This is a genomic window from Litorilinea aerophila (assembly GCF_006569185.2).
Taxonomy (GTDB): Bacteria; Chloroflexota; Anaerolineae; order Caldilineales; family Caldilineaceae; genus Litorilinea; species Litorilinea aerophila.
This window is the reverse complement of record NZ_VIGC02000042.1, coordinates 1-42,937: the sequence shown is the minus strand read 5'-3', so window position 1 is coordinate 42,937 and position 42,937 is coordinate 1. Positions and strand designations below refer to the sequence as shown.

Sequence of the window (42,937 nt, the reverse complement as noted above, 5' to 3'; positions counted from 1 at the left end):
GGTGCGCCCCGGGTACTCCTCCTGCCTTGCTCTCCTGTCTTAACGTGCGCTCCTGCCTGGACGCCCTCACGCCCAGACACAAGTCCCTAATTTACCACATCCCCCACCCCACCCCCAAATCCAAAACCCGCTCAAATCGCTTAAAGTCCGATCCGGTGTCCTCCCCAGTGGTTGAAGCCTATTCCAGGGTCAACAGCAGCCCATTTTGTTCCACCCGCTGGCCTGGGGCGACCTCCACCTTTTTGACGACGCCGGACCGGACAGCGCGGATTTCATTCTCCATTTTCATGGCTTCCAGGATCACCAGGGGCTGCTCTTCCTCGATGGCATCCCCAGGAGCGACCAGGACCTTAACCACCAGACCCGGGATCGGCGCCGTCACCGCCAGTTCCCCTTCAGGCAAGGCCAGCGTCTTGCGCCCGGCGTTCAGCCGCCGGGTCCGTTCATCTTCCACCTGCACATCGAAATGCTCGCCCCGCAGGGAGATCCGATAGTTGAACCGCTCAGGCTCAATCAGGAGCTCATAACTGCGGGCATTAAACAGCATGCTGTATAGCTCGGGGACGCCGCTCTGGCGCAGGTCCACTTCCAGCCGTTCGCCGTCCACATAAACGGCGTCTCCATCGATCTCGATTTCGTATTCTGTCTGTCCAACTCGTGCGTAATATTTCACCACAGCCCCCTCACCGCCCGAATGCGCCCGGCCTGCTTCCACAGATTTCGACGACTGTCGGCCTGTGCGTTTCCAATGTGCACAGCCTTGCGGCCCTCTTCGTGGGCCACCAGCGCAGCGGCCACGGCGGCTATCTTTTCGTATTCCTTGGCCCGCCTCATCTCCCGGTTGAGTCGCAGACGATCCAGAAAACCGGTGTCGAAGGTTCCCCAGATAAACTCCGTGTTGTCCATAATGGACTGATGGAACGGGATTGAAGTTTTGATGCCACCGATGCGATATTCGTTGAGCGCCCTCCGCATCCGCAAGATCGCCTCGGCCCGGGTCTCTCCCCAGACGACCAGCTTGGCGACCATGGGATCGTAGTAGAGGGTCACCTCAAAGCCCCGGTACAGGGCACTCTCCACCCGCACCCCTGGGCCGGTGGGTTCCTGCAGAAAGGTCACCGTGCCGGTGCTGGGCAAAAAGTTGTTAAAGGGATCTTCCGCCGTGATGCGGCATTCGATGGCCCACCCTTTGGGGGTGATGTCTTCCTGGCGATACCGCATGCGCCGACCGGCCGCAATGGCGATCTGCTCTTTGACAATGTCGATCCCCGTCACAAACTCGGTCACCGGATGTTCCACCTGGAGACGAGTATTCATCTCCAGGAAGTAGTACCGGTTGTCCCGGCTGTCGAACAGGAACTCCACTGTCCCGGCGTTGACGTAGTTGACGGCTTCCGCCGCGGCAATGGCCACCCGCCCCATCTCCTGGCGCAGGTTTTCCTCTACGGCCACGCTGGGGGCCTCTTCGATCAGCTTCTGATGGCGGCGCTGGATGCTGCATTCCCGCTCGCCCAGGTGAATGATGTTGCCGTGGCTGTCGGCCAGGATCTGGATTTCGATGTGGCGCGCGTTGGGAATCAACTTCTCGATGTAGACTTCATCGTTGCCGAAGGCGCTGGCCGCTTCCCGTCGCGCCGCAGCCAACATGTCGGGCAACTGCTCCGGCTCCTGGACGGCGCGCATCCCTTTGCCACCGCCCCCGGCACTGGCCTTGATCATGACCGGGAAGCCGATGGTTTTGGCAAAGGCAATCAGCTCTTCATCCCGCAGGCCGGGCGGAGAGCCCGGCACCAGGGGTACGCCGTGCCGGGCCACCGTTTGCCGGGCCACCACCTTGTCCCCCATCCGCTCGATGGCGTCCGGCGGCGGACCGATGAAGGTGATGCCGGCATCGGCACAGGCCGCGGCAAAGGCCGCGTTTTCCGACAGAAACCCATAGCCAGGATGGATGGCGTCCACGCCTGCCTTGCGGGCCACGTCGATGATCTTATCGATGCGCAGATAGCTATCTCGACTGGGCGCGGGGCCAATGCAGTATGCTTCATCGGCATAGCGAACGTGCAGGGCCGAGCGATCCACCTCGGAGAAGACCGCCACCGTCGGGATACCCCGCTCTTCGCATGCCCGCAACACACGCACGGCGATTTCGCCGCGATTGGCAACTAATACCTTTTTGAACATGCGTTTTTCCAATCACCACAAAAAACATGGAAAAAGCCACAGCCAGGAACAGCGCCCCCTGTGACTTTTCAGCCTGTGACTTTTCAGCCTGGGCCCATCAACCACCCATGGGATCGATGAGCGTTTAACCGGTAGCCCTACAGCCTGGGCCGGTGCAGTCGGGCCTCCACCACCAGTCGGTCGACGCCCAGAGGCGACGGCGGCAACGTCTCGCTCACATGCCACTGGCCGAAGAGGGGATCACCCGGCTGCAGCCGCAAACGCCGAAACTGCCAGATGGTCACCCCGACGGGCCGCCCGATGGGCACCGCGTAGTCATCCTCCACCAGGCCGTGCACCCGGCTCACGCCGGCCAGGTATCGGGTCTCCCAGGTCCCCTCGGGCAGGCGTCCATCCCGGCCGGGACCGCAGGTGACCCGCAGGGGCACCTCACCGCACTGCACCAACAGAGTAGCCGTTTCCATCCCATCCTGCTTCTCCAGCTCCGCCTCCAGGATCTGCCCGCTGAAGGCATAGGTGGCCCGGCCCACCTGGATGAAGCAGGACGGCCAGGCCTCTTTCTGGACCGTAAACCAGGATTCGCTCCCCGGATCCGGCAGAAGCAACCCCGCATCCAGTTGCACGGAGAGGGGCTGCCCCTGGGCCAGGGGGGGATAGTCCATCAGGGCCAGTTGCTGGGCCGACAGTTCGAACTCGATCTCGGTCAGTGCCATACAGGTGCCTCTTGACGAATGTCTCGTAGCGCCCACGCCGTCTACAGGGGGATGTTGCCGTGCTTTTTGGGCGGGAGGCTGCCATGCTTGTTCTGCAACATCTCCAGCGCATTGATGAGCCGGGGACGGGTTTCGTGGGGCTCGATGACGTTGTCGATGAAGCCGGCCGACGCCGCCACGTAGGGGTTGGCAAAGCGCTGGCGGTATTCCTCCACCAGCTCGTTCTTGCGGGCCACCGGATCTTCAGCCTGGGCCAGTTCCCGCCGAAAGATGACGTTGACGGCACCGTCCGGCCCCATGACCGCGATCTCGGCGCTGGGCCAGGCCAGGACCAGATCGGCCCCGATGTGACGGGGGTTCATGACGCAGTAGGCGCCGCCGTAGGCCTTGCGCACGATCACGGTGAGCTTGGGCACCGTGGCCTCGGCGAAGGCATAGAGCAGCTTGGCACCGTGGCGGATGATGCCGCCGTGCTCCTGGTTCAGGCCAGGCATGAAGCCGGGTACATCTTCCAGAACGATCAGTGGAATGTTGAAGGCGTCGCAGAAGCGAACGAAACGGGCCGCCTTCTGGCTGGCGTCCACATCCAGCACGCCCGCCAGCACGGCCGGCTGCTGGGCCACGATGCCCACCGAACGGCCGCCCAGCCGGGCAAAGCCGACGATGATATTCATAGCCCAATGTTCGTGGACCTCCAGGAACTGGCCGTCGTCCACGATGTGCTTGATAATGACCTTCATGTCGTAGGGCCGGTTGGGGTTGTCCGGCACGATGGTGTCCAGCTCCGGATCCTGGCGCAGGGGGTCGTCCTGGGACGCCATCACCTGGGGGTCCTCCATGTTGTTGTCCGGCAGGTAGCTGACCAGCTGCTGGACCAGGAAGAGGGCATCTTCCTCATTTTCGGCGGCAAAGTGGGCCACGCCCGACTTGGTGGAGTGGACGAAGGCGCCTCCCAGCTCCTCGAAGGTGACGTCTTCATGGGTGACCGTCTTGATGACGTCCGGCCCGGTCACGAACATGTGGCTGGTGTCCTTGACCATGATCACGAAGTCGGTGATGGCGGGGCTGTAGACTGCGCCGCCGGCGCACGGCCCCATGATCACGCTGATCTGGGGCACCACACCCGAGGCGATGACGTTGCGGTAGAAGATCTCCGCGTAGCCGGCCAGGCTGAAGACCCCCTCTTGGATGCGGGCGCCGCCGGAATCGTTCAGGCCGATGATGGGCGCGCCGTTGCGCATGGCCATGTCCATCACCTTGCAGATCTTGGCGGCATGGCTGCGGCTGACGCTCCCGCCGAAGACGGTGAAGTCCTGGGAATAGACGAAGACCAGGCGGCCGTTGATGGTGCCGTAGCCGGTCACCACCCCATCGCCGGGGATCTTCTGGTCGGCCAGGCCAAAATCATTGCAGTTGTGGGTAACGAAGACGTCCAGCTCGCGGAAGCTGCCCTTGTCCAACAGCAGTTCAAGCCGTTCCCGGGCCGTCATCCGCCCTTTGGCATGCTGGCGAGCGATCCGCTCTTCGCCACCTCCCATTTTGGCCGCCGCTTTGCGTTCACGCAGCTCTTGAATCTTTGGATTGATGGCTTCTTGAGTCAATGAATCTCTTCTTTCTGCTCTAGATGACGGTGGTCGCGTCCCGTACAAATCGTCTTTCAGATCATCACGCATGGTTCATCCAGGAGTCCGTGCTCCCTCCCACGGGCAGGGGCCCGCCGCGCCTGGGACAGCCTCCCATGGGCAGCCCGCATGCCCCTGCAAGAATGTATAACACCAAAATGGCGCCCAAGTTGTCATCCGATGGGTTGAGATGCGCCTGCGTGCTCCATCCCGCCCAACGGATCCTCAACCGGGCGGCGCGCCAGCCACACCAAGAGGGCGCTCAGCAGGCCGGTCATGGCCACTGTGCTCCACTGCATGATGGGCAGCGGAATAAACTGCTCGGGGATGGCCGGATAGTAGCCCAGGCCATAGTCCACGAAGTCGCTCAGGGCGAACCAGAGGAAGGCGATGGCCGCCGCGCGCAGGTTTGGGCGGAAATAGGTGAGCAGCACCACACCCTGGGCAATCAGGCCCAGGTGGGTCAGGGTCATGAAGACACTGTCGAAGGTGAACAGGGGGGCGCCGTAGACCAGCCCGGTGTTGCGCCAGAAGACCAGCCAGGCCGTGACCGTCCACACGCCATATTTGATCTGCCCAAAGGCGAAGAGGCTCAACAGCCAGACGGGTGCCTGCCGGAAGGTCAGCGCCGCCACCAGAAGGCTCCAGCTCCACACCCCAAACATGGCCGCCTGTTGCTGCCAGCCCACCGGCGCGCCGGGCAGGTAGGTGCTCAGCCAGATACCGACAGAGACGCCCGCAGCCACCCAGAGGGTTCGGCTGGCCCGAACCCGAGCCCCAGGCGACCAGCGGGTATGGGCTGTGGCCATGAGCAGCCCAATCCCACCCAGCAGCCCGAAGAGGGGACAGTCCGGGATGAAGGGCCATACCCACAGCGGCGTGGTTGGATCCGCCATCACGTAGCCATACCAGTAGAGCAGGCCGCCGAAGTAGGCCGCCACATCGATGACCAGGAACAGCGTCAGCAGCTCGGGCCGCGCGATCAGGCTGTGCAGCCAGGCGATCTGACCCTGCCACCAGGTGCGACTCCACATGGATGCCCTCCTTTCGCGTTCGCCCCCATCCGCGCGCCATCGTACAGAGCGCCTGCCGGCTGTCGGCGGCAGACCCCTATCGAAGCCGCCGGATGGGCACACCGCCCACGATGGCCCCGGGCGGCACATCCTTGTTCACCAGGCTCATGGCGCTGACCACCGCGCCGTCCCCGATGATGACGCCAGGCAAGATGGTGCAATTGGCGCCGATGGTCACGTTGGCGCCGATCACCACCGGCCCCGTCCGCCATTCCGCCCGCAGATATTCATGGGCCAGGATGGTCGTATTATAGCCGATGATGGTGTTATCGCCCACACGAATCAGTTCCGGATAGAACAAATCCGGGGTCACCTGCCAGGCGAAACTCACGTGACGCCCCACCTGCATTCCCAGCCGGCGATAGAGCCACCGTTTGACGGCCAGGCTGGGCATGTGATATGACAGGACGATGATGAAACCGTTGCGGAGGACCCGCCAGGGCGAGACGTGGCGATGCCAGAGGACAAGGCTGTTGCGCTCGTCCGGCGTGGCGGTGATGGTGAGGCGGGCCCGCCGGTCGGACGCAGGCAGGGGGCCGGGTTGGTTCAGCTCGTCAGACACAGGCGCTCCTTTGTGCGGACCCTCCTGGCCACAGAGGTCGCCGATGCCCGGCCGGCTCACCAGGCGAGTAACAGGACGGCAGCCAGGGCGCCGGCCAGGATGCAGCAGGTAAAAAAGAGCAAGACGGCAACCACCAGGCTACAGCTGAAGAGCAAATTGGCAGCCAGGGCCCGGCTGTCCACCAGGGCCGAGAGAATCACGCCACTGATCAGCAACGCCATCAGCAGCGCAAAGGTTGCCGCGCCCACACTCAGCTCGATGGGCCAGCGGAAGAGTCCATACACCACATAGAGGCTCAGGACGCCGCCGGCAATGCCGGCCAGGGCACTGCCCAGGACCACCAGCAGGGACGGCGCCGGGGCCAGCTCCTCTTCCAGCTCCCACAGCGCCATGGGCACGGTCGGTTCCAGATCTGCCACCCGATCGTCAACAGGGTACGGGTCGAACGGTTCGTCATTCAAGTCGTCATTCACGCGGCCATTCAGGCCCTCACGTGGCGGTGGATTGCCAGAGCCGACGGCCTCCACAGGCCGGGGCACTCCCCCGGGGCCGTCGAGTTCGGTGCGCCCATTCTACACGATCGACCAGGGCCATACAAGCGCCCAGCCCATACGAGCAACCCATGTCCCAATCTCGTGTATCCCAATCCACCTTGCCGCCCCTGGATCTGGCCAAACTCCGGCAGGTCCTGGGGCAGAGCCCCATCGGCCACACCATCCACTACCAGGCCAGCGTCCCCAGCACCATGCCCATTGCCCACGAGCTGGCCAGGCAACCGGCTACCGCCAGCGGAACCCTGGTGGTGACCGACGAACAGACGGCCGGCCGCGGCCGGGGAGAACGTCGCTGGGAGACGCCGCCGGGGACGGCTCTGCTGGTCAGCGTCATCCTCAAGGAGGCGCACCTGCGGCTGCCGCCGGCCCAATTGCCCATGGTGGCAGGGCTGGCTGTGTTGGAAGCCATCGCCGGCCTGGATCCCAGGCTGGCCTCCCAGGTCTGGCTCAAGTGGCCCAATGACGTACTGCTGGGGGCAGAGGGTGCCCAGGCCGGCAAAGTGGCCGGCATCTTGATTGAAACCGCCTTCCAGCAGGGGGAGCTCCACTACGCAGTGCTGGGGATGGGCATCAACGTCAATCAGGCCCGCCACGAACTGCCCCCGGTCGCCCCGCCCACGCCCGAGCCTGCCTCCATCCGCCTGGCCCTGGGCCGGGTGGTGGACCGCACGGATCTCCTGATCGGGCTCTGCCAGGTATTGGCCGCCCGCCTGATGGATGAACCGGCGGCAGTGTTCCAGGCCTGGCAGGAACGGCTGGTCACCCTGGGCCAGACCGTGGGCGTCTACACCCGGGGGCTGGACCAGGAGCCCACCCTGGTGGGGCAGGCCGTCGGGGTGACCCCCCAGGGAGAACTGGTGGTGATGGACTGGACAGGCCAACGGCATACCTTCAGCGCCGGGGATGTCTCTATCCGGCGCGCGGAGAAATAGACCGGCAGCCTGAAACCCTGGAGCCCGGGCTGCGTATCATATTTTGCGTCCCACTGATTGCTGGCCCCTGGGGGGTATGTTACAATCGCTGACAATGAACGCTCTGTTCTCGATTATCACGTCCATTGAGGAGGCATCATGGATTACGGCAAGGCCCTGACCTTCATTACCGAAGACGAACGCTGGCAGGAAAAGATTGCCATCGGCACCGGCATCATCCTCCTGAGCTCCATCCTCTCCATCGTCCTGATCGGTGTGTTGGGTTTCTTCATTGTCATGGGCTACGGCGTGCGGCTGATGCAGAACGTACGCGACGGCGCGCCCCACCCTCTGCCCGAGTGGGATCAGTGGGGCGACGACTTGATGCGGGGATTCAAACTCTTCGTGGTGGCGTTGGTCTGGTCTTTGCCCCTGGTGCTCTTCTGGATCCCGGTGGTCATCGGCGGCGCCATGGCCGACAGCCGCGGCGCAGCCGAATTCATCGGCACGACCCTGGCGCTCTGTGGGAGCTGCCTGATGGTGCTCTACGGCCTCTTCCTGGCGGTGATGGCTCCCGGCTTCTCCATCGCCTTCGCCACGGATGAGGAGATCCGCAGCGGCCTGCAGTTCCGGGAGATCTGGGAGTGGACGGTGGAGCACATCGGCCAGATCATCGTGGTGGCCCTGGTCTACCTGGTGGCCAGCATCCTGATCAGCCTGGTGGCCGGGATCGTGGGCACCCTGCTCTGTCTGGTGGGCCTGGTGGTGACCGTCCCCCTGGGAACCCTGGTCACCTACCTGTTCGAGTATCACCTCTTCGGCCAGCTGGCCCATGCCTATCCCTTCCCGGCGACAGCGGCGTCCTATACGTCCTATGCGCCCTACGGATCCCCGACCGCCCAGGAGGAGAGCCCTGCCCCGGCTGAAGATGAAGGCGCCGGGGACGAACCGCCCACGCCGCCCACCGTTCCGAACGCCTGACCGACCCAGGCAACGCCAACGACGAGAAACAACAACAAGGAACAACAAAACGAGGGGGGCTCCGTGCAGGCCTGCACGGAGCCCCCCTCGTGACTTTGCCAGCCAGCGCAGCACTGGCTCGCGCGGGTGCCTACTGGGCCTTCACCTCCGTCCAGATCCGGTCCCACAGCAGGGTCCCCTCACCCAGGTCCCGCAGAAACTCCATGCGGTCCAGCGTCTCAGCAGCGGGATAGATGCCGGGATCTTCCTTGATTTCGTCCAGGATGTAGGGCTCGGCAGCCTGGTTGGGGCTGGCGTAGTAGGTGAAGTTGGTCAGCATGCCGCCGATCTCGGGATCCAGGAGGTAGTTGATCAACACCTCGGCCGTGTAGGGGTTGGGGGCTGTCTTGGGAATGGCCAGGTTGTCCGTCCAGATGATGCCCCCCTCCTGGGGAATGATGTAGCCCAGGTTCATATCCGGATTCTCATAGATGACCCGGAAGTAGTCGCCGCTCCAACCGTGGCCGATCACCACGTCGCCGCTGGCCAGCAGATCCTCGAAGGACTCGCTGTCGAAGGTGGCCACGTAGGGCTTGACCGCCAGGAGCACGGCCTTGGCCTGTTCCAGCTCATCGGGGTCGGTGCTGTTGGCGCTGTAGCCCAGGTACTTCAACACGGCGCCGATGAGTTCCCGGGGGTCATTCAACAGGGAGATGCGCCCCGCGTATTGGGCGGCCTGCTCTGGATCGAAGAGATAGGCCCAGCTGTCCGGCTCCGTCCCCACCTCGTCCAGGTTGTAGCCGATGCCGGTGGTCCCCCACTGGTAGGGAACCGAATAGACGTTGCCGGGGTCATAGGGGGCTTCGGTAAACCGGGGGTAGAGATTGGCCAGGTTGGGGATGTTGGCATGATCCAGCTCCCGCAACATGTCCAGCTCCCGCATGGTGGTCACCATGTAGTCGCTGGGCACGATGAGGTCATAGCCAGATGCGCCTGCCTGGAGCTTGGCCAGCAGATCCTCGTTGCTGGCGTAGGTGTCGTAGACCACCTCCACGCCACATTCTTCCTCAAAGCGGGTGAGGATTTCTGGATCGATGTAATCCGTCCAATTGTAGAAGTACACCCGCTCGCTCAGCCGGCTGGGATCGCCACAGCGGCCGCTGATTTCCGCCGGGGCGGCCTGTTCAGTGCCACTGTCGGCGCCGGCGGCAGGGGCCGGTTCCTGGGCGGGGCTCTGGACACAGGCCGCCATCAGCAGGAGGGCCGCCAGGCACACGGCCAGGGAAATAGCTCTCTCTTTCATGGACATTCCACTCCTTTTGCACCGATTGAAGACTCCACTGAAGAAACCACAGATTTCACTGATGAACAGAGATTTTGCCAGATTTCTCTGGAAATCCCCCGCGCCCGCTGACCTCGGCCCCTTTCAACGGTGCCAGTCGCCGCCCCGGCGCTGCACCAGGAGGGAGGCCACCACCAGGATCATGGAGGCCAGGATCATGAGGGTGCTCAGGGCATTGATCTCGGGCGTGACGCCGGTCTTCACCATGCTGTAGATGCGCAGGGGCAGGGTGGTGCTGCCCGGGCCGCTGGTGAAAAAGGTGATGACAAAATCGTCCAGGCTCAGGGTGAAGGCCAGCAGCGCGCCGCCCAAAATGCCCGGCGCGATCAGGGGCAGGGTCACATGACGAAAGGTCTGCCATTCGTTGGCGTAGAGGTCCTGGGCGGCCTCTTCCAGGGCGTGGTCAAACCCGGCCAGCCGGGCCCGGACGATCACCGCCACAAAGCTGATGTTGAAGGCCACGTGGGCCAGGATGATGGTCTCCAGCCCCAGGGAAAAGCGCATCCCCAGCCAGCCCAGCAGATGGCCGGCCTGCACGAAGAACAACAGCAGCATCACGGCCATGGCGATGTCGGGGATGATGATGGGCAGGTAGAGCAGGCTGTCCACGCCCGTCTTCCCCCGGAACTGGAAACGCTCCATCCCCAGGGCGATCAGCGTCCCCAGCACCGTACTGATGACCGTGCTGCAGCCCGCCACGATGAGGCTGTTGCGCAAAGCCATCACGATGGCCTCGTTGTGCAAGAGCTTCCCATACCAGCGCAGGCTGAAACCGGTCCAATGGCTGAGGAGCCGGCCATCGTTAAAACTGAACAGAATCAGGACCAGCACCGGCAAGTAGAAGAACAAAAAGACTAGCCAGGCATTGGCAGCCAGGAGCCTGTCGGTGAGGCTACGGGGACGTTTTTGGATGGGAACCCGCTCCCGGGCGGCGACCCGCCGGGCAGTCAGCACAGAAGGGGTGGTGGTCAAAGGGTCTTCCCTCCTTTGCGGAAATAGATCAGGGTGGCGACCAGTACCAAAGCCATGAGGACCATGCTGAGCGCGGAGCCGAAGGGCCAATCCCGCACGGTGAGGAACTGGCTCTGGATCAAATTGCCAATCATCACCGTCTTGGCGCCGCCCAACAGGTCCGGGGTGACGAAGGCGCCCAGGCTGGGGATGAAGACCAGGATGCTGCCGGCGATGACCCCTGGCATGCTCAAGGGGAGCAGCACCGTGCGAAAGGCCTGCCAGCCGCTGGCGTACAGGTCGTGGGCTGCTTCGATGAGGCTGAAGTCGATCCGCTCGATGGCCGCGTACAGGGGCAAGATCATGAAGGGCAGGTAGCCGTAGACCAGGCCCACCAGCACAGCCCCGTCGTTGAACAGGAGCTGCAGCGGGGTGTCGATGAGGCCCAGGGAGAGCAAGAGGGTGTTGATGGGGCCATCGTTGCCCAGAATCACCCGCCAGGCGTAGGTGCGGATGAGGAAGTTGGTCCAGAAGGGGACCATAACCAGCACCAGCAGAAAGTTGCGCACGCTGGCCCGCTCCTGGCGGACGATGTAGTAGGCGAAGGGGTAGCCGATGACCAGGCAGAGCAGGGTATTGGCCAGGGCCAGGAAGGCGCTCCGCCCCAGAATGCTCAGGTACAGGGGATCGGCGACCCGCACATAGTTGAGCAGGTTGAACTCCCAGACCAGCTGGCCGTAGGCGCCCCGTTTCAAAAAGCTGTAGGTCAACACAATACCCAGGGGCACCAGGAAAAAGATCAACAGGTAGAAGGTGGCAGGGCCGACCAGGGTCGCCAGCAGGACCCGTTCTCGCCTGCGCACCGCCGACGGGATGGGTGTGGTCATTGCTGGTTTACTCCGTCAACAGGCTGGCGTTGTGGGCGCGCCAGGCCACATAGACCGGATCGCCGATGGCGACGGTGGCGGCCATGCCGGTATAATCCTCGTTCTGTTGCCGGGCCGTGACCACCACATCGCCGGGAAGCGCCACGTCGTAATAGGTATCGGTGCCCAGATAGACAATGTTGCGGACCCGGCCGTTGAAGACGTTGCGCACATCGGGGGGCGTCCCCACGCCCAGGAAGATCTTCTCCGGCCGAATGGCCAGGGTCACCGGCGTGCCCTGGGGCAGGATCTGATCCTCGTGGAGCACGTGGGCCACCTGGCCGTTCTTGAGCTGCACGTGGGCCAGCTCGCTGTCATTGTCGATGATGACCCCGTCCAGAAAGTTGGTTTCGCCGATGAAGTCCGCCACGAAACGGGTCTTGGGCTCCTCGTAGAGGTCATAGGGGCGATCCACCTGGAGCACCACGCCCTCGTTCATGACCGCGATGCGGTCAGACATGGTCAGGGCTTCTTCCTGATCGTGGGTCACGTAGATGAAGGTGATGCCCACCTGCTGCTGGATGCGCTTGAGCTCTTCCTGCATGGCCTGGCGCAATTTCAGGTCCAACGCGCCCAGGGGTTCATCCAGCAGCAGCACTTCCGGGTTGTTGACCAGGGCTCGGGCCAGGGCTACCCGCTGCTGCTGGCCGCCGGAGAGCTGCCCCGGCCGCCGGTCACCCATTTTTTCCAGGCGCACCAGCCGCAGGGCTTCATCCACCCGGGCGGCAATTTCCTCCCGGGGCACTTTTTTCATGCGCAGGCCAAAGGCGATGTTCTCCCGCACAGTCATGTGGGGAAAGAGGGCATACCGCTGGAATACGGTGTTGACGGGGCGGCGGAAGGCTGGCTGATCGGCCATCTCCCGACCGTGGATGAGGACACTGCCGCTGGTGGGTAGCTCCAGCCCGGCGATCATGCGCAGGATGGTCGTCTTGCCGCAGCCACTGGGACCCAGCAGCGAGAAGAATTCGCCATCGTAAATGGTGAGGTTCACGTGGTCGACGGCCACGATGATCTCCCCATGGGGATCCACAAAATGCTTGACCAGATTTCGCAATTCGACAGCCGGCCTTGGGCTCTGCTGCGCCATCTTTTCTTCTATCACCCCCCAACCTGTCTAACGGGGCGCGCGGTGGGTGGATGCCACTGCGCACCCGCTAACCATGAATGATGGAACGAATGGTCTTACCCCAGGGTGCCCATGACGTTGGGAACGCCACCGGCTTCCGGGCCTCCCAGGCCAAGATGGCCATCTTACGTTTGATTCTGAGGCCTGTCAAAATCGGCCCACCCCATGCACGCACTCCCATGCAATCAAACAATAAAGAGGGGACACGCCCTGGCGTGCCCCCTCACCGCTACACCTGTTCAGACCGGTGTCCACTTGCGTGGCAAAAATGTCAGCCGCCCGGGAGGATGCCCCTGTGGACATCGCCCCAGGCTCGACACACCAGTCAGGGGTCGGCGGGTTGGCCGTCGCCAGTCTGGCCCGATGGGGCCATGGATGGATTGGCCGGCACCGGATTGGCAGCAGACTGGGCCGCCATCTCCAGGAAGAGGCGATGCCAGCGCACGTCGTCGGTCAGTTCCGGATGGAAAGCCGTGGCCAGGATGGTGCCCTGCCGCACGGCCACGATGACTTCCGCCGGCGCTTCTTCTGTTTTTGGCGCTGTTTCGGTGGCACCTTCGGATCCGGCGGCGGCCTCTTCCCCGGCCCCGCGCCGACGGAACCCTGGGCGCAGGAACGGCGCCACGGCCAGGGTGGCCAGCACCTCCACGCCGGGCTCCACCGCAGTGATGGCGGGCGCACGGATGAAGACCGCCGGGCAGGGTTCTGGCCCCAGGGCCGGAACGTGCAACAGGGTCTCGAAGCTTTCCGTCTGGCGACCGAAGAAGTTGCGGTTCACGGTCACCCGCAGCCCCCCCAGCAAAGGCTGACCGCCCGCCTTCTGGCCGGTGGCCTGCTCCGCCAGCAGAATCATGCCGGCGCAGGTTCCCCAGATGGGCCGCCCCGTCTGCACCCACCGACGCAGCGGCTCTACCAGGCCCCAGCGCGCGGCGATCAGCCCGATGGTGGTGCTCTCGCCGCCGGGGATGATCAGCCCGTCCAGTTGGGCCAGTTGTTCCGCTTTGCGGACCTCCACGGCCTCCGCGCCCAATCGACGCAGGACCTGGATATGTTCCGCAAAGGCGCCCTGGAGGGCCAGGACGCCGATTCGCAAGGGTGCTGTCTCAGCCATTGGGATGGGCCTTCAGCTCAAAAATTCGCTCCCATGGGGCCTGACCTGCTGTCGGCCAGGCCGCCCCTGATTACCAGCCCCGGTGGGCCATCTTCTCCTGCTCGGAGAGGGTATCCAGGTTGATGCCCACCATGGGCTCGCCCAGGTCTTCGCTCACCTCGGCCAGGATCTGGGGATCGTTGTAGTGGGTGACCGCCTGGACGATGGCCCGGGCCCGCTTTTCCGGGTTCCCGCTCTTGAAGATGCCGGAGCCCACAAAGACGCCGTCCATGCCCAACTGCATCATCAGGGCGGCATCGGCCGGCGTGGCCACGCCCCCGGCGGCAAAGTTGACCACGGGCAGGCGTCCCAGCTCCGCGGTCTGCTTCACCAGGTCGTAGGGCGCCCGGATCTCCTTGGCATAGGCAAACAACTCGTCCTCGTCCATGGTCTGCAGGCGGCGGATCTCGCCCATGACGGCCCGGGCGTGGCGCACGGCCTCCACCACGTTGCCGGTGCCTGCTTCGCCCTTGGTCCGGATCATGGCCGCCCCCTCGGCGATGCGACGCAGGGCCTCGCCCAGGTTCCGGCACCCACAGACAAAGGGCACCTTGAACTTATGCTTGTTGATGTGGTGCTCCTCGTCCGCCGGGGTCAGCACCTCGCTCTCGTCGATGTAGTCCACCCCCAGGGCTTCCAGGATCTGGGCCTCCACGAAGTGGCCGATGCGGACCTTGGCCATGACCGGGATGGTGACTGCTTCCATGATCTCTTTGATCTTGCGGGGATCGCTCATGCGGGCCACACCGCCGTCCCGGCGGATGTCGGCCGGTACCCGTTCCAGGGCCATGACGGCGCAGGCACCGGCTTCCTCGGCGATGCGGGCCTGCTCCGCGGTCACCACATCCATGATCACGCCGCCCTTCAACATCTGGGCCAGGCCGGCCTTGACGGCGAAGGTGCCGGTCTGGGCGCCATTGCTGCCGTTCAGTCGCTTATCGTCGCTCATCTGGCTCTCCATTCTTCACTCGTGCCCATGGGCAATTGCCCATGGGACAGAAAAGCGAATTACAGCCTGGCCTCAATCCAGCGGCAGGAATTCGACGGCATTCCCTCTGGTTGGCACCATCGGCGAATTTCTGCCAGGATTCACCAGGACTGTCGAGGGGCGTACATGCGCCCAGGCGTTGGATGGCCCGTCGGGTGTGTACATCCTGCGCGCCACGCGCGACGTCAGAATCCGTTGATCCATTTCGCCGGGCTGTACGACACATCCGCTGCCTCTCCCCTGGTCGATCCCGGCCCTGGGGTGGGCCATCGCCGCCAGAGACAACCCTGCCGTGTAATCGCCTGGCCGGTCATGTCCAAGGGATGCGGCGCCGTTGAAAGGGGAAAGCCGGCGTTGACGGCAGGTCAAGTTCTTATTTTAGTGCAAAGGATCCGAAGAGACAAAAGAACCCATGCCCAGGGAGGCGTACGGGCCCTGCCTCATGCCCCTGACGCCGGGCCCGGGGAAAGCCGGACCATGCGGCGGTCGCGAATGGGCACATATCGGGGCCGCAGATGGGCGATGGCCGCCAGCAGCCACGGCGCGGTCGCCCAGGCCAGGGCCGCCAGGCGGGGCCGCCACGCCAGCCAGTACAGCAGGCGGGCCAGCTGCCCCCGCCGCCGGAGTTGCCCCAGGATGGGGTGACCCAACAGGCGGCGCCGATAGCTGGCAAAGGAAAAGTCCGCCCGGTCAAAGGCCGCCTGGATCTCGGCGGCTGCAGCGTCGCCGTAGGCCAGGGCAAAGGCGATGCCCTCGCCGAAGAGGGGATCCACGCCCGCGGCGTCGCCCACGAAGAGCACCCGGGGTGCGGAAAGGGGGGTGCCCGGGTCGAACCAGCGAATTGGATGCCCCTGCACCCCTTCGGCTGCCCCTTCCCACCCCCGGCTGGCCAGGGCCCGGGTCAGCTGCTGGCGCAGGGAGGCGCGCCCCAGCCGGGCGTGGATACGGGCATCGTACACACCCCGGTTCATGAAGGCCCGGCCCTGGATGAAGCTGGGGAAGTCCCAGTAGTAGCCCTGGAGGCCGTGGGCCATGGGGGAGAAATCGAAGACAGCCACCCGCTCCTGGAATTCGAAGCACGAGGCCGGATCCTCCGGGGTCAACACCTCCAACAGGCGGGCGGTGTGGCCGGGCCGGGCCAGTTGAAGCTGCCGACGCACCAGGCTGTTGGCGCCGTCCGCGGCCACCAGCACCCGGGCCTCAAAACGGCGCCGGGCGGTGAGCACCTCCACATGGGTGGGATACCGGCGCACGGCGTGGACCGCCTCCCCCTGATGGACGGTCACGCCCTGCCCGGCCACCTTCTGCAGCAGCCAGTGGTCGAACTCCTCCCGGCGAACCACCCGCAGGATGGGTTCATCCCGCAGGGCGAAGCGCTGCTGACCGTAGACCAGGCGAATCTCCGTCACCGGCAGGTGGGGCGGCTCGAAAGCCAGCCCCAAGCGGGCCAGAATCTGGACACCGAAGGGGGTCACGCCGCCGCCACAGAGCTTGTGACGGGGATGGACCGCCTTGTCCACCAGGGCCATCCGGTCGGCCCAGTGGAGACTGGCCTGCAGCAGGTGCAGGGCCGTGGAGGTGCCCGCCGGCCCCGCGCCCACGATGAGTACATCCACTTTTTCTGTCGGTAAATCCAGGCTTGTCACGGTTCAACTCCCCATTAAACCTCAAACCTCCTTGTGCGCGCTTTCATCCACAGCACGACCTTTCCAGATTAGACGCGAGCCACGGATTCCACGGATGAGCACGGATGGGCAGGTCCGGTCTCCTGGCCGGACATCCGCTCCCGGCGGGACGGGAACCCATGTCACGCAGGGATGCGTGACCTACGGCTCGTGTGGATTTTTCATCCGCCCGCGACGCCATGAAGGCCCATGAACCGCTCAGATGCCGTCTCCGCGTCACGGTGGTAGCCCGTGTGGGGAAGGAGCATCCTCCCCTGAAAAAGTGGAACACGGATGAGCACGGATGGGTAGGTCCGGTCTTCTGGCCGGACATCCGCTCCCGGCGGGACGGGAACCCATGTCACGCAAGGATGCGTGACCTACGGCTCGTGCGGATTTTTCATCCGCCCGCGACGCCATGAAGGCCCATGAACCGCTGAGATGCCGTCTCCGCGTCACGGTGGTGGTCTGTGGACGGCGTGAGCATCCCCAGATGTGGTGTCATCCGTGGAAGCTGTAGTTGAAAACAAAGTACAAAGATAGTGCCACAGATTATACCGATTGCCTTATGAAATGGCACGCATGACATGGCAGGTCCGGTTTCCATACCGGACACCAACGCCTCTCGAGCAGGCAATCGGTATTCCACAGACACCCGGAACGCTGCGCACCTGATGAGCAAAAATCGGGACGCAGATGCACGCAGGCTTCCGCACGCAGATTTCTTTGCGCCTTTGCGCCCTGGCGTCTTTGCGTTGGATTTATGCCCCCCTGCAAAAAGGGCATTTTTGAACGCAAAGGCGCAAAGAAAAGCAGGAGAGAATCGCCCGAATCAGCGTTCATCTGCGTGGGTCAGCGCCCTCATTTGACCCTTTTGCAGCAGAGCCATTTATGGAGCAGATTAAGGAGATTGTCTACCAAAAACCCAGAAAACTTCCAGGGTTTATTCTCAATAGGAGCAAAATATAAAAGCTGTGGTATACTGCCGTCAGATGGGCATGGGGCTCGTCGGTTGAGGGTGTTCCATGTCTGTTCGGCAGAGGTGAAAAGGCATGGACACGCTCCTGGAGGCCCTGCTGGAACGTCCGCAGAGCACGCCGGGTTGTTGAAGCATCTGGCCAATCAACAGCGCAATGGCCAGAGAGAGAAAGAAACGAAATCAGGAGGGGACCATGCCAGTACAGTCTGGCGTAAATACCCCGGCAGAAATTCGACGCTCCCGCCTCGAGAGGAAACTGCCGGTGCCTTTTTGTTGGGATTTACGAGCCGTTTGGAGGCGTCGTTGGGGCGAGGATCCTTGGCCATCACGGTCACGGCCCGGCAGCAGAGAACGGGCATGAAACCACGCACCTACCTGTACTGGTGCCTGGGACTCCTGATCGCAGCGCCGCTGCTGGCCCGAGTCCCCTGGTTTAGCAACGAGTATGTCCACACTGTCTTTGAAGTTACAGCCCTGACCCTGGCCTTTGTGGCCGGCAGCATCGCCCTCATCTACCACCGCAGCCGGCCAGCCTGGCAGTATCTCTTCCTGGGCGTGGGACTCTTCGGCACCGCGCTGCTGGACGGCGTCCATGTGTTGCTCACCCTGCCCATGTTCACCATGGCGGCCCAGGAGTCGGTGGCCAAGCTGGTCCCCTGGAGCTGGGTGCTCTCCCGTATCTACCTGGGGTTGACCCTGGCCCTGGGCGCTCTCTACCTGGAAAAGGAGACAGAGGAAGACGTCTTCCAAACCGTCGATCCTCGCCAATCGCAGCGCCAGCCCTCCAGCAACACCCAGACCCTCGTGATCCTGATCCTGGGATTCCTGGCGGTCCTGGTACTGGTGCTTTTTCTCTGGCTTCCCCTGCCCACAGCCATCAACATGCTCAGCCCGCTCCATCGTCCCCAGGAGCTGGCGGCAGGTTTCCTCTTCGCCCTGGCCTTCGCCCTGCTCTATCGCCGGCGCAACGACTTCATCGGCCCGCTGTTTCACTGGGTCCTGCTGAGCCTGGTCATCAACTCCTCCATCGAAATGTTCTACATGGCCTGGTCCGGCAGCCTCTACGACCCCCTGTTCAACTGGACCCACCTGGGCAAGATCGGGGCCTACGGGCTGATTGTGGCCGGCCTGGCCGCCAACAAGGCATACCTGGTCCAGGAGCTCCGGCGGCAGCACGTGGCCCTGCGCCAGAGCTATGAGCGGCTTCGGGAAGAGATCGAGCAGCGCATCCAGGCCGAGAAACAGGTCCGGGTCTACCAGCAGATCGTGGACGACATGCCCACCGGCGTCTTCGTCCTCTGCCTGGAGGATCCCGAGGATCTGGGGTCCTTTCGGGCCATCCTGGGCAACCGCAGCGCAGGGGAGACCCTGGGCGTCCGCCTGGCCGACTGGCTGGGCAAACGCCTGGATGAATTTCTCCCTTCCTCTCTGGAAACAGAGTTCCCCCGCATCTACCGGGAGGTGCTCCAGAGCCAGACCCCCCGGGATCTGGGCGACATCTACTACGAGCGAGACAACATCCGGGGACATTTCAACATCCGGGTCTTCCCCCTGGATGAGCAGCAGGTCTGCATCCTCTTTGAGGATGTCAGCCAGCGCCGGCAGATGGAGGATGAGCTGCGCCGGTATGCCGCCCGCCTGGAGGCCAGCAACCGGGAGCTCCAGGACTTCGCCTACATCGCCTCCCACGACCTGCAGGAGCCCCTGCGCAAGATTCGGGCCTTCGGCGACCGCCTGCTGCAGGTCAACCAGGGCCGCCTGGACGAGCGCTCCCAGGACTATCTGCGGCGAATGCAGGACGCAGCCCAGCGCATGCAGACCCTTATCGACGATCTCCTCACCCTCTCCCGGGTGACCACCCAGGGGCGCCCCTTCGTGCAGGTGGACCTGAACGCCATCGTCCGGGAGGTGATGGGCGACCTGGAAGCCCTCATCGAAGAGACGGGCGCCCGGATCGATGCCGATCCCCTCCCCACCATCTGGGCGGACCCCATCCAGATGCGCCAGCTCTTCCAGAACCTGATCAGCAACAGCATCAAATTTCGGCGGCCGGAGATTCCGCCCCACATCCAGATCCGACTGGTCCAGGATGGCCCGGGCAGCAGCGCAGACACATCCCCGCCGAACGAAGCCAGGAGCAACCCACCGGAAAAGCCGGTAACCATCCTGGTGGAAGACAACGGCATCGGCTTCGACAATGCCTATGCCGAGAAGATCTTTCAGCCGTTCCAGCGGCTCCACGGCCGGGCCCAATTCGAGGGCACGGGCATGGGGCTGGCCATCTGCCGCCGCATCGTGGAACGGCACAATGGAACCATCCGGGCCGAGGGACGTCTAAACCAGGGGGCCTGCTTCTGGATCACCCTGCCTAATGTGGCGCCGAAGCCAGAGGATTCACAGGGGTAGCTGTGCCCCGTTTGGGGTTTGTTTCAGCCGAAGGAGTGAAACCCAGTGCACCGCATGTACACCCCCAAACCCATTGCCCTGCTGATCGCCGAGGACGACCCGGACGATCGCCTGCTGACTCGAGAAGCCCTGGCGGAAAGCCGGCTCATCAACGACATCTATTTTGTGGAAGACGGCCAGGAACTGCTGGAATTCCTCTTCCGCCGGGGCCGCTATGCCGATCAGGATGTGCCCCGGCCAGGACTGATCCTGCTGGACCTGAACATGCCGCGCCTGGACGGACGGGAAGCCCTGCGGGAGATCAAGCAGGACCCTTGCCTGCGCCGCATTCCCGTGGTGGTCCTGACCACCTCCAAGGCCGAGGAGGACATCGTCTCCACCTACGACCTGGGGGTGAACTCCTTCATCGTCAAGCCGGTTACCTTCGAGGCCCTCATCGAAGTGATGCAGACCCTGAGCCGCTACTGGTTCGAAATTGTGGAGCTGCCCAACGGCGCGGCCCGGGGCTCCGATGCGCCGGCCAGCGAAACACCCTGCCGGTGATGGCTGTCAGGGCGCGAGGAAGCGGATAGAGAGGGCGTGAAAGATAGAGCATGATGGACGCCATGATGGACGGGAAAGAACAGACCCAGGTGATCCCCCCAGGCCGGGAACTGGAGACCGATCAACCGGTCCACATCCTGCTGGTGGAGGACGACGAAGATGACTTCGTGCTGATCCAGGACTACCTGCGGGACTTTCGCTGGGCCAGGCCGGTGCTGGAATGGGTGGACAACTATGGCGCTGCGCTGGAATGCATCTGGGAAAATCGTCACGATGTCTACCTGATTGACTATTATCTGGGCGACCACACGGGGCTGGAGCTGCTGCAGGCAGCCTGGGAAGATGGCAGCCGGGGACCCTTCATCATGCTCACCGGCCAGGGTGCCCGGGACGTGGACCTGGCGGCCATGGCCGCGGGTGCGGTGGATTACCTCACCAAGGCCAACCTGGAGCCCGAGAACCTGGAGCGGGCCATCCGCTACGCCGTCCACCGCCGCCGGGTGGAACAAGAGCTGGCCGAGCTGCAGCGGCGCCTGCTGGACAGCCGGGAGGAGGAGCGGGCGGCCCTGGCCCGGGAACTTCACGACGGCCCCCTGCAGCTCCTGCTGGGCGCACACATGCACCTGGGTGTGCTGCGCAGCCAGCTGACCGGTGAACAGCGCGACCACCTGGAAAGCATCCTCCACACCCTGCAGGAGGTGAGCGATTCCCTGCGCCAGCTTACCGGCGAATTGCGGCCGCCGGCCCTCTCCTCCTTTGGGCTGGACAAGGCCATCCGCTCCTACATTCAATCCTTCCAGCGGCGTCACCCCCACATCCAGGTGACCTTGCGGCTGGCCAACGAAAACCGCCCGCTGGCCCACGAGACCCGCATCGCCCTCTACCGCATTTTCCAGAACGCCCTCAGCAACGTGGCCCAACATGCAGAGGCCGATCAGGTTCAGGTCGACCTATCCTTCCGCCAGAATCGGGTGCGCCTGCGGATCGAAGACAACGGCCGGGGCTTCCAGCTGCCCAGTTCCTGGTTGCAACTGGCCCGCCATGGCCACTATGGGTTGGTGGGTTCGGTGGAACGGGCCGAGGCCATCGGCGGTCGGCTGATGGTGCGCTCCGCGCCGGGCCAGGGGACCGCGGTGCTGGTGGTGGCCCCGCTCTCCCCAGCACCGGGATCAGCCGGATCCGAAAGCGATAACAAACGGGAAAGCCAGTGACGGGAGAAAGTGTCATGACGGCTGAAGGCAAGACCATCTCTGTGGTCCTCATCGACGATCACCCGGTAGTGCGCTCCGGCATCCGCATGTTGCTGGAACAGGCACCGGAGATCCGCATCGTGGGCGAGGCCGAGCGAGGCGACCGGGGCCTGGAGTTGATCGAACGCCTGCGCCCGGACGTGGTCCTGTTGGACATGGAGATGCCCGGGCGCAGCGGCCCCGAAGTGATGCGCCTGATCCAGGAGCGGGGTCTGCCGGTCAAGGTGTTGGCCCTCAGCGCCTACGACGACTCGGAATACATCCGCAGCCTGCTGGCCATGGGTGCCTATGGCTACCTGACCAAGGACGAAGCCCTGGACACCATCGTGGACGCGGTGCGGGGCGTGGCCGAGGGCCAGGAAGGCTGGCTCAGCCGGCGGGCCGCCGCCCAGCTCACCTCCATGGCCCGAACCGAAAGCAATCGCGGCCACGACCCCATCGAGTTGACCGAGCGGGAAGAAGAAGTGCTGCGATGCCTGGCCAAAGGATGGTCCAACGACCAGATCGCCGAAGCGTTGTACATCACCGAGCGCACTGTCCGCTACCACCTCACCAACATCTACCAGAAACTCCACGTCTCTACCCGGGGCGAGGCCATTGCCTGGGCCCTCCGGGAATGGGACGAACTGGAGGAATGACCCAGGCAGGGTGAACGGGATGCGGGTATCCTGCACCCTGCCCCCCCATCCCGTTCCCTCACCCAGGCCCCCCCACCCTGCCACCCCTGTTTCCCCACATTCATAGCTGACCATCGCCCGTGGACCCTGTCGCTCGCGCCAGGGGGCGACTTCCTCTTTCGCCGCCCCGGACTGGCGCTTCCACCGTGGCCGCGCGCTGTCTGGCGGAGTACGATTGGGGCGTAGCAGGGAAAGGCAGTTGGTGGACGGTAGTCGGTAGTCAGTAGACGGTAGACGGCTGTCTCGACCTGCCCAGGTCGGCCATGAGGTCGACAGGATAGAGAGTTTTGAACGCAATTGCAACCCGTGAAGGATTTCGGGAAGGAGTTAAGGAGTTACGCATGGCAACCAAAACCAAAGAGCGCTTGCAGAGTACAGATGTGGTGAAAGCCATGGGCATGGAGACGGATCAGGCCAAAGGTGTGGTCCAGATTTTGAGCCGGGTGCTGGCCGACATCCAGGTCCTGTACGTCAAGACCTTGAACTACCACTGGAACATTGTCGGCCCCGCCTTTTACAGCATCCACGAACTGCTGGAGGAACAGTACAACGCCCTCAAGCAGGCCGGGGACCAGGTGGCCGAGCGCATCCGCATGTATGGCCAGCCGGTCATCGGCAGCATGAAGGCCTTTCAGGCCCATGCCACCCTGCAGGAGAAGACCGAGGTCCAGCTCCTGGAGATCGACAGCATCCAGGAACTGGCCGACGACCACGAGGCCGTGGTTGCAGCCCTGCGCCAGGACATCACCACCTGCAGCGAGGAATACGAGGACGAGGGCGCCGCGGATCTGCTGACCGCCCTGCTCCAGGAGCACCAGAAGATGGCCTGGATGCTGCGCTCCATCGCCCGCTCATAAATTCTGGCAGAAAGTTGAACCTTGGTTCGTCCGGCCGAAGACTGGCCACTGGATGGACGTTCTTGAGAAATAGGGGAAAGGAGTTCAGCCATGAACCGCACCATGAACGCCAAAATTCGACAGGCGCGGGGTGTCTTGCGCCAGCAGTTGGGCCGCCTCACGGACGACCAGGTCGCCCAACTTCAAGGGACGGTGGAGGCCTTCATCGGCCAACTGCAGGAGAAATACGGCTATACCCGGTCCGAGGCCAGTGAGATGGCCCGGGATCTCTTCGAGCAGTACGCCCACTCCCTCAAAGAGTCGGTACGGGACCACCTGCCCGAGATCGAGATTCACCCGTCCCGGGCCCAACGGCGCCGTCGCCGGGCCACGTGGATTCGCCGGACCCTGACGGTCCTGGGCGTGGCTGTGGCCGCCCTCTTTGTCGTGCGACAGTTCCAGGGCAACGGCCAATCCCAGGAGAGCTGACCCACGCCCGCTCGGGCGAATACCGGATGCCCCTGGGCGGATCCCCCGGTCCGCTCAGGGCCAGCCCGAATCACCATACATACGATCACAGAAGATACGATCACAGAAAGGAACCTCCCATGAACAGCGATATTCTGAAGGGGAAGTGGACCCAGATCAAAGGCCACATCCGTGAGAAGTGGGGTGAGCTGACCGACGACGAACTGGATCAAATCCAGGGAGAACGGGAACAGCTGGTCGGCAAGCTCCAGGAGAAGTACGGCTGGAAGCGGGAAGAGGCCGAGCGCGAGGTGGATTACTACCTGGACGCGCTCATGCGCCAGATCGGCGTGTAGGGCCATCCCCGAGACGGCTGTCTTTTTGGCCAGCGGCATTTCCTGCCCGTCACATGCAGGTCTTCTGCCGCCGGATTGACGGCAGCTCCATGAACCGCACGGGCGGACAGGGTTCCCTGTCCGCCCGCTTTTTTGGAAGCCGGAGAGTGGAAAGGGTGGAAGCCGGGAAGTGGAACGGCGGAAAGCCGAAGGAAAGGAAGGTGAATCATGCCCTGGAGTGAAAACGACTATCCCAGCTCTATGAAGAATCTCCCCAAACGGGTGCGCAACAAGGCCATCGAAATCGCCAATGCCCTGCTGGAAGAGGGCTACGAGGAAGGACGGGCCATCGCCATTGCCATCTCCCAGGCCCGGGAATGGGCCGAAAATCACCCGGCTGGGGAAAAGAGCGACAAGTAAGGATGGGCCCCATGGCCACAGGGCTCCGGTCCTGTGGCCACCACTTCCAAGGGCGGAAATGACACCAAATGACAGGAAAAGGGAAGGGAAAAAGATGAATGACAGCTACAAAAAGTTGACCCTGGCGTTGGCCATCAATGGCGTGGTGATGTTCTTCCTGACCTACGCGCTTATCGCCCAGTTGGACCACTTCTACGTCAACATCAATCGGGTGTACATGGCGCTGATGATGGTCGCGCCCATGGTTGTGGTCATGGTTTTGGTGATGCGTTCCATGTATCCCAACAAGGCGCTGAACTACGCCCTGGTGGCAGGCTCGGCCCTGGCCTTTGTCCTCATTTTCTCCCTGGCGCGGATGCAGGTGCCGGTGGGCAATGAGCAGTTCTTGCGTTCCATGATCCCGCACCACTCCAGCGCCATCTTGATGTGCGAACAATCCACCATCACCGACCCGGAAATCGTCAGCTTGTGTGAGCAGATCGTGGAAGCCCAGCGGGAAGAGATCGCGCAGATGAAGCAGATCCTGACCCGCTATTGACCCTGGCGCCGGTGTCTTCTCCCAGATGCACATCGGCCGATCACGTAAAAGGAGGTTGCAATATGCTTGGCACTTTGAAACGCCACTGGTGGCTATTGGTCCTGCGGGGCCTTGCGGCGGTTCTCTTTGGGGTGCTGGCCTTCATCTGGCCCAACCTGGCCCTGGCCAGCCTGGTTCTACTCTTCGGGGCCTACGCCCTGGTGGACGGTGTGCTCACCCTCATCGCGGCCTTCCGCCGCACCGACACGGACCGCCACTGGTGGGTGCTGCTCCTGGAGGGGGTGGTGGGCATCCTGGCCGGTGTGGCCGCCTTCGTCTGGCCGGGCCTCACCGCGCTGGCCCTGCTCTACCTGATCGCGGCGTGGGCCATCATCACCGGCATCTTTGAGATCATTGCGGCCATCCGCCTGCGAGAAGAGATCGAAGGCGAGTTCTGGTTGGGCCTGGGCGGCCTGCTCTCCCTCATCTTCGGCATCCTGCTGGTACTGATGCCGGGGCCAGGCGCCCTGGCGGTGGTCTGGCTGATTGCCGGCTACGCCATCGTCTTCGGCGTGCTCCTGGTGATCCTGGGCTTCCGGGTTCGCCAGGCGCCCACCATCGATCGGGTCAACCCGGTCACCTCATAGTTCCCCCATGATAGTTACCCCATGGCATAGTCACCGCATAGCGCCGGCCCCCATAGCGCCAGCCCCAGGACGCCTGTCGGATGCGCCAGGAATTCCTGGCGCATCCGACGCCACAAGACTGGCGCCGGGGCCGTTGGCCGGCTCCAGGTTCGCCTGTACACTGGGGTCATGACGTTGAAGTGAAATACAGCCACTGAAAGCACAGTCGCTGTAGTCACAACAGTAGAGTCAAAACAGTAACCACAACACATTGTGAAAGGAGTTCACATCATGGGTCTTTGGAGCCTTATCGTCTGGATTGTGATCGGTGCCGTGGCCGGCTGGATCGCCGGTGAGCTGATGCGAGGCCATGGCTTTGGCTTCCTGGGCAACCTGGTGGTCGGCATCCTGGGTGCCATCCTGGGTGGTTGGATGTTCAGCTTGCTGGGCCTGACCGCCTACGGGTTCATCGGATCCCTCATCACGGCCACTGTCGGTGCCATCGTCCTGCTCTTCATCGTCGGTCTGATGCGGCGGACGGCCGTCTGACCGACCCATCTGCAGCGACCGGGCGCCCCATTCCCCCTGGGGCGCCCGGTTTTAAATCCCCCGGTTTGGGAGCCAAGAACCAAGAAGGGAGAAGAAGATGCGCAGGCCCCTCTCATTTCCAGGTCGAAGCGGCCGCTCCGCTGTTCGTCGCCGGGGTTCTTCCCTGGGTGGCCGCCTCCTCATCGCCATCATTTTGGTCCTCTTTTCCCTGGGCGCCTACTACTTCGGCACCCAGGAAGTCTACAACCCGGTTACCGAAGAAACCCAACGGGTGAGCCTGACCGTGGATCAGGAGATCCAGCTCGGCCTCCAGGCAGCGCCCCAGATGGCCCGTCAGTTCGGCGGGTTGCATCCCAACAGCCAGTGGCAAAGCGTGGTGGACGAGGTGGGTCAGCATCTGGTGGCCAACTCGGTGGCGGCGGACACGCCCTATCGCTTCGAGTTCCACGTGCTGGCCGACGAGCAGACGGTCAATGCCTTCGCCCTGCCCGGCGGGCAGATCTTCATCACCGCGGCCCTCCTCCAGGCCCTGGAGACGGAAGGCCAACTGGCCGGCGTGCTGGCCCACGAGATTGGCCACGTGGTTGGCCGACATGCCGCCGAACAGATGGCCAAGGCCCGGCTCATGGAGGGCCTGGCCGGCGCAGCAGGGGTGGTCCTGACCGATCCCGAGAACCCCGACAGTGCCCAGGCCGCCCAGCTGGCTGCCGTGGTGGCCCAACTGGTCAACATGCGGCACAGCCGGGAAGATGAGCTGGAGTCGGATCGGCTGGGCGTGCGCATCATGGCCGACGCGGGCTACGATCCCCGGGCCCTGATCCGGGTGATGGAAATCCTGGCCGAAGCCTCTGGCGGCAGGGGTGGCCCGGAATTCTTCAGCACCCACCCCAACCCGGACAACCGCATCGCCCAAATTGAAGCCGCCATCGCTCGAGAATTCCCCAACGGACTCCCGGCCGATCTCACCCCCTGACCGGCAGGGAGTCCGCCCGGTTTCGCTCCCCCGCCGGGCAAAATTTACCCGTGTCCAGAGACACCCCATCCGGATCCCATGCCAGGGTAGAGGAACCCGACAACATGAAGCAACGAACCCAGACACCGGTCGTCTACATTGCCCCCCTGACCTTCGTCCAGGCTGTCCTGATCCTGCTGGGAGGGCTGGTCCTGGCTTATGGCGCCTACCGCCTCCTGGAATTGTGGCTGGTGCTCTTCGCCGCCATCGTCTTCGCCTCGGCCATCCGCCCCTTTGTGGTCGCCCTGACGGAACGGGGTATCCACTGTACGGCAGCCATTTTGCTGGTCTACATCGTCATTCTGGTCGCCTTCGGTGGGCTGCTGGCGGTGGCCCTGCCCCCGCTGCTGAGCTTTAGCCTCCAACTGCTGGAGCGGGAATTTCTCACCCAACAGCTCACCACGGCGGTGACAGAGCTGCGTTTCACCCTCTATCGCTGGGGCCAGCTCCATACCATCCTCCCCTTCATCCGCATCTCCCCCGAGCTCTTGGACAGCCTGGCCTCGACCCAGGCCCAGGTGGAGGAGCAGGCCTGGCCCATGACCTGGCAGATGTTCAAGGTGTTGGGGCAGATAGGCCTGATCCTGGTGCTGGCTTTCTACTGGCTGGTGGCCCGGGACGAAACCCTCCGCCTGTTGCTCACCCTCTCCCCCTTTCCCGCCCGGGAGACGGTCCACACCGTTTGGAACTCCATCGAAGATCGCCTGGGCGCCTATCTACGCGGGCAGCTCTTCCTGATGGGCATCATAGGGGGCGCCACCTTCCTCATGTTGTTGGCCCTGGGCGTCCCCAACCCCCTGGCCCTGGCCGTCATCGCCGGGCTCTTCGAAGCAGTGCCCATGGTGGGTCCGATCCTGGGGGCAGTACCGGCTGTGCTGGCTGCGCTGCAGATCTCCCCGGCCACCGCCCTGGCCGTCGTGGTGGGCTTCGTCATCTTGCAGGCTCTGGAGAGCAACCTGCTGGTCCCCCGGGTGATGTCCTCCAACGTGGGGCTGAACCCCCTGTGGGTGATGGTGGCCCTGATTGGCGGCAGCATGCTCAACGGGCTGGTGGGCGCGCTGCTGGCAGTGCCCGTGGCCGGCGCAGCCCAGGTGATCCTGCAGCACATGTGGCTCACCAATACTTCCCCTCTGTCTATTCAGTCCAGGCGCAAGACCGAAGAGGCTCGCACGCCGGAGCCTACGCTGGATTGCGACGAGGAGAACACCCCAGAGCCCACCCTGCTGGTGGCCCGGGAATAGCAGTGTTGATCCTACTCAAAGTCCAGGTCGAGCACGATGTCCTGGGGGTAGTTGCCAAACTGGCGGCCAAAGAGATTCATCCCCCCCACGTTGGCCGCATCCGGCTTGACGCCGATGCGCACCCGGATGAAGGGTTGCTCCCCCAGCTTGAGATCCCGGATGGTCACTGAAGACAGGTAACGACCATCAATGTAAGATCCCTCCTCATCCACCCGCCAGGTCTTCAACAGCCCATATTGGCTGTTGTGATCTTCCCACCACTCCGGCGTCAGACGGCCGCGCTCCCCCCCGAAGTCCCCGGGCGACGTCCACGTGCCGACGAGCACGCCGTTGATCTCCAGGAAGATGTCCGAGGGCCAGTCCCGCCGATGGGGCGCTGCCTCGGAGCAGAGCTCCATGCTGATTTGCAACCGATGGGGCACCTGCTCCGGCCTGGCCCGGTAGGGGAAGCGATACTCCAGGTAGCCATGGCTGAACCAGATGAGCTGTGCATCGAAGCGCTCCGGCTCGTAGAAGACCAGGGGATCGTCCAGGTTGCCCACCAGCCCCTGGGCTGTGACGATGCCACAGGTGGGCGAGACCTGGTGATCCACAAAGGCGCCCACGGGCATCTCCACGGTAAACCGCTGGCGTCGGGGATGCTCCTGGGGCTTGGGGAAGTGGATCACCACGATATCGTAGAGGCGGGCACACATCTTCTGCTGCCCGCGGCGGGCGGCCACCCGCTCGCTCCGGATCAAACCGGCTTCCTCCAGGCTGTTGAGGTGCAGGTTGGCGGTGGCCAGGGGCATGTCCAGGGCCTGGGCAATTTCGGAGACGTTGGCCACCTTGTCGGCCAGGTACTCCAGGATGCGCACCCGCTGCAAAGAACTGAGTGCCTTGGCAACCCGGGCCAACTGGACGGGATCCTGCTGGGTCACGTTGACCATCAACGTGCGGCTGGTCAGGGTGTTCTGGTGATTTTCCTCCATCGACATACCCATTTGCTCCTCCCTGGCGGCCCTGGAAGGCCGCGCATGTTTTACCGCATATTTTTTTATTTTTGCCATGCACACCGGCGCCCCCGTCCGGCCAGAGGTCGGACCTGCGACATGGCCCACTCACGTAGGGCACGCATCCCTGGGCGACAAAGGTCCCCGGCACCCTCGTCCGGCCAGAGGCCGAACCTATGACATGGCCCGCTCACGTAGGTCACGCATCCCTGCGTGACAAAGGTCCCCGGTACCCCCGTCCGGCCAGAGGCCGGACCTGCGGCATGGCCTGAATATTCAAGCGGTTTTCAGGATACCACGCCCCCACTTTATTTCGCAATTACCAGAAACAAACAGCATCCACAAACCGACTTTTCGACCGATCCGCCGGCGCTTCCCAGGCAGACATCGACCATCGCCCGCCCAAAAAAGCAAAAGGGGCTTGACAGGCGCCCAAAGCCGTGCTACAGTATTTCTGAAACACTAAGCATCTGCTTCCCGATCAACCGTCACATTTCACACATTCAAAACAGGATTACTGAAACATTCACCCCAAGCCCTACATCCCCGCAGATCCGCGGGACCCAGGGCGGCTGTTGCAGGTGTTTTTCGTTGTATCTATCAACAATCATGGATCATTGGATCCAGGGAGGAGAAAATCGTATGCGACTGCAGCCATTTCGTTTCCTGACCCTCTTCCTGGTGGTGGCGCTGCTGGTGGCCGCCTGTGGCGCGCCGCCCACTCAGCCGCCCCCGGCCCAGGAACCTGCCGCGGAAGGCGCGGCCGAGGCGCCGGCAGCGGAGGCGGAAGCCCCCGCCGCCGAGGCAGAACCCACCCCCATCGTGGCCCAGGCCGGTGAAGGGGACACCCAGCTCATCTACTGGAACGGCCTCACCGGCAGCGACGGCGTCACCATGGTCCAGATGGTGGAGGCCTTCACCCAGGAGCACCCCGAGGTCTCCGTGCGGGTGGAGATGATGCCCTGGGGCACCTACTTTGACAAGCTGCTCACGTCCCTGGTCTCGGGCAATCCGCCAGACCTCTTCCTGCTCCACGAGTTTGAGATCCCCCAATTCGCCAGCCAGGGGGTGCTGCGGGAAACCTCCGACTTCTACGACGGCTACGGCGGCCCCATCCCCGAGGATGACATCGTGGAAAAGACCCTGGCGAGCCTGGAATACCAGGGCAACCGCTACGGCGTCCCGCTGGACATCCACGGCTGGGGCTTCTGGTACAACAAGGATCTCTTCGAGGCCGCCGGCCTGGATCCCGACGTCTGCCCCACCGACGGGGTAGAGCTGTTGGACTTCGCCCGTAAGCTGACGGTGGACGCCAACGGCAACACCGCGGAGAGCCCCAATTTCGACCCGGAGAACGTGGCCCAGTGGGGCGTCCATGTCTCCTGGTTCAAGCCCACCATCCTCAGTACCCTGTGGCAGTTCGGCGGCGACTGGACCGATCGGCAAGGCAAGGCCACCCTCAACAGCGAAGCCGGCATCCAGGCCGTCCAGTTCTGGTATGACCTGATTTACAAGGAGCACGTGGCGCCCCAGCCGGCCGGTTTCGATGCCTGGCAGAGCTTCGCCGGCGGTCAACTGGCCATGACGCCGGAAGGTAGCTGGTTCTTGAACTTCGTCAACGAGAACGGGGTCAATTGGGGAGTCTGCCCCTTCCCCAAGATCGGCAACGAGCAGGTCACCTGGACCAGCTCCCACGTCATCTACACGCCCAAGACCCTCCCGGACGAGAAGCTGGAGGCGGCCAAGCAGCTGATCGCCTACCTGTCCGACAGCGGCCTGTTCTGGGCCACCTCCGGGCAACCCCCGGCCCGCAAGTCCCAGCTGGAAGCCCTCACCCTGGAGGAGTACCCCTCGGCCAAAGTCCTGGGCGAAAGCTTCCTCTCCTTCGGCCGCTATGACTATGCCCACGAGTGCATCCAGGAAGTCATCGACAGCGCCTACATGCCGGAGCTGGATGCCATCTTCAACAATGTGAAGAGCGTGGAACAGGGGCTGGATGATGCCAACAGCCGGATTCAGGATATCCTGGATCGCTGCGGTCCGTAACCCGGCCGGACAGCCCTGACAGCGGGGATCGGCACCTGGGTGCCGGTCCCCGTTCGTTCGTGTTCGTTCCCTGTTGAGGTATAGCCATCATGTCAACCACCCTTTCCCGGCCATCATCCGGCCCGCCATCCGGAGCTCCCCATCGAGGCACCTGGCGCACCCGCCGCTGGGTGTTGGGCAACTACCTGTTCATTCTGCCCTTCATGCTCCTTTTTTGTACTTTTACCCTGGCGCCCATCCTGTATAGCTTTTATATGAGCCTGCACGACTGGAAGATGTTGGCGCCAGAGCGTCCCTTTACAGGCCTGCGCAACTTCCAGCTGCTTTTGCGGGACGACATCTGGTGGATCGCCCTGCGCAACAGCCTGTACTTTGCCTTCCTGACGGCCATCATCAACACCTTCTTTGCCCTGGTGGTGGCCATCGGCGCCAACCAGCCCATCCGCGGGCGGGACTTTTTCCGCTTCATCTACTACGCGCCGGTGATCCTGTCGGTCTCGGCCATGGGCATCATCATGAGCTGGATGATGAATACCCAGTTTGGCGTGATCAACTACTTCCTGGTCTGGTTTGGGCTGCCGCCGGTGAAGTGGCTGGCCGATACCCGGCTGGTCATTCCGTCCCTGAGCCTGGCCACCGTCTGGTGGGGCTTTGGCTTTCCCATGCTCATCTACATCGCCGGGCTGCAGGGCATCCCGGCCCACCTCTACGAGGCGGCCCGCATCGACGGCGCCAGTGGCTGGCGCCTGACCTGGCACATCACCCTCCCCCTGATGCGGCCCACCATCTTCTTCGTGGCGGTCACCCAGCTGATCGCCCACTTCCAGGTCTTCGGCCAGCCCTACATCATGACCGGCGGTGGCCCGGGCCGGGCTTCCTTCACCACCATCATGTACCTCTACCAGACGGCCTGGCGCTTTTTCCGCATGGGCTATGGCACCACCATCGCCATCGGCCTGGCCCTGGTGATCCTGTTCTTCACCCTGCTCCAGTTCCGCTTCTTTGGGCGGCAGAGCATCGTCGAATATTAAACCCGGGAAGGAGCCTGCATCATGCACCTCTCCAAAGAGCGCCGCATGCACTACCTCCACCGGCTGCTGCTCTACGCCGCCCTGATCGCCCTGGCCGTGGTGGTAGGCTTCCCCATCTACTGGATGCTGGTGGTCTCCATCACGCCGTCGGAGCAGGTCTTCGCCTGGCCTCTCCAGTTCTGGCCCCAGACGCCCACCCTGGAGCACTACCGGGAAGTCTTCACCCGCCAGGATCTCCAGGTGGGGCGCTGGCTGATCAACAGCGTGATCGTTAGCACCGCGGCCACGGCGGTGGCCCTCTTCATCAGCAGCCTGACCGCCTACGGCTTCGCCCGCCTGCGCTTCCCCGGCCGGGATTTTCTCTTCATGCTGATCCTCTTCACCATCATGGTGCCGGGCCAGGTCACCCTGATCCCGGTCTTCCTGCTGGTGCGCTGGCTGGGCTGGCTGGACACCTACCATGCCCTCATCTGGCCGGGGGCGGCCAATGTCTTCGGCGTCTTCCTCCTGCGCCAGTTTTTCCTCAGCATCCCCCGGGAAATGGAAGAGGCAGCCGTGATCGACGGTGCCAGCCGCTTCCGCATCTACTGGCAGATCATCCTGCCCCTGAGCCAGTCCGCCCTGATTGCCCTGACCATCTTCCTCTTCCTGGGCGCCTGGAACGACCTCTTCTGGCCCCTGATTGTGCTCAACCGGCTGGAGATGCGCACCCTGCCCGTGGGCCTCACCGTCCTCCAGGGGACCTACACCCAGGAGCGGGCGCTGGTCATGGCCGGCGCCATGGTGGCCAGCGCGCCCGTGCTCCTCTTCTACGCCATCTTCCAGCGGCGCATCATCCAGGGCGTCATGCTGACCGGCATGGGCGGCCGATGATAGATTGAATGAGACAGGAAATCCAAACGTTGTCGGAGAACCCTATGAGCTTTCGCAAATGTCTAAGCCTGGACGGAATCTGGCAGTTTTACCACGACCCAGAACAGCGGGCCGAGCTCAACCCGGTGGCGCCCCAAGCCTGGCGAGTGGCCACCGTTCCCCTCCCCTGGCAGGCCCAGTTTGAAGATCTGCGGGAAGCCGCGGGCGCCGGCTGGTACCGTCGCCGCTTCGCCCTGCCGAACAAGCCCGAAGGCAGCGCCATCCTGCACTTCGGCGCCGCGGACTACCATACCCGGGTCTGGATCAACGGCCGCCTGGTGGGCGAACACGAGGGCGGCTACCTGCCCTTCGAGTTCGAGGTGGCTCCCTACCTGCAGCCCGGCGTAAACGAGCTCCTGGTCCGGGTGGCCGATGAAGCCGTCCCCCACCGGGAACCCACCCCCTACCCCTTCGCCGAGATTCCCCACGGCAAGCAGAGCTGGTATGGCCCCATCAGCGGGCTGTGGCAGAGCGTCTGGCTGGAGCAGCGCTCGGCCGTCCACATCCGCCGGCTGCGGCTCACCCCCGACCGGGTCAGCGGCCAGCTCACGGTGCAGGCCAGCCTGAACCAACGGCCCTCCCACCATGATTTCACCCTGGAGATCACCGTCCTGGATCCCACGGGCCGGGCGGTGGCCCGGCGGGAACTCCACAACGAGCTGGAGGGCACCCTCACCCTGGACCTGGAGACCCTCCGGCCATGGAGCCCAGACGACCCCGCCCTCTACACCGTGCTGGCCCGCCTGGCGGTGGCCGGCGAGCCCGTGGATCTCCTGCAGGAGACCTGTGGCTTCCGCACAGTGGAAGCCCGGGACGGGCGCATCTTCCTCAACGGCGAGCCCATCTACCTGCGGGGCGCGCTGGACCAGGCCTACTACCCCTACACCATCTACACGCCGCCCAGCCTGGCCTTCCTGGAAGATCAGGTGCGCAAAGCCAAGGCGCTGGGCCTCAACTGCCTGCGCTGCCACATCAAGATCGAAGATCCCCGCTACTACCAGGTGGCCGACCGCCTGGGCATCCTCATCTGGACCGAGATCCCCAACTGGATGCACCTGTCGCCCGATGCGGCCCGCCGGGCCAGGGAGACCTTCGCCGGCATGGTGGAGCGGGACTGGAACCACCCCTCCATCATCGCCTGGAGCCTGGTCAACGAAGACTGGGGCACGGACCTGGTCCGTAACCCAGAACACCGCCGCTGGCTGGCAGACTTCTACCAGGAGGCCAAAGCCCTGGATCCCACCCGCCTCATCGTGGACAACTCGCCCTGCGCGCCCAACTTCCACGTGGCCGGCGATCTGGAGGACTACCACCACTACCGCTGCATCCCCGACCACGCGGCCGAATGGGACCAGTGGGTGGCGGACTTTGCCGGCCGGGCGCCGTGGGCCTGGGCTCCCGACTTCGCCGACCATCGCCGCGACGACCTGCCCCTCATCGTCAGCGAATTCGGCAACTGGGGTCTGCCCGATCCCCGGGCCATCCAGGAGAATGGCCGGGATCCCTGGTGGTTTGAGACCGGTTACGACTGGGGCGAAGGGATCGTCTATCCCCACGGCGTGGAACAGCGCTTCCACAAATACGGCCTGGACCAGGTCTTCGGCAGCTGGGACGACTTCCTGCAGGCTTCTCAGGAGCACATGGCCCGCAGCCTGGCCTACGAACTGACCTCCATGCGGCGCCATCCCGCCATCGCCGGCTACGTCATCACCGAGTTCACCGACGTCCACTGGGAGTGCAACGGCCTGATGGACATGCAACGGCACATCAAGGCTGGACTGGACCGCTACTTTGTGGACATGAACCAGGAGCGGGTGGTAACCGTCCGCCCCCAGCGGTGGAGCGCCGCGCCCGGTCAATCCATCGCCGTGGAGCTGCAGGCCATGGGACCGGCTGGCCCTGAAGCCGAAGGGACGTTCCACTGGCGGGCCGGCGCAGCCCAAGGGACGGCCCCGGCGCCGGCCGCCACGGTGGAAGTGCCCGTACCTCGGGGGCTGGAAAGCCAGATCCTGCCCCTGCACGTCACCTGGCGAGACGGCCAGGGGCTCACCCGGGCCCAGGCCCTGGTGGAGCTGGCGGTGGTGGCCGCGCCCGCCCCTGTCCATTCCATCCACGTGGTGGACGACGAAGCCCTGGCCCAGGCGCTCCAGGAGCTGGGCTACAGCCTGGTGGAGCAGCCATCCCCGGGGGAGGGCATCTGGGTAGCCCGCCGCTACACCCCAGCGCTCCAGGAAGCCGTCCAGGCCGGGGCCCGGCTGCTCCTGTTGGCCGAGCCCGAGGAGCCCACCGCGCCTGGGCTCCGCCTGCCGGCGGGCCGGGTGGTGCCCCGGGCGGGCACCGCCTGGCAGGGCGACTGGGCCACGTCCTTCAGCTGGCTACGGAAGACCGGCCCCTTTGCCCATCTGCCCGGTGGGCCGCTGCTGGAGATGGAGTTCCAGCCGGTCACACCCCGGGCAGTGTTGGCCGGCCTGCCGGCCACGCTGATGGCCCAGGCCACATGGGCGGGCCTGGCCCTGGGCTGGATCCACCGGCCGGTGTCCCTCCTGCATCGGCTCCCTTACGGCCGGGGCGCCGTGACCATGACCACCTTCCACCTGCCGGCCGAAACCATCCGCGAGGACGCCCTGGCCCAGGGGCTGTTCGTGGGTCTCACGACCCTGGCCGGGATGTAATGAATCGGGGCGCACAATTGTGCGCCCCGATTGCCCCCGAACGCATGACGGAAAGGCGACAGCGGGCGGGCGGGCCGCCGTGCCCGCCCGCCCGCTGTCGCGCTCCCCGGTCGGGTGAAGGAACGGCACCCTCCCATCCCGGTTGACATTTGCCCCCGCTTCTCCGATAATGAAATTGGCGAAACAGACACGCCAGGACAGCGGTATGGATTCCCCACCCTGAGCGAGACATCCGGAGCGGCAGGGCGTGGCCTGGGAACGTGGTCGTTCCCCTCCGACCGTGCCGACATACCTGCCCATCATCCGGATCCCGGCCCTTGGAGTAGCACATGGCCCAGCCGACCGACCAGGATCTCATCTCGAACTGGCAGGACGAACCTGCGCCCCTCCTGCCCATCCTCCACGCCTTTCACCGACGGGACGGCTACCTGGGCGAGGAGAGCCTGCGCGCCGTGGCCACGGCCCTTCGCATCCCCCTGGCCGACCTCTACGGCACGGTGACCTTCTACCACCACTTCTCCCGGGAGTCAGGGGGCCACGGCCATCCCCGGGTCTGCACCGGCCCCATCTGTGCCCAACACGGGGCCCAGGCCCTCTTGGCTGCCCTGGCCGACCAGGGCGCCACTCCCATGCCCTGCGCCGGCCGCTGCGATGCCCCCATCCCGGTGCTGGTGGGCGACCAGGTATGGACCGGCCACGGCGATGAGCAGCCGGCCCTGCCCCTGGCCGCCACGCCCTCGCCCCTGCCGCCGCCCAACCCGGCCGGCAGCCCGGAGTGCGTCTTCGCCCACATCCGCACGCCGGGCCGCAACACCCTGGCCGGCTACCGGGCCACCGGCGGCTACCAGGCCCTGCGCCGGGCGCTCCAGGAGCTCACACCGGCCGACGTCATTGAACAGGTCCGGGCCAGCGGCCTGGCCGGGCGGGGCGGCGCTGGCTTTCCCACCGGCGTCAAGTGGCAGGCCGTGGCCGATGCGCCGGGCGCGCCCAAGACCATCGTCTGCAATGCGGATGAGGGCGAACCGGGCTGTTTCAAGGACCGGGCCCTGTTGGACTACGACCCCTTCGCCGTGATCGAGGGGATGACCCTGGCGGCCTACGCCACCGGCGCCACCCGGGGCTTCATCTACCTGCGCTACGAGTACCCGGCCACCTACCACCTCCTGGCCCAGGCCCTGGCCGCGGCCCGGGAGGCCGGCTATCTGGGTCCCCAGATCCTGGGCAGCGACTTCTCCTTTGAGATCTATCTGCGCCGGGGCGCGGGCGCCTACATCTGCGGCGAAGAGACCGCGCTCCTCAACAGCCTGGAGGGCCGCCACCCCTTCCCCCGCAACCGTCCCCCCTACCCGGTCACCCACGGCTTCGAGGGCCTGCCCACGGTGGTGAACAATGTGGAGACCCTGGCCTCGGTGCCGCCCATCCTGCGCCACGGGCCAGACTGGTACCGGGCCCTGGGCCTGGGAGAGCAGGCCGGCACCAAGGTGATCAGCCTTTCGGGCGACATCCAACGCCCCGGCAACTACGAGATCCCCATGGGCCTGCCCCTCCGCACCTTGCTGTACGATTGGGCCGGCGGCCCCCTGCCCGGCCACACCATCCAGGCCGTGACCATGGCCGGCCTCTCCGGCGGCTTCCTGGCCGGGGACGACCTGGACGTCAACCTGGACGACCCCAGCCTGCGGCGCAAAGGCACCTTCCTGGGCGCGGGGGGCATCATGGTCTTCGATGACCGCCGGGACATGGTCCAGGTGGCGGCCGACGCCATGGCCTTCTTCGCCCACGAGTCCTGCGGCAAGTGCTTCCCCTGCCGCATCGGCACCCAGCGCCTGCACGAACGACTGGACGGTGGGGGGCCATCCACCTGGGAAGCCTGGCAGCAAGAGGTGGCCGACCTGGGGCGCACCATGCGGGCCCTCAGCGCCTGCGGGCTGGGCCAGGCTGCCCCCATGGTCACCGACAGCCTGGTGCGCTACTTCCCGGTCCAGATCCAGGCCCATCTGGCCGCCCGCCCGGCGGACCAGGTCCAGCACGAGAAGGAGTGATGGCCATGGCATCCAACCCCAGCGAACCCCAGCAGCCCACCCTCACCCTGGACGGTGAAAGGGTGACCTTCACACCGGGAGAGACCCTCTACCAGGTGGCGCGACGCCAGGGAAAGGAGATCCCGACCCTGTGCTACGACCCGCGGCTGCAGCCCTTTGGCGGCTGTCGCCTCTGCGTGGTGGAGGTGGAGGGCGCGCGGGCGCCGGTGGCCTCCTGCACCGCCCAGGCCGCGCCGGACATGGTGGTCCGCACCGAGACAGAAACCCTGGCCTGGTATCGCCGCACCCTCCTGGAGATGGTGGCCTCGGAGAACCCACCCCGGGAGGTCCACCCCTTGCGGGGCTACGCGTCCCAGGAATTGACCACCCTGCTGGCCCGCTACGGCATCCAGCCGGGCCGCTTCGCCGGCCGTCATTCCGGCCGCAGCCGTCTGGACGACGACAACCCCTTCATCCTGCGGGATTACGACCTCTGCATCTCCTGCTACCGCTGCGTCCGGGTCTGCGCGGAGCAGGAGGGCGACTACGCCATCAGCGTCATCAATCGGGGCTTCCAGACCCGGATCGCCACCGAGTTCGACGGCCTGTTGAAGGATTCTGCCTGCACCTTCTGTGGCCAGTGTGTTCAGACCTGCCCCACCGGCGCGCTGGCCGATCGGAAGGCCCTGCGCTTCGCCGGGGGGCTGGATGGACAGGCCCAGGCCAGCCGTTCTATCGCACGGACCTGACCAGGGCTCTACTGCCAACGGTCAAAACGCTGACCCACGCAGATAAACGCTGATTCGAGCAATCCTCTGTTGAGTTTCTTGGGGACTTTGCGCCCTTGCGTTAAAAACGCCCTTTTGCAGGCAAGACGGCTATTGATTACCAGGGAGCAATGCCATGCAGCCTATCACCTTCACCCCACACGCGTTCGGTGCACAAGCCTTGAGCGCCCAGGGCATCACCAAAACCCGCACCATCTGTGGCTACTGTGGCGTCGGCTGTGCGGTGGATGTCCTGACCCGGGACGACCGCATCGTGGCCATCCATCCGGCCATGGATGGGCCGGCCAACCAGGGCGCCCTCTGCGTCAAAGGCCAGTTCGCCTACGACTTCATCCACCATCCGGACCGGCTCCAGCATCCGCTGGTGCGCGGGGAGGATGGACAGCTCCACCAAGCCAGTTGGGACGAGGCCCTGGAGGTCGCGGCCGCCGGCTTCCGCCGGGTGGTAGAGCAGTACGGCCGCCACGCGGTCTACGGCATCGCCTCCGGCCGCACGCCCAGCGAAGCCGACTACCTGATGCAGAAGTTCATCCGGGCCGGCTTTGGCACCAACAACATCGACAACTGTAGCCGTGCCTGACACGCCCCCACGGTTGCCGGTCTGGCAGCCACCATTGGACGGGGCGCCATGTCGAACCCCCTGGCCGACATGGAAAAAGTGGAGGTGTTTTTCTGCATCGGCACCAACATGACCGAGTGCCACCCGGTGGCCGCGACGCGCCTGAAAAAGGCGTTGGCCCGGGGCGCCAAACTCATCGTGGCCGATCCCCGACGTATTAAGCTGGCCGAGCTGGCCCACATCTACCTGCCCCTGCGGGTCGGGTCGGACGTGGCCCTGCTCCTGGCCATGGCCCACGTCATCGCGCGGGAAGATCTCATTGACCACGAATTCATCGCCGCCCGCACCACCGGCGTGGAGGCCTTCCTGGAACATGTGAAGCAGTTCCCGCCCGAGTGGGCCGAGCCCATCACCGGGGTCCCCGCGGCGGACATTGAGGCCGCGGCCCTGCTCTACGGCCGGGCCGAGCGGGCCGCCATCTACTACACCCTGGGCATCACCGAACACATCTGCGGGGTGGACAATGTCCAGAGCCTCTGCAACCTGGCCCTGATGACCGGCAACATCGGCCGGGAGGGTACGGGCATCAACCCCATGCGGGGGCAAAACAATATCCAGGGGGCCGGCGACGCCGGCGCGCTGCCCAACAACTATCCCGGCTTCCAGCCGGTGGACAACCCCGCCAACCAGGCCAAATTCAGCCAGCTCTACGGTCGCCCCATCGACCTGGCCCGGGGGCTGACCAAGGTCCAGGCCATGGCCCAGGCGGGCAAAGAGATCCGGGCCATGCTCATCGACGGGGAGAACACCCTGGTCTCCGACCCGGACCGCAGCCATGGCGAGCGGGCGCTGCGGGCGCTGGACCACCTGGTGGTGATCGACATCTTCCTGACCGAAACCGCGCAACTGGCCCATGTGGTGTTGCCGGCCACGGCCTGGGCCGAGACCGACGGCCACTTCACCAACACGGAACGGCGCATCCAGCGGGTGCGCGCGGCCGTGCCGCCGCCCGGCGAGGCCAAACCGGACTGGTGGATCATCAGCCGGCTGGCCGAGCGGCTGGGCATCCCCGGCTTCGAATACGACTCGCCCAAGGAGATCTTCAACGAGCTGTGCAGCGTCTCCCCCATCTACGCCGGCATCGACTGGGATCTGGCCGAGTCGGGCCAGTACCAGTGGCCGATCCCCTACAAAGGCCACCCGGGCACCCCACGCCTCCACGAGGGGGAATTCGTGAACGGGCGGGGGCGCTTCACCGTGGTGGGCTACCGGGACCCGGCGGAGACGGTGGACGACGAATACCCGGTCTGGCTCACCACGGGCCGGCGACTCCAGTCCTACCACACCCGCACCCAGACGGGTCGCGCCCAGGGCATCGACTACCTGCTGCCCGAGGAGGTGCTGGAGGTCCACCCGGACGACGTGGCCGCCTGGGGCCTGGAGGATGGGGGCTGGTGTCGCATGAGCAGCCGCCGGGGTTCGGTGCTGATCAAGGTGAAGGCGACCACCCGCTCGCCCCGGGGCACAGTCTTCGCCAGCTTCAGCTTCAACGACGTGCCCATCAATGTCCTGACCGGCGCCGGCTACGACCCCATCACCCACACGGCCGAGCTCAAGGTCTGCCCGGTGCGCATCGAGCCCATCCCGGCCCCGGTGCCCGAGGCCGGGTAAGGGCCCTGGGTCCCCTGCAGAAACCACAGATTCCCCGAGATTTCTCGGCTCCCTGAGCAAGGGTTTCTGGGGTGCTGCGTGGTGCGTGAACGAGTTCACGCACCACGCCGTATTTAGTAGCGCTCAGCCGTCCAGGGGGCTGCGCACGCCCAGGGGGCCCCGCTGCATGACGTGGGTGTAAATCATAGTGGTCTTGACGTCCTTGTGACCCAGGAGTTCTTGCACAGTGCGGATGTCATAACCGGCTTCCAGCAGGTGGGTGGCGAAGCAATGGCGCAGGGTATGGGGGCCCACCGGTTTGGCGAGGCCAATGGCTTTGGCGGCCTGGCGGATGGCTTTCTGCAGGCCGCTGGGGTCCAGATGATGGCGGCGACGAATACCGGTTCCCGGCTCAGCGGAAATGCGGTGGGACGGGAAGACATACTGCCAGCCCCACTCTCGTTCGGCATTGGGGTATTTACGGCTGAGCGCGTAGGGCAGGTAGACGGCCCCCAGCCCCCTGGCCAGGTCTTTCTGGTGGAGCCGATGGGCGTAGGCGAGCTGGGCCTGGAGCTCATCGTACAAGCTGGTAGGCAGGAGGGTCACCCGGTCCTTTTCCCCTTTGCCATCACGAACGAGGATGTGATGCTGCTCGAAGTCGATGTCCTTGACACGTAAACGCAATCCTTCGGCCAGGCGCATACCACTGCCATAGAGAAGCCGGGCCAAGAGGGCATGTACACCTGTCAGTTGATCCAGGAGGCAGCTGACCTCGTCCTTGGAGAGTACGGTGGGGAGGTACTTGGATGGCTTGGCGCGCAGAGCGTTGATGGGCCCCACTTCCTGATCTAGAACATGGCGATAGAGGAAGAGGAGGGCGGAGAGGGCCTGGTTCTGGGTGGAGGCGGAGACCTTCTCCGTCACGGCCAGGTGGGTGAGAAAGGCTTCGATCTCTGCTGCACCCATGTCTTTGGGATGGCGTTTGTGATGGAAGAGAATGAAACGTTTAATCCAGTGAACATAGGACTTTTCTGTGCGGTAAGAGTAATGCTTCCGGCGCAGGGCATCGGAGACCTGTTCAAGCAGCTTCTTGGGGCGTTGAGACATGATTTCTTTCTCCTGCTTGACGGCGAGAAAGTGGAGTTGTATACTGTCGGTAAGCCCATTAGAACGTTGGGGCCTATGGTGAACATTCCGCATATAACCCTGACTCACAGCAGAGCTGTTTATATTATGCGGATACCAATCCGCATAATACCATCTCTTCTTCAGTATATCCGGATAGATTTCCGGGATCCACCTGATTTTGAGGTAGTTATACGGAAAGTTTCCGCATAATCAATAGTTCAGCCGACCGCTTCGCGCTCGGCTGAATGGCGCGGCGGGCTTCGCCCGCTTGTCGGCCTTGCTCGCTGCGCTCGCGGCGGCCGAACAAGCGGATGCAGCCTAACTAGTTGCGGTGTGGCATATCATCAGAAATCAAGATGAACAGGAACGAGTTTGTTACAATTTGTAGTGATCAATTGCAGTTTGGACACTCGGCGAACTCGGGTAATAGTGGTATGGCTAAGAGACGCACCCATTTTCCACACACGACTCCGCAGCAGCGCAAGCTGCTGTTTGAGACTTGGGAAGCCACAGGCAATGTGACCCTGGCCTGTCGAAAAGCCCACGTCGGTCG

Annotated in this window: 39 protein-coding genes; 23 read left to right on the top strand and 16 right to left on the bottom strand. The window is 64.2% G+C overall.

From position 1 onward, the window contains the following. Positions 1-178: 178 nt before the first annotated feature. From FKZ61_RS24360 to FKZ61_RS21985, 7 genes are all read right to left on the bottom strand, one after another. Entirely contained in the window at positions 179-673 is a 495-nt protein-coding gene (locus FKZ61_RS24360) for a biotin/lipoyl-containing protein (RefSeq protein WP_141612302.1), read from the bottom strand. Continuing rightward, positions 670-2,181 carry an acetyl-CoA carboxylase biotin carboxylase subunit gene (accC, locus tag FKZ61_RS22010; RefSeq protein ID WP_141612301.1) on the bottom strand — a complete coding sequence of 504 codons (1,512 nt, stop codon included), beginning with the start codon at positions 2,179-2,181 and terminating at the stop codon, positions 670-672. Before accC ends, FKZ61_RS24360 begins: the two co-directional genes overlap by 4 nt. 137 nt (positions 2,182-2,318) lie before the next feature. Then, positions 2,319-2,894 (bottom strand): hypothetical protein, encoded by a 576-nt coding sequence (locus FKZ61_RS22005; protein WP_141612300.1) that lies wholly within the window; start codon positions 2,892-2,894, stop codon positions 2,319-2,321. 41 nt (positions 2,895-2,935) lie between these two features. Continuing rightward, the gene (locus FKZ61_RS22000; protein WP_407659968.1) at positions 2,936-4,432 is read right to left on the bottom strand and encodes an acyl-CoA carboxylase subunit beta; all 1,497 of its coding nucleotides are present in this window, start codon (positions 4,430-4,432) and stop codon (positions 2,936-2,938) included. Between the two features lie 257 nt (positions 4,433-4,689). Next, positions 4,690-5,550: a DUF1405 domain-containing protein gene (locus tag FKZ61_RS21995; protein ID WP_170200157.1), complete on the bottom strand. Its 861-nt coding sequence runs from the start codon at positions 5,548-5,550 to the stop codon at positions 4,690-4,692. Between the two features lie 76 nt (positions 5,551-5,626). Beyond that, complete coding sequence (locus tag FKZ61_RS21990; RefSeq protein ID WP_326838577.1) at positions 5,627-6,151, bottom strand: acyltransferase; 525 nt, start codon at positions 6,149-6,151, stop codon at positions 5,627-5,629. Between the two features lie 56 nt (positions 6,152-6,207). Beyond that, positions 6,208-6,612 carry a hypothetical protein gene (locus FKZ61_RS21985; RefSeq protein WP_141612297.1) on the bottom strand — a complete coding sequence of 135 codons (405 nt, stop codon included), beginning with the start codon at positions 6,610-6,612 and terminating at the stop codon, positions 6,208-6,210. A 161-nt stretch (positions 6,613-6,773) separates the two neighbouring features. Between FKZ61_RS21985 and FKZ61_RS21980 the strand changes: the two genes are divergently transcribed. Together FKZ61_RS21980 and FKZ61_RS21975 are read left to right on the top strand one after the other, a co-directional pair. Next, positions 6,774-7,637 (top strand): biotin--[acetyl-CoA-carboxylase] ligase, encoded by an 864-nt coding sequence (locus FKZ61_RS21980; RefSeq protein ID WP_141612296.1) that lies wholly within the window; start codon positions 6,774-6,776, stop codon positions 7,635-7,637. Between the two features lie 138 nt (positions 7,638-7,775). Further along, complete coding sequence (locus FKZ61_RS21975; RefSeq protein WP_141612295.1) at positions 7,776-8,597, top strand: DUF4013 domain-containing protein; 822 nt, start codon at positions 7,776-7,778, stop codon at positions 8,595-8,597. Between the two features lie 130 nt (positions 8,598-8,727). On the opposite strand, the gene FKZ61_RS21970 is transcribed toward FKZ61_RS21975, so the two are convergent. From FKZ61_RS21970 to FKZ61_RS21940, 7 genes are all read right to left on the bottom strand, one after another. Beyond that, entirely contained in the window at positions 8,728-9,879 is a 1,152-nt protein-coding gene (locus FKZ61_RS21970; RefSeq protein ID WP_170200155.1) for an ABC transporter substrate-binding protein, read from the bottom strand. Positions 9,880-10,002: 123 nt separating this feature from the next. Next, on the bottom strand, positions 10,003-10,890 hold the full coding sequence (locus FKZ61_RS21965; RefSeq protein WP_229964353.1) for an ABC transporter permease: 888 nt from the start codon (positions 10,888-10,890) through the stop codon (positions 10,003-10,005). Next, a complete protein-coding gene (locus FKZ61_RS21960; RefSeq protein WP_141612293.1) occupies positions 10,887-11,756 on the bottom strand; it encodes an ABC transporter permease in 870 nt (289 codons plus the stop codon). The genes FKZ61_RS21965 and FKZ61_RS21960 overlap by 4 nt, the downstream gene beginning before the upstream one ends. Positions 11,757-11,763: 7 nt before the next feature. Next, a complete protein-coding gene (locus FKZ61_RS21955; protein WP_141612292.1) occupies positions 11,764-12,885 on the bottom strand; it encodes an ABC transporter ATP-binding protein in 1,122 nt (373 codons plus the stop codon). A gap of 364 nt (positions 12,886-13,249) precedes the next feature. Beyond that, a complete protein-coding gene (gene pdxT, locus FKZ61_RS21950) occupies positions 13,250-14,035 on the bottom strand; it encodes a pyridoxal 5'-phosphate synthase glutaminase subunit PdxT (RefSeq protein WP_141612291.1) in 786 nt (261 codons plus the stop codon). A 70-nt stretch (positions 14,036-14,105) separates the two neighbouring features. Then, positions 14,106-15,023 (bottom strand): pyridoxal 5'-phosphate synthase lyase subunit PdxS, encoded by a 918-nt coding sequence (gene pdxS, locus FKZ61_RS21945; RefSeq protein ID WP_141612290.1) that lies wholly within the window; start codon positions 15,021-15,023, stop codon positions 14,106-14,108. A 479-nt stretch (positions 15,024-15,502) separates the two neighbouring features. Then, positions 15,503-16,708 carry an FAD-dependent monooxygenase gene (locus FKZ61_RS21940; protein ID WP_141612289.1) on the bottom strand — a complete coding sequence of 402 codons (1,206 nt, stop codon included), beginning with the start codon at positions 16,706-16,708 and terminating at the stop codon, positions 15,503-15,505. 1,354 nt (positions 16,709-18,062) lie between these two features. On the opposite strand from FKZ61_RS21940, the gene FKZ61_RS21935 reads away from it, so the two are divergent. The 13 genes from FKZ61_RS21935 to FKZ61_RS21875 all read left to right on the top strand — a co-directional run bounded on the left by FKZ61_RS21935 (position 18,063) and on the right by FKZ61_RS21875 (position 28,585). Beyond that, positions 18,063-20,111, top strand: a complete 2,049-nt coding sequence (locus tag FKZ61_RS21935; RefSeq protein WP_170200151.1) for a sensor histidine kinase — start codon at positions 18,063-18,065, stop codon at positions 20,109-20,111. 54 nt (positions 20,112-20,165) lie between these two features. Next, positions 20,166-20,654, top strand: a complete 489-nt coding sequence (locus FKZ61_RS21930; RefSeq protein WP_229964355.1) for a response regulator — start codon at positions 20,166-20,168, stop codon at positions 20,652-20,654. Positions 20,655-20,704: 50 nt separating this feature from the next. Continuing rightward, positions 20,705-21,865 (top strand): hybrid sensor histidine kinase/response regulator, encoded by a 1,161-nt coding sequence (locus FKZ61_RS21925; protein WP_141612287.1) that lies wholly within the window; start codon positions 20,705-20,707, stop codon positions 21,863-21,865. Between the two features lie 14 nt (positions 21,866-21,879). After that, on the top strand, positions 21,880-22,542 hold the full coding sequence (locus FKZ61_RS21920) for a response regulator (protein WP_141612286.1): 663 nt from the start codon (positions 21,880-21,882) through the stop codon (positions 22,540-22,542). A 380-nt stretch (positions 22,543-22,922) separates the two neighbouring features. Beyond that, on the top strand, positions 22,923-23,438 hold the full coding sequence (locus tag FKZ61_RS21915) for a Dps family protein (RefSeq protein ID WP_141612285.1): 516 nt from the start codon (positions 22,923-22,925) through the stop codon (positions 23,436-23,438). 90 nt (positions 23,439-23,528) lie between these two features. Next, positions 23,529-23,906, top strand: coding sequence for a CsbD family protein (locus tag FKZ61_RS21910; RefSeq protein ID WP_141612284.1), 378 nt, complete (start codon positions 23,529-23,531; stop codon positions 23,904-23,906). 119 nt (positions 23,907-24,025) lie between these two features. Continuing rightward, positions 24,026-24,241 (top strand): CsbD family protein, encoded by a 216-nt coding sequence (locus FKZ61_RS21905; RefSeq protein WP_141612283.1) that lies wholly within the window; start codon positions 24,026-24,028, stop codon positions 24,239-24,241. 207 nt (positions 24,242-24,448) lie between these two features. Continuing rightward, a complete protein-coding gene (locus tag FKZ61_RS21900; RefSeq protein WP_141612282.1) occupies positions 24,449-24,640 on the top strand; it encodes a DUF2188 domain-containing protein in 192 nt (63 codons plus the stop codon). 94 nt (positions 24,641-24,734) lie between these two features. Then, positions 24,735-25,178 (top strand): DUF305 domain-containing protein, encoded by a 444-nt coding sequence (locus tag FKZ61_RS21895; protein WP_141612281.1) that lies wholly within the window; start codon positions 24,735-24,737, stop codon positions 25,176-25,178. A 62-nt stretch (positions 25,179-25,240) separates the two neighbouring features. Next, positions 25,241-25,804: an HdeD family acid-resistance protein gene (locus FKZ61_RS21890; protein ID WP_141612280.1), complete on the top strand. Its 564-nt coding sequence runs from the start codon at positions 25,241-25,243 to the stop codon at positions 25,802-25,804. A gap of 270 nt (positions 25,805-26,074) precedes the next feature. Continuing rightward, entirely contained in the window at positions 26,075-26,332 is a 258-nt protein-coding gene (locus FKZ61_RS21885; protein WP_141612279.1) for a GlsB/YeaQ/YmgE family stress response membrane protein, read from the top strand. 97 nt (positions 26,333-26,429) lie between these two features. Then, positions 26,430-27,305, top strand: a complete 876-nt coding sequence (locus tag FKZ61_RS21880) for a M48 family metallopeptidase (RefSeq protein WP_141612278.1) — start codon at positions 26,430-26,432, stop codon at positions 27,303-27,305. A 104-nt stretch (positions 27,306-27,409) separates the two neighbouring features. Beyond that, a complete protein-coding gene (locus tag FKZ61_RS21875) occupies positions 27,410-28,585 on the top strand; it encodes an AI-2E family transporter (RefSeq protein WP_141612277.1) in 1,176 nt (391 codons plus the stop codon). 11 nt (positions 28,586-28,596) lie between these two features. Here the strand turns inward: FKZ61_RS21875 and FKZ61_RS21870 are convergent, their stop codons facing one another. Next, entirely contained in the window at positions 28,597-29,562 is a 966-nt protein-coding gene (locus FKZ61_RS21870) for an ArsR/SmtB family transcription factor (protein WP_229964352.1), read from the bottom strand. Between the two features lie 657 nt (positions 29,563-30,219). Between FKZ61_RS21870 and FKZ61_RS21865 the strand changes: the two genes are divergently transcribed. The 7 genes from FKZ61_RS21865 (at position 30,220) to fdhF (ending at position 41,277) form a co-directional block, all read left to right on the top strand. After that, positions 30,220-31,623, top strand: a complete 1,404-nt coding sequence (locus FKZ61_RS21865) for an ABC transporter substrate-binding protein (RefSeq protein WP_170200149.1) — start codon at positions 30,220-30,222, stop codon at positions 31,621-31,623. A gap of 89 nt (positions 31,624-31,712) precedes the next feature. Further along, positions 31,713-32,654 (top strand): carbohydrate ABC transporter permease, encoded by a 942-nt coding sequence (locus tag FKZ61_RS21860; protein WP_141612274.1) that lies wholly within the window; start codon positions 31,713-31,715, stop codon positions 32,652-32,654. 21 nt (positions 32,655-32,675) lie between these two features. Further along, positions 32,676-33,527, top strand: a complete 852-nt coding sequence (locus tag FKZ61_RS21855; RefSeq protein WP_229964351.1) for a carbohydrate ABC transporter permease — start codon at positions 32,676-32,678, stop codon at positions 33,525-33,527. A gap of 44 nt (positions 33,528-33,571) precedes the next feature. After that, positions 33,572-36,238, top strand: coding sequence for a sugar-binding domain-containing protein (locus FKZ61_RS21850; RefSeq protein WP_170200147.1), 2,667 nt, complete (start codon positions 33,572-33,574; stop codon positions 36,236-36,238). A 329-nt stretch (positions 36,239-36,567) separates the two neighbouring features. Further along, complete coding sequence (locus tag FKZ61_RS21845; RefSeq protein WP_141612272.1) at positions 36,568-38,280, top strand: NADH-ubiquinone oxidoreductase-F iron-sulfur binding region domain-containing protein; 1,713 nt, start codon at positions 36,568-36,570, stop codon at positions 38,278-38,280. A gap of 5 nt (positions 38,281-38,285) precedes the next feature. Then, positions 38,286-39,008 (top strand): 2Fe-2S iron-sulfur cluster-binding protein, encoded by a 723-nt coding sequence (locus FKZ61_RS21840; RefSeq protein WP_170200145.1) that lies wholly within the window; start codon positions 38,286-38,288, stop codon positions 39,006-39,008. A gap of 154 nt (positions 39,009-39,162) precedes the next feature. Next, positions 39,163-41,277, top strand: a complete 2,115-nt coding sequence (gene fdhF / locus FKZ61_RS21835) for a formate dehydrogenase subunit alpha (RefSeq protein WP_229964350.1) — start codon at positions 39,163-39,165, stop codon at positions 41,275-41,277. A 123-nt stretch (positions 41,278-41,400) separates the two neighbouring features. Here fdhF and FKZ61_RS21830 read toward each other — a convergent pair whose 3' ends face one another. Further along, positions 41,401-42,363, bottom strand: coding sequence for an integron integrase (locus FKZ61_RS21830; protein ID WP_141612268.1), 963 nt, complete (start codon positions 42,361-42,363; stop codon positions 41,401-41,403). A 377-nt stretch (positions 42,364-42,740) separates the two neighbouring features. Here FKZ61_RS21830 and FKZ61_RS21825 point away from each other — a divergent pair. Continuing rightward, positions 42,741-42,937, top strand: a 197-nt coding sequence (locus FKZ61_RS21825; protein ID WP_211358685.1) for a hypothetical protein, incomplete at its 3' end; no start/stop codon positions are given.

Coding starts and splice junctions, on each gene's coding strand:
- accC (WP_141612301.1), bottom strand. CDS start 2,181: ATGTTCAAAAAGGTATTAGTTGCCAATCGCGGCGAAATCGCCGTGCGT.
- FKZ61_RS22005 (WP_141612300.1), bottom strand. CDS start 2,894: ATGGCACTGACCGAGATCGAGTTCGAACTGTCGGCCCAGCAACTGGCC.
- FKZ61_RS22000 (WP_407659968.1), bottom strand. CDS start 4,432: ATGGGAGGTGGCGAAGAGCGGATCGCTCGCCAGCATGCCAAAGGGCGG.
- FKZ61_RS21995 (WP_170200157.1), bottom strand. CDS start 5,550: ATGTGGAGTCGCACCTGGTGGCAGGGTCAGATCGCCTGGCTGCACAGC.
- FKZ61_RS21980 (WP_141612296.1), top strand. CDS start 6,774: ATGTCCCAATCTCGTGTATCCCAATCCACCTTGCCGCCCCTGGATCTG.
- FKZ61_RS21975 (WP_141612295.1), top strand. CDS start 7,776: ATGGATTACGGCAAGGCCCTGACCTTCATTACCGAAGACGAACGCTGG.
- FKZ61_RS21970 (WP_170200155.1), bottom strand. CDS start 9,879: ATGAAAGAGAGAGCTATTTCCCTGGCCGTGTGCCTGGCGGCCCTCCTG.
- FKZ61_RS21960 (WP_141612293.1), bottom strand. CDS start 11,756: ATGACCACACCCATCCCGTCGGCGGTGCGCAGGCGAGAACGGGTCCTG.
- FKZ61_RS21955 (WP_141612292.1), bottom strand. CDS start 12,885: ATGGCGCAGCAGAGCCCAAGGCCGGCTGTCGAATTGCGAAATCTGGTC.
- pdxT (WP_141612291.1), bottom strand. CDS start 14,035: ATGGCTGAGACAGCACCCTTGCGAATCGGCGTCCTGGCCCTCCAGGGC.
- pdxS (WP_141612290.1), bottom strand. CDS start 15,023: ATGAGCGACGATAAGCGACTGAACGGCAGCAATGGCGCCCAGACCGGC.
- FKZ61_RS21935 (WP_170200151.1), top strand. CDS start 18,063: ATGAAACCACGCACCTACCTGTACTGGTGCCTGGGACTCCTGATCGCA.
- FKZ61_RS21930 (WP_229964355.1), top strand. CDS start 20,166: ATGTACACCCCCAAACCCATTGCCCTGCTGATCGCCGAGGACGACCCG.
- FKZ61_RS21925 (WP_141612287.1), top strand. CDS start 20,705: ATGATGGACGCCATGATGGACGGGAAAGAACAGACCCAGGTGATCCCC.
- FKZ61_RS21920 (WP_141612286.1), top strand. CDS start 21,880: ATGACGGCTGAAGGCAAGACCATCTCTGTGGTCCTCATCGACGATCAC.
- FKZ61_RS21915 (WP_141612285.1), top strand. CDS start 22,923: ATGGCAACCAAAACCAAAGAGCGCTTGCAGAGTACAGATGTGGTGAAA.
- FKZ61_RS21910 (WP_141612284.1), top strand. CDS start 23,529: ATGAACCGCACCATGAACGCCAAAATTCGACAGGCGCGGGGTGTCTTG.
- FKZ61_RS21905 (WP_141612283.1), top strand. CDS start 24,026: ATGAACAGCGATATTCTGAAGGGGAAGTGGACCCAGATCAAAGGCCAC.
- FKZ61_RS21900 (WP_141612282.1), top strand. CDS start 24,449: ATGCCCTGGAGTGAAAACGACTATCCCAGCTCTATGAAGAATCTCCCC.
- FKZ61_RS21895 (WP_141612281.1), top strand. CDS start 24,735: ATGAATGACAGCTACAAAAAGTTGACCCTGGCGTTGGCCATCAATGGC.
- FKZ61_RS21890 (WP_141612280.1), top strand. CDS start 25,241: ATGCTTGGCACTTTGAAACGCCACTGGTGGCTATTGGTCCTGCGGGGC.
- FKZ61_RS21885 (WP_141612279.1), top strand. CDS start 26,075: ATGGGTCTTTGGAGCCTTATCGTCTGGATTGTGATCGGTGCCGTGGCC.
- FKZ61_RS21880 (WP_141612278.1), top strand. CDS start 26,430: ATGCGCAGGCCCCTCTCATTTCCAGGTCGAAGCGGCCGCTCCGCTGTT.
- FKZ61_RS21875 (WP_141612277.1), top strand. CDS start 27,410: ATGAAGCAACGAACCCAGACACCGGTCGTCTACATTGCCCCCCTGACC.
- FKZ61_RS21870 (WP_229964352.1), bottom strand. CDS start 29,562: ATGTCGATGGAGGAAAATCACCAGAACACCCTGACCAGCCGCACGTTG.
- FKZ61_RS21865 (WP_170200149.1), top strand. CDS start 30,220: ATGCGACTGCAGCCATTTCGTTTCCTGACCCTCTTCCTGGTGGTGGCG.
- FKZ61_RS21860 (WP_141612274.1), top strand. CDS start 31,713: ATGTCAACCACCCTTTCCCGGCCATCATCCGGCCCGCCATCCGGAGCT.
- FKZ61_RS21855 (WP_229964351.1), top strand. CDS start 32,676: ATGCACCTCTCCAAAGAGCGCCGCATGCACTACCTCCACCGGCTGCTG.
- FKZ61_RS21850 (WP_170200147.1), top strand. CDS start 33,572: ATGAGCTTTCGCAAATGTCTAAGCCTGGACGGAATCTGGCAGTTTTAC.
- FKZ61_RS21845 (WP_141612272.1), top strand. CDS start 36,568: ATGGCCCAGCCGACCGACCAGGATCTCATCTCGAACTGGCAGGACGAA.
- FKZ61_RS21840 (WP_170200145.1), top strand. CDS start 38,286: ATGGCATCCAACCCCAGCGAACCCCAGCAGCCCACCCTCACCCTGGAC.
- FKZ61_RS21830 (WP_141612268.1), bottom strand. CDS start 42,363: ATGTCTCAACGCCCCAAGAAGCTGCTTGAACAGGTCTCCGATGCCCTG.